This window comes from Bacillus mycoides, assembly GCF_001757995.1.
In the GTDB taxonomy this organism is placed as follows: Bacteria; Bacillota; Bacilli; order Bacillales; family Bacillaceae_G; genus Bacillus_A; species Bacillus_A mycoides_B.
This window is the reverse complement of record NZ_LXLV01000063.1, coordinates 1-56,023: the sequence shown is the minus strand read 5'-3', so window position 1 is coordinate 56,023 and position 56,023 is coordinate 1. Positions and strand designations below refer to the sequence as shown.

The following is a 56,023-nucleotide window of genomic DNA, read 5'->3' as shown; positions in this document are numbered from 1 at the left end:
ACGGAATCCGCTTTGGCAATATAAATAAACCGGTTGATCTTGGCGAAGTTCTTTGTGGCGAAGGCGAATTTGTGATAATGGAATGTTACGCGCACCTAAAATATGTCCTGCGTTAAATTCATCTGCTTCGCGAATATCGATAAGCTGTGCTTTACGGTAGCCAGCTCGAAATTCTTCTTCTGAAAGTGTTTTAATTAATTTTTTCTGATAGAAATACATCCATACAGTGTAGCCGATGAATGCTGCAATTGCGGCTAGTATAATAATCAAGTTTGTTGACACGATTCTATCGCTCCCTTTTTTCTTATCCTACTTTCAATATTATAATGCCCATATGTATTTATGCAACAGATTCATTTGTATATAAGAAGAAATTTCGTATTCTTTCACAAATTTTGTCGAATTTGGTAGACTAGAGAATGTGAAAAATAATTGGTTATATGAGGTGCAGGATGGGAAAAGAAAAATGGTGTTATATTAACTCTGGTCAATGTTCACCAGCATTTAATATGGCGTTAGATGAATGTTTATTAAATTGGCAAAGTGAAAAAAAAATGCCACCAACAATTCGTTTTTATGAATGGGAAGTACCAACATTAACAGTCGGGTATTTCCAGCGTGTTGAAAAAGATATAAATATGGATGTAGTTAACGAAAAGAAATATGGATTCGTTCGTCGTCAAACAGGCGGCAGGGGTGTACTACATGACAAAGAATTAACGTACAGTGTTATTGTGTCTGAAGATCATCCGGATATGCCAAAAACAGTTACGGAAGCATACCGCGTTATTTCGCAAGGCTTATTAGACGGTTTTAAGGCATTAGGATTAGAAGCATATTATGCAGTTCCGAAAACAGAAGCGGATCGTGAGAATTTAAAAAATCCGCGTTCAGGCGTATGTTTTGATGCACCATCTTGGTATGAAATTGTAGTTGAAGGAAGAAAAATCGCAGGTAGTGCTCAAACACGTCAAAAAGGTGTTATCTTACAGCACGGCTCTATTCCGTTAGAAATAGATTTAGATGAGTTATACGATCTATTTGTATTCCCGAATGAACGTGTAAAAGAGCGTATGAAAAACATGTTTTCTTCTAAAGCGGTAGCGATTAACGAATTAACAGATCGTACATTTACGATTGAACAGTTAATTAAAGCGTTTGAAACTGGATTTGAAAAAGGTTTAGATATAGAGCTTGTGCCGTATGAACTAACAGAAGAACAGCTTCATGAAGTTCAAAATTTAGCAAAAGAGAAGTATGAAAGTAATGAATGGAATTATAAAAAATAAGGAGATGGCGACCGCCATCTCCTTATTTTTATAGTAAATTAAGTACTTTTTCTACTTTGATTCCTTTATCTTGTAAAGAACGAAGGCGATTTACAACGTCCATAATTTCTTTGTCAAATGTAACGCTAATACCTTGGCTTTGTAGCTCTTTTTTTAATCCTTCAATAGAATCATCTATGTCGATGCCAAGCTCGTAATCTTGACAAACTTCAATTGTCTTTTTCACAAGTTTAACATAATTTTCTTGTAGTTTTGTATTTGTTTCAGTCAAAGCAGGTTGCTTCGGTTTTGCAGGAGTAACCGGTGCTGTCTCTTGCTTTGTAACTGGAGTAGGTGCTGCTTTTTTCACAGGTGCTGGAGTAGATAGTTCTACAGCTGCTTCAACACTTACTGACTTCGGCGTTGGTACCGGAGTAGGCTTAGGTGTTATAGCTGGTGTTTCTACACGCATAACAGGTTTAGGAGCGGGTGTAACTGCTTTAGGAGCTTCTACAACTACTTCTTTATTGGGAGTAGCTTCTACAACTGTTTCTTCTTGCTCTGCAGCTTCTTTATTTTCCTTGCTCCACATAACGCGTTCAATTTCTAGAGAAACATTGTTCTTATTCATCGCTGTTAATGTAACTTTACCAACTTCCGCGTTCCCAGTGAAATCAACAATTTTATAAATAACACTCTTGTTCCAATCCACGTTTCCGCTCAAAAATAATTCTTCGTTACATTTCGGCGTTAAGCCCTCGATTTTAATTTCTGCGTTTACACCGTTTTCACTATATACCATAATTAGCGAAGCATTTACATCTTCGTCTGCTAACATTAGTTCACGTACCATTTTGCCGGTGCGTACTTGCGTTTTCTTCTTAACTGACATCTAATTTCTCCTCTCAAAAATTCAGTAATAATAAAAAAATCGTATAACGAAAAATAATTGCTCACGAAGATTTATGATACCGATAATAAAAGCATCACGTCAACAATTAACTTTAATTATTTTGCATTTTTCTTATTTTCTTTATGAAATTTTTCAATTTGTAAAATTAGACAGAAGAAAAACAGCCTTTTGAAAGGCTGTTAAAATTTAGATGTTTTATATAAAAATTTGTATAGAATATAAAAAGAAAGTGTCACAAGAGCACCTTGCCAAATAGATAAATTATAAAATAAGTACGGTTGTGTTTTAAAAAATACGTTTGAAAAAATTGATAAGACAAAAGGTATGAACACTGATAATAAAAGGAGTGCTTTTTGTTTCCAAGACACTAGTATTGTAAAAGAAAAACGTCTGAATAACGAAAAAGTTATGAAAGTACCAATTGTTAAAACAAGAGCAGATAATATTGTTCCGGGAATACTAAATGGAATTCCTGAAGTGTTTGTATCGGTAAATAGTTTTTGCATAAGAGTAGTGAATGTATCGTATCCAATTTGAATAGCTAATAATAAACTAACTGCAAATCCAATAACGGCAGCTTGTTGGAAAGAATTTTGATGTTCTGAAGAGTTAATTAATTCATCGCAGTAAGCTTTTAAATCTTCTCCGAAAATATCATGTGCATTTTTACCGTCCTCTTGTGCTTCTAAAAGATGATCCAATATTTCTAAAAGTAATTCTTCCATTTGCTTTTGCGGAACGTTAGTAAGGCGTAAATAAATAAGCATATCACCGTAAGCAGCTTCGTTTTCAGGTGTTAATAACTTTCTTTTTTCATTGTTTAACTTAACCATTTCTTTTTCGGTCATAACCTCATTACTCCTTTTTAAATTCTAAGTATTCTTTTTTGAAGAAAAGTTTATATAGTGCATAGCAAGAGATGGCAAGTAAAGCGCCAATCCAAGGTGAAATTTGCAAAGTAGTATAGGGCTTTTTTATAAATAAAAAGGAAATACCGATTAATAGTAGCCATAGGCTATGGCGTATTAAAAAACTTCCTATGTGCCTCCAAATAGTTGTTGTGTTTTGAAATAAATCGATGTTAATAAAATCGAAGACAAAACGTATAATCAGATGTACGGATAGTATAAATGCAAGCAGATAAATGAAATCAATGTGTACAAATTTAAAATGTGCTTCATTTGAAAATAAGGGTAATACAAATGCAATTACGGACGAAATAGTAAAGTATATTGCTAACAGGTAACTAGTTATAAACAAGGGAATCGATAATTGTTCCCATAAACTTTGCTTTGGTAGGGCAGCAATTAGCTCGTCACAGTACGCCTGTAAGTCGTCGCCAAAAATATCATAAGCACTTTTTTCTTCTTGTTGAGCTTCAATAAGGTGATCTAGAATTTCAATTAGCAGTTCTTCTGCATGGTATTCTGGCACCTTAGCTAAGCGGAGATATATTAACATGTCACTATAGGCAGTTTCATTTTCTGCATTTAATAATTTACGCTTTTGGTTATTTAATTCGATTAAATCTTTCGCCTTCATCCCCATCACTCTCCCTGTAATAAGTTGTTAACCGTTGTTGAAACCATTCCCCAGCTTTGTTTAAATTCTTCAAGCTGCTCTAATCCTTTATCGGTTACGTGATAATATTTACGCTTTGGACCGAGTGAGGAGGCTTTTAATGTTCCTTCAATCAATTTTTCTTTTTGCATACGTAACAATAACGGATATATACTTCCTTCGCTTACGAATGTAAATCCGTGTTTATTTAATTTTGTACTCAGTTCATATCCGTACACTTCTTCTTGTGAAATGATGTATAGGATGCAACCTTCGAGCACACCTTTTAGCATTTGGCTGTGCATGATTTCACCACCTTTTACTCAGGTAACTTGCGTTGCAAGGTAGCTGTTATCCAAATTATAACATTCAGTAACTTGCAACGCAAGTTACTGAAGTGGAAAACTTTAATGAGTGTTAATTTTTCAACGTTTCCCATACTAACGAGAGGAGGGAAGTACATGAAACCATTTATGCCAAAACTCGTTTACTTTGAACCGAGGGCACTCGAATATCCGCTTGGAAAAGAGCTTTATGAGAAGTTTACGAAGATGGGATTAGAAATTCGTGAAACGACATCACACAATCAAATTAGAAATTTGCCAGGCGAAAATGAATTGCAAAAGTATCGTAATGCAAAGGCGACACTTGTCGTTGGGGTGAGGAAGACGTTAAAGTTCGATACATCAAAACCGTCAGCTGAATATGCAATCCCACTTGCGACAGGATGTATGGGCCATTGTCATTATTGTTATTTGCAAACGACACTTGGGAGTAAACCTTACGTAAGGGTGTATGTGAATCTAGATGAAATATTTGAGAAGGCAAAGCAATATATGGATGAAAGGACCCCTGAAATAACAAGATTTGAAGCGGCGTGTACATCAGACATTGTTGGAATTGATCATTTAACGCATGCATTAAAGCGGGCGATAGAGTTCATCGGAGAAAGTGAAAATGGACGTTTACGTTTCGTTACAAAATATTCGCACGTTGATCATTTATTAGATGCAAAGCATAATGGGAAAACGCGTTTTCGATTTAGTATTAATTCACGTTATGTGATTAAAAATTTTGAACCAGGGACATCGCCATTTGAAGAGCGAATTGAGGCTGCTCGTAAAGTAGCGGGGGCTGGTTATCCTCTTGGTTTTATTGTTGCGCCAATTTATATGCATGAAGGGTGGGAAGAAGGGTACCGTGAATTGTTTGAACGATTGTACAATGCGTTAAAAGACATGACGATACCAAATTTAACGTTCGAATTAATTCAACATCGTTTTACGAAACCAGCTAAAAAAGTCATTCAAGAACGTTATCCGAATACGAAACTTGAAATGGATGAAGAGAAGCGGAAATATAAATGGGGACGATACGGTATTGGGAAATATGTATATCAAAAGGATGATGCGGAAGTATTAGAAGAAACAATACGAGGTTATATATATGAGTATTTTCCCGATGCAGAAATTCAATATTTTACATAAGGGGAATCTGTATGCGAATATGGATTCTTTTTTTGTTTTATATATTTAGGCTCGTTTCCACCTTGTCACGTTATTCTTTCTGGTGTATCATTTTATTGATTGCTTCGTACGGAATAAGCAAAATGAAATTGGATGGAGGAAACCGATGCCTACCCCTAGTATGGAAGATTATATTGAACAAATTTATTTGTTGATTGATGAAAAGGGTTATGCCCGTGTATCTGATATTGCTGAAGCGCTTAGTGTACATCCATCCTCTGTAACAAAAATGGTACAAAAATTAGACAAAGACGAATATCTAATTTATGAAAAATATAGAGGGCTTGTATTAACATCAAAAGGTAAAAAAATCGGAGAACGTCTCGTATATCGTCATGAATTGTTAGAACAGTTTATGCGCATTATCGGTGTGGATGAAAGCAAAATTTATAATGATGTAGAAGGAATTGAACATCATTTAAGTTGGGAATCAATTGACCGTATCGGTGATCTAGTACAATACTTTGAACAAGATGAAGTTCGAGTAGAAACACTTCGTGGTGTTCAAAAAGCAAATGAAGAGAAAAGTAATTAAGGGGAACGTGTGGCGTTTCCTTTTTTATTTCAATCGAAAAGGACGGGAGAATAATGAAAGCAATTATTTTTGATTTTGATGGATTAATTGTGGACACAGAAACAATATGGTTTCACTCTTTCAGAGATGCTGTTCGTGAATATGGCGGCGAGTTACCTTTAGAGGAATTTGCAAAATGTATTGGAACGACAGATGAAGTGCTTTATGCATATTTAAAAGAGCAATTAAAAGCAAAATTTAACGAGCATGCATTAAAAGAAAAAGTAACAACTTTACATAAAGAGAAAATGAAAATACCAAAAGCGCGTGATGGGGTAAAAGAATATTTAGAAGAAGCGAAAGAACTTGGATTGAAAATCGCATTAGCCTCTAGTTCATCTAGGGAGTGGGTCGTTCGTTTTTTAGAAGAGCTACAAATTAGAGATTATTTTGAAGTGATTAAAACGAGAGAAGATGTAGAGAAGGTAAAACCAGATCCAGCCCTTTACAAAGTTGCGATAGAAGAATTAGGAATTGAACTGTCAGAAGCTGTTGTATTTGAAGATTCATTAAATGGATTGAAAGCAGCGGTTGCAGCAGGATTAAAATGTGTCGTCGTACCTAATGATGTGACAAGAAATTTACAATTTGAAAATCATCACCTTCGTATCGAAAGTATGAAAGAAAAAAGTTTGAAAGAAGTGCTTCAACATATAAAGTGAAACTTTAATCAGTAGGGTTTTTCTCATCTTCCACTGATTATTAGCCCCGCACCAATCGGGATAAAAAAGACCGTATTTCCTAAAAGGAAGCACGGTCTTTCTTTTTGTTTTTTTTACCTTCAATGACAGTTAAATGAGATTGTTTTCTTTTTCTTTTCAACGATGGAGAATTACCCTTTTTCCCCTTGTCATCAGAAGCATTTCGTTTCAAGAAAGAATTACTTAGGGGTGCTACATTTTGTTTCCCGTGTTTGCGGTTCGATTGTTTCGCTGCACGCTTATATGAGCTTTGCGAATTTGCAGAACCACTAGAGTTTGTAAACATTTTGTAGAGTAAGTAAAAGATACCGACGACAGCCAACATGATACCAATGTTTTTCAATACTTCCATTGGATTTGTAATGACAGATGAAACAAGGCCGAATATTGCTAATCCGATAATAAGCACAAATATAGCGAATGTAAACGAACGACCGTTCATAAGGGACACCTCCTAAAAACATATATTAAAATTAGTATATTAACGATGAGGAAAGGAGTTGAACACCATTTTTAAATAATTATTGTTTGTTTTCTAAACGTAATAATTCTTCAAACGATGCGATTGCAACTTCCGCTTGATCATCTGTTGGTTCTTTCGTTGTTAATAGTTGCAGCCATAATCCTGGATATCCAAGTACTCGTAAAACAGGGACATCTCGTAATCGATTGGTAAATTGTAATACTTCAAAAGAAATACCAAGAACAACTGGAATTAATAAAATTCGGTTTACTACCCTTGCCCAAAGTGGATCTGTAGGGACGAGGAAATAGACAAACATTCCAATAATGACCGTAAATATAATAAAGCTACTGCCGCAGCGATAATGGAGGCGAGTTTGCTTTTGAACATTTTCTACAGTCAGTGGAAGATTATTCTCGTAAGCATTGATTACTTTATGTTCCGCACCGTGGTACTGAAATACCCGCTTAATAAGTGGGGTTAAAGAAATGAAGTATATATAGCTCAATAATAGCATGAGCTTAATGACACTTTCGACAATGATTTGCCCTGTATGAGATGGGAAAATCGGTCTCGTTAATTCAGCTAAAAGTGCAGGAACTGCTGTGAAAATTACTTTACCGAATATGAACGATAAAACGCCAACTGCTGCAACTCCTAATACCATCGTTAATTTCGATTGTTCTTCTTTTTTATTTGCAAGTTGTTCATCTTCTTCTGGGTGGACATCAAATCGTTCTGAAGCAAAGTTTAAATGTTTCGCTCCATTCGCACTTGCATCCACAATAGCGGCAATACCTCGTAAAAATGGAATTTTTTTTAGTAGAGACAATGCTTTATTACGAACGCGTGGTAAACGATAAAATTCAATCGATTTATCTTTACGACGAACCGCTGTAACAGTATATTCTCTACCGCCAAACATAACTCCTTCTATGACTGCTTGCCCGCCATATATTTGTTTTGACTCTTCTGCCATGTTAACACCAACCTGTATTTGTTTCTCTCTTATGTAGAAAAAGAGGCAATTGTCATACTTGGTTTTGTCATCTTTAAATAAGACAATCACCGAGTTTCCTTTATTTTATCGACAAATACAGGCAGATGACAAGGGAAAATGTTACGAGAGTCGGACATTTCTTATTCTTTTTATAGACAAATTTTGCAGGATTTAAACATGCTTCAAAATAGTTTCGGGCATACTATTGAGCGGAGGTGTCAATGTGAATCAAGAACAATCAACAATAAGAAACTTTGTACAAATTGGTTTATTTGGTGGCTTATTTTGGGGAGGTATATGGTATTTCCTTCATATATTCTCATTTACAGAAGCTGGCCCTAACTATTTACTTTTACCGTTTGCATTTGGAGATTGGAAAGAAGGGGTTTGGGGAAATGTACTAGGTATCGTTTGTATGGGACTTCTTTCAATTTTAGTGGCATTTCTCTATAAAGCTCTTTTTAAAAAGTTTGAAGGAGTATTACCTGGCGTAATATACGGTTTATTTTGGTGGGCATTATTATTTTTGGGGATGGGGCTAATGGCACCTGTTATTAAAAGTGCACTCCATTTACCGAAAGAAACAATTGTAACGACAATATGTATCTTTATATTATATGGTGTTTTTATTTCGTATTCTGTAGCATTCGAATCGAATAATACAAATAGAGGAGAAGGGATCGAGAAGACAAACTATTCAAATAAGTGATTCCTATGTTAAAATGTCGTATAGACATTCTTTAATATTAAGGAGTTTTAAGAAAATGAAAAAGTTACTCCTCGTAAATGGTCCTAACCTAAATCGCCTTGGCGTTAGGGAAGTAAATGTATACGGAAAAGGAACGTTAGCGACGCTTGAAACAGATATGAAACAAGAAGCAGAGAAAATGGGAGTGGAGTTAGAATGTTTCCAATCGAATCATGAAGGTGCTATTATCGATCGTCTTCATGAGGCTGAAGATATATATGAAGGGATCATTTTAAATCCTGGAGCATTTACGCATTATAGCTATGCGATTCGAGATGCAATTGCGAGCATTTCGATTCCTGTTATTGAAGTACATATTTCTAACATTCACCAGCGTGAATCGTTCCGTCACGAATCTGTGACGGCGGCTGTTTGTGCGGGACAAATTGTTGGATTTGGTTTTTATGGCTATAAGTTAGCGTTATTTGCATTAATGGAGAAATTAAGGGAGGCATAAAGTAATGGAGAAAATCGAAAGATTAAGAAGCGCATTTGTTGAGGCTGGTATTGACGGTATTTTGTTAACAAATGAACATAGTCGTAGATACATGGCTAACTTCACTGGAACAGCTGGTGTTGTACTTATTTCAAAAGAGCGTGCTCAATTTATTACGGATTTTCGTTATGTAGAGCAGGCTAGTAAACAAGCTGTTGGATATGAAATTGTACAGCATGCAGGATTAATTATTGATGAAGTTGCAAAGCAAGTGAAAGAACTTGGAATTCAAAAGCTTGGCTTTGAACAAGATACTCTTACATATAGCTCTTACGTAACGCATAATGAAGCGATCGAAGCCGAATTTATCCCGACTTCTGGGCTTGTAGAAAAGTTACGCTTGATAAAGACTGATTCAGAGATTAAGATATTAAAGGAAGCTGCACAGATTGCAGATGCTGCCTTTGAGCATATTCTATCATTCATTCGCCCGGGAGTATCTGAAATTGAAGTGTCAAATGAACTTGAATTTTTCATGAGAAAACAAGGAGCAACATCTTCTTCGTTTGATATTATCGTTGCTTCAGGTCTTCGTTCGGCATTACCGCACGGCGTGGCATCTGAAAAAGTGATAGAAAAAGGAGATTTCGTTACATTAGACTTCGGCGCTTATTACAAAGGATATTGCTCTGATATTACTCGTACGATTGCAGTCGGTGAGCCATCTGATAAATTAAAAGAAATTTATAATATCGTTTTAGAAGCACAACTACGTGGTGTGAACGGTATTAAAGCTGGTTTAACGGGTCGTGAGGCTGATGCATTAACGCGTGATTACATAACGGAAAAAGGATATGGTGAATACTTCGGACACTCTACTGGTCATGGAATCGGTCTTGAAATCCATGAAGCACCAGGTTTAGCGTTCCGTTCTGATACAGTACTTGAACCAGGTATGGCTGTAACAGTAGAACCAGGTATTTATATTCCAGGTGTTGGCGGGGTACGTATTGAAGATGATATCATTGTAACAAGTGAAGGTAATGAAGTAATAACGAAATCACCAAAAGAACTTATTATTTTGTAATACACAGGAGGATTTTTTTACATGATTTCAGTAAACGATTTTCGTACAGGTTTAACAATTTCAGTGGACAATGCCCTTTGGCAAGTAATGGATTTCCAACACGTAAAGCCAGGTAAAGGTGCTGCATTCGTTCGCTCTAAACTACGTAACCTTCGCACAGGATCTGTTCAAGAGAAAACATTCCGTGCAGGTGAAAAAGTAGAAAAAGCACACATCGAAAACCGTCGTATGCAATACTTATACGCGAGTGGTGAGTCTCACGTATTTATGGATAACGGAACTTATGAGCAAATCGAACTTGGCGAAAACCAAATCGAGCGCGAACTTAAATTCCTAAAAGAAAACATGGAAGTATCTATTATGACATACCAAGATGAAGTACTTGGTGTTGAACTTCCGAACACAGTTGAATTAAAAGTTGCAGAAACAGAGCCTGGTATTAAAGGTGACACAGCTTCTAACGTAACAAAACCAGCTAAATTAGAAACTGGTCTTGTTGTACAAGTACCAATCTTTATTAACGAAGGCGAAATGCTTATCATCAACACTGGTGAAGGTAAATACGTTTCTCGTGCATAGTAGAAAAGCACTCGTGATTATCACGAGTGCTTTTTTATAGGAAATAGGGAAGATAGTAAATTGCGGTTATAACAAAACTAACTGTGACGAGTGAAAGGGTACCCGTAATATATGGAGTCAAAACAATTTGAAATGGTCGTATTTCACCAGTTTCAACACCGGTAAAAGTTTTATTCGTTGCATGATCCATATTGTTATTTCTAAAGTTACTCATAATAATTAACCACGTAATTGCAAATATTGCTAGACTGCCAAGGAAAAAGCTCTCCATGAATGACCAGCCAACCATTTTTGAAAAAAGATAAATAATAGCTAATTCTACTACAATTGTTAAACTAATTTTCAATCCCTTCATATTTTCTCCCCTCATTTTGTACTTTCAACCAATTTGAAAATTTTTCGTATGATACAACATGCAGTACGCAAGGTGATTTTACTTCTTTCTCCAAAGCAGCATGTACGTCTGGAAATTGTTTTTCCACATGTAATGAAATGTAAGGTAGTTTCTCTTGTGCTTTTAAAGAGCGAATGTTAGTCGTTTTAGCGCCGGCAAATACGTATGTAAGTTGCAAGTCTAAAAAAGCGATTTTAAAGATCTCTTTTTTAGCAGCTTCGTTATATCCTCTTCCCCAATATTGATAGCCAATCCAACTTCCAATATGTGAGTGCTTTTGTTCGTAATTAATATGTTTAAGTGTCGTGAGGCCAATTATTTCATTTTCCTCACTTACAATCACTCTTGATAAGGAGTGTTTTTTTCGTTCCTCTCCAATTGTAAAAAGAATGAATGCCTTTGTATCTTCCACTGATTCTACTTTTATCCCTAATGCATTTTTTACATGCGGATTGCTTGATAGTTCAAAAAGCACATTTGCATATCGTAAATCGAGTGGTAATAAAGTAACTTGCTTCATCTTCTATGCTCCTTTTCTATTAAATATACCATAAATTAATAAGAATATTCAGTTTTTAATAAAGTCGATAGAGAAAAATTATGTTTTTACTTCTGAAATAGACAACCTCTGCATATGGTTGTACAAATATATTCTTTTTCAGAATAAGGAAGTAGTAACTGTTATGGGAGAAGGTGGGAGAATGAAACAGTGGCTAGCGGCAATGGAAACATCCGTGCTTGTTATGGGGTTACTTCGGTTGTTTTCAGGCAGCGCGGAAATATTCGCCGCTTTGCTTATGCTTTACGTGAATGATGCGAAGAAAGCATTGTTTATAAATGGTATGTTGGCGTTTGTTGGACCGACCGTATTAATTTTAACAATGACAATTGGCATAGCGAGTGTAGCAAGTGAGATTTCTTTCTTGAAACTCTTTTTTCTAGCGCTTGGAATTGGCTGCATTTTTATCGCGTTGTTGAAATAGTAAGTCGAGTATAGTGGGGAGAAGCTTATGAAAGAAGTATTAGAAGTTTTACCGAAAACGATGAGACAGTTAGTTGAAGGCTGTAAACAATACGATACTCTAGAGGAAATTCGTGTTCGAATTGGAAGGCCACTAGAGTGTATCGCACATGGAGAAGTGTTTTTCTATGACTATATCGCTACAGCGGAAGATGCAATCCATTTATTGAATAAATTAAGTCAATTCTCAATTTATACGATGGAAGAAGAATTGAAACGTGGATATGTGACACTGCGAGGAGGACATAGAATTGGTCTAGCTGGAAAAGTCATTACAGAAAAAAGTGCAGTGAAAATGATTCGGGATGTCTCTTCTTTTAATATTCGTATTGCCCGTCAAAAAATAGGGATTGCTGAGCCGCTCCTGCCATATCTTTATGAATCACGATGGTTAAACACGATGGTAATAGGTCCACCGCAAACGGGGAAAACAACACTTTTAAGAGATGTAGCACGCTGTATGAGTCAAGGTGTAAGTGCTTCGAAAATCCCTTCATGTAAAGTGGGGATTGTTGATGAACGATCAGAAATTGCGGGCTGTGTGAAAGGAATCCCACAATATGACTTTGGCACGCGAGTAGATGTATTAGACGCTTGTCCAAAAGCTGAAGGAATGATGATGATGATTCGTTCTATGAGCCCAGACATATTAATCGTAGACGAAATTGGACGTAAAGAAGATAGTGAAGCGATTATGGAGGCCGTGCATGCCGGCGTTCAGCTTTTTATAAGTGCACACGGATTTTCTTATGATGATGTTGTGAAACGTCCATCGTTACAGGCGGTGCTGGAACTTGGTGTATTTGATCGGTTTGTGGAATTGTCAAAAGCGAGAGGGCCAGGAACGGTTATGCAAGTGAAAGATAAATATGGAAAATCAGTATTACCTCATAGAAAGGCTCAAGGCGTATGGTGAAAATATTTGGTGCGGTATTAATAGTTGCTGTTAGCACCTTTTTTGGATTTTCATACGCTAAAAGGTACAGTGAGAGACCGCGGCAACTTAGGTTATTGAAGGCAGCATTGCAATCATTAGAAGCTGAAATTATGTATGGACACACGCCGTTATCTGAGGCTGCAGAGCGTTTAGTCAAACAAATGCCGAAGCCATTAAATTGGATATTTCAAAGCTTTTCGAAACGGCTAGAGGACGGGGAGCAAACAGTTAGAGAAGCTTGGATTGATAGTTTGAAGGAGAACTGGACGTTAACGGCGTTTAAACAAACCGAGTATGAAATACTGCAACAATTTGGTGAAACACTTGGACAACATGATCGTGAATCACAGCAAAAACATATTCGCTTATGTATTACACATTTGGAGAGAGAAGAAGGAGAAGCGAAAGCATTACAACTACAATACGAAAAAATGATAAAGAGTTTAGGGGTACTAGCAGGGCTACTTATCGTAATTTTACTGCTATAGGGGGGAGAAAGGCGATGTCCATTGATGTTGGATTAATATTTCAAATCGCCGGAATCGGCATTGTTTTAGCTTTCATTCATACTGTATTAAAAGAATTAAAGCGAGAGGATATTGCAAATTGGGTTATCCTTGTCGGTTTTGTCGTTATTTTGTTTCATGTTGCATTTTTAATTAATACTCTATTCGACAAGATTAAAAGTGTCTTTCTCTTCCAGTAAAGGAGGCGGTTCGAATCGAAATTATACAAATTGTCGGATTAGGCCTCGTTGCTACATTTTTAGCTGCTGTTTTAAACCAGCATAAGTCTAGTATTACATCGTTATTTATTGTGTTCATTGGTAGCATGATGTTTCTTCTCTTAATCGATCAAATTCATTCTATTTTACAAATGATTGAGAGAGTGGCGAGTGAAGCGAAAGTTAGCAACGTATATGTAGAAACGTTATTGAAAATTATAGGGATTGCTTATATCGCTGAGTTTGGTGCGCAAATTACAAAGGATGCTGGTCAAGGTGCAATCGCTTCGAAAATTGAATTAGCTGGGAAAATCTTAATTCTCGTCATGGCAATTCCTATTTTGACGGTTGTAATTGAAACAATTCTCGGTTTTTTACCTACGGGATAAGGGGGAGTGAATGTTGAGGAAGTTTGGAGCTAAGCTACTATTTGCTTGCTTCCTTTTCTTTTCTTTACCGATTGTTGTACAAGCTTCTCCTATAGAAACAAACGTCGTTGATCAACAATTGGATAAGCTCGGAATTGAAGATGTGAAGCAATTTTGGGACGGGCTTGTTACAAAGTATGGAGGCTATTTACCAGAGAGTCAAAAAGGAAGCTTTATGGAGTTTGTAAAGGGAGAAAAAGAGTTCTCCATAAAAGAGTGGATGATAGGTCTACTAAAATATTTATTTCACGAGCTTGTTGCAAATGGAAAGTTACTTGGAACGCTCATTATGCTCACGATTTTCAGTGCATTGCTGCAATCGTTGCAATCTGCTTTTTCAAAGAGTAGCGTGAGTAAAATCGCGGATGCAGTCGTATACATGGTACTTATTATTTTCGCTTTAAATAGTTTTTATGTCGTCATGACATATGCAAGAGAGACGATACAAACAATGGTAGATTTCATACTAGCGTTATTACCAATTTTACTCGCACTCATAGCAACAGGCGGCGGTGTTGTTTCTGTATCATTTTTTCATCCAATCATCATTTTCTTAATGAATACGAGTGGGCTTCTTATGAACTATATCGTTCTACCACTTTTATTACTTGCAACTATATTAAGTATTGTAAGTACGATGAGTGATCAATATAAAGTTACGAAATTGTCCAAGCTTTTGCAAAACGTTAGTGTTGGGATTATTGGTATCTTTTTGACGATTTTTTTAGGCGTATTATCTGTACAGGGAACAGCGTCAGCCGTTGCTGATGGTATAGCTGTGAAAACGGCTAAATTTGTAACAGGAAACTTCATTCCTGTAGTAGGAAGGATGTTTACTGAGGCAGCGGATACTGTTATTAGTGCATCTGGATTATTAAAAAACACAGTCGGAATTATCGGGCTCGTTATTTTATGCTTAATTGTCGCTTTCCCAGCGATTCAAATTTTTTGTATCGCGTTTATTTATAAATTCGCAGCAGCAGTATTGCAACCAGTAGGCGGAGGAGCAATTATTCAATGTTTAGATATCATTGGACGAAGTATCATTTACGTATTTGCTTGCTTAGCTATCGTATCATTTATGTTCTTTTTAAGTATCACAATTATTATTGCTGCCGGGAACATTACTCTCATGATGCGGTAGGAGGTGAAGAGTGTGCAATTTGTTACAGAGTGGATTAGAAATATTATCGTTTTTTTACTCTTAGCGACAATGCTTCATCTTATTCTTCCAAATTCAAATTTGCAAAAGTACGTTAAATTCGTTGTAAGTCTATTGTTAGTCGTATTAATTTTAACGCCTCTATTTAAGTTGTTACAAACAGATGTAAATGAAGTTATCGCAAATTTCAATGAAGAAAAGTACGTAGCAGATGGATCTGTAAAAAATTCGATAGATTCGAAGAAAAAAGAAATACAAGCTCTAACACGTGCATATAGTTTAGAAGAGATGGCTACCAAAATGAAAAAAGACGTAGGAAAAGAGTTTGAGAAAAAGTATGGTATGACAGTCTCTGAAATACAAATAGTCGCAGTGGAACATGCAGAAGAAGTAAAGTCAGCGAAAGATATTCAATCTGTTGTTGTGACGTTGAAAGAAAAAGAACGTAGTAAAAATGATGCAATCGAAACAGTAAAGCCAATTGAAATTAATATGCAAGAACCTCCAAAAAAAATAGAAGAAACGAATGTAGAAATGAAAGATTTCTTTTCAAGCAGGTGGCAACTAGAGGATAAACAAATCCAAGTTCAGATGGAAGGGAGGACAGGTAGCGTAAATGGACAATAAAGATAAAAATTCGAGGTTCTCATTTTTTCGAAACCTATTAAATGGGGATGAAAAAGAAAATAATGAGAAGGGGAAAAAGGTAACACCTAAGTTTTTGCTTGTCCTACTTATACTTGGGATTGCGCTTATGTTTTCTAGTAATTTCTTATCCCCTAAAAAAGAAGAAGTACCTGTGTTTAAAGAAAAAACAAGTCAAAGCCAAGATAAAGACGTACCAACTTTCGGTCAAAAAAACAATGATAATATGTCCAATGTAGAAAAATATGAAAAAGCGTATGAACAAGAATTGAAAGCTTCTTTAGAAGAAATAGCCGGAGTAAAAGACGTAACTATTAAAGTGAACTTAGATTCATCTGAAGAAAAAATACTCGAGAAAAATACAGTAAAACGTTCACAAACGACAGGTGAAACTGATAAAGCAGGCGGTAAAAGGGAAGTAGAGGACGAGTCTCTTGATGAAAAGACCGTCATTATACGTGAAGGTGATAAAGAAACTCCAATTGTTTTGCGAACAGAGAAACCGAAAGTACGAGGTGTTCTGGTCGTAGCAAAGGGAGTGGATAATATACAAATAAAAGCAATGGTAAAAGAAGCTGTGACGCGATTATTAGATGTACCAGCTCATCGCGTTTCAGTATCACCGAAAAATTGATAGGGAGGAAATAAAGTGTTGAAAAAACAAACGGTTTGGCTATTAACGATGTTAAGTTTAGTGGTTGTGCTATCTGTTTATTATGTGACAACTCCTGATAAAATGAATACAGCAACACCGGCAACGGGTGAAAAGATGGGACAAGAAAAGCAAGGTGCTGATAAAGCAGTTACAAAAGAAACAACGAAAGAAACTACAAATAAAGAGACAACAAAAGAAAATACAAGCAAGGAAACTACAAATAAAGAAACAGACAAAAAAGAGAATGACAAAAAAGAAACAAGTAAAAAAGAGGCTAGCGTAACAGTTCAATCAAGCGATGAGAATTTCACAGCGTTACGTATGCAAATGGAAGATCAGCGTAGTGTAGCGAAAGAAAAGTTACAAAATGTAATGAAGTCATCAAAATCTTCAGCAGAAGAAAAGAGTAAAGCGAAAGATAATCTTGATGCAATCACTACAATGGAAACGAAGCAACAATTACTTGAGACAGTGATTAAATCTCAAGGTGGATATAAAGATGCTCTTGTAAGAGCTGATGGAACTGACATTAAAGTAACAGTTAAATCGGCAAAGCATTCACAAAAAGAAGCGAATAAAATTATTCAGCTAGTAAGAAGTGAAGGTGGTTCAAAAGATGTAGGTGTAAAATTTGATCCATCAGTAAAATAAAGTGAAACTTTAATTAGCATGTTAATGCGGTTTAATTATAATAGGTGTTTGTACTTCAAATTAGATAAAAGAATAATAGAAAAAGCTATCGTTTTCGATAGCTTTTTTCTATGTCATCTTTGCAATTGTATTTAGTATTTTCAATTGGAAACGGGGAAATACGCTGTGAGTAAAAGATTAATGGTTCATGATGATGGTGATTACTTTTTCCAGATTTGACGTGGATGAAGAGGACCAGTGCCCAAATCACTACGGCAGGCAAGAACAGGATGAGCCATATCATATGTCCGCACCTCACTACAATAAATTTTCTACACTTTGAACATACTATTCTTTTATGAAGGAAGAATGAACGGCACGTAAACAAAAAAATAATATTTGGTAAAAATATGTTTTTTCACCGTAGATAAAATGAAGAATTCTGAGGGAATTATGTTGTTACACTGTACAGTTTTGAAAAAGTAAAGAATGTTTTTTAGGAAGTGGTCTTGCCAATTTTGTGTGAAACTTGGTATTATTACTAGGTAATAATTTTTTGGTGGAATAATATTTTTACAGGAGTTTCGATTTATAATAAAGAAATATAAATTGGAATGTTTAAAAAATTTAGCGTAAGATGGGAATAGTAAATATTTCTATTAGTAAATGTCATAGGAATAAATTTTCTAATAGAATACATCGTATTTTTACAGTAAATCAGTTTGATGCCAATCTGTAAAAACGGGACAAACAAGAGTATGGGAGTGGATTTTACATGTTTAAAATTCAAGAAGTTCGTGAATTAATTAAATTAATTGATAGCTCTAATATTGATGAATTTGAATACAAAAAAGACGGTACAACAATCAAAATGAAAAAACGTGGTAATGAAGTAGTTACTGTGCAAGCACCGGTAACGAAACAGGTAGTACAGCCGGCAGCATCTGTCGAAGTAGAAACAGCAGTAGCGGCAGCGCAAGTAGAAGCGCCAAAACAAGAAGAGAAGACAGCTGTTCAAAATGAAAACCTACATAAAATCACATCACCGATGGTAGGGACATTTTATTCCTCGTCTTCGCCTGATACACCTCAATATGTAAGTGTTGGGGACAGAGTATCGAAAGATTCTATCGTATGTATTGTTGAAGCTATGAAATTATTTAACGAAATTGACGCAGATGTAGAGGGCGAAATTGTTGAAATTCTTGTTAATAACGGACAGCTTGTTGAGTATGGACAACCGCTATTTCTTGTAAAAGCGTAATAAGGGAGTCTTTGTGATGATAAAAAAAGTATTAATAGCCAATCGTGGGGAAATTGCTGTACGAATTATTCGTGCTTGTAAAGAAATGGATATTGAAACAGTTGCAATTTATTCAGAAGCAGACAAAGAGTCACTTCATGTGCAAATTGCAGATGAAGCGTATTGTGTTGGACCAACGATTTCAAAAGAAAGCTATTTGAATTTGACGAACATTATTAGTGTTGCGAAATTAACAGGTTGTGATGCAATTCATCCGGGATATGGATTTTTAGCAGAGAATGCAGATTTTGCAGAATTATGCCGTGAGTGTAACTTGATTTTTATCGGCCCGAGCCCAGAAGCTATTTCAAAGATGGGCACAAAAGACGTTGCACGTGATACAATGAAAGAAGCAGGGGTTCCGATTGTACCAGGTTCACAAGGGATTATTAAAAATACCGAAGAAGCGATCGAGCTTGCTAATCAAATTGGATATCCAGTTATTATTAAAGCGACTGCAGGTGGCGGCGGAAAAGGTATTCGTGTTGCGCGCCATGAAGAAGAGCTTGTAAAAGGAATTCAAATTACACAGCAAGAAGCTAGTACCGCTTTTGGGAACCCTGGTGTATACTTGGAGAAGTACGTTGAAGATTTCCGCCATGTTGAGATTCAAATAATGGCAGATACACATGGAAATGCCATTCATTTAGGAGAGCGTGATTGTACAATTCAGCGCCGTCTGCAAAAACTATTAGAAGAAAGTCCATCACCTGCACTTGATGAGAATATTCGCAAGCAAATGGGTGACGCAGCAGTTAAAGCGGCGGTAGCGGTTGATTATACAGGTGCTGGTACGGTTGAGTTTATTTATGAATATAAAACGAAAAGCTTTTATTTCATGGAGATGAATACGAGAATCCAAGTTGAACATCCAGTTACTGAAATGGTAACAGGGATGGATTTAATTAAAGAACAAATTCTTGTTGCTTCTGGAGAAAAGTTATCGTTACAGCAAGAAGAAGTACAATTTAATGGTTGGGCAATGGAATGTCGAATTAATGCGGAAAACCCTGCCAAAAAATTCATGCCATCTCCAGGTAAAGTAGAAATGTACTTACCACCAGGCGGATTTGGTATTCGCGTCGATTCAGCTGTATATCCGGGATATTCAATACCACCTTTCTATGATTCGATGGTTGCTAAATTAATTGTTCACGGAAAAACGCGTGAAGAGGCAATTGCAAAAATGAAGCGAGCGCTCAGTGAATTTGTCATTGAAGGCGTACATACAACAATCCCGTTCCATTTGCAATTGCTAGATCATCCTGATTTTGTAAAAGGTGAGTTTAACACGAAATTTTTGGAAGAGCATGAACTTGTGACGCAGTGATACATTAAAGGAGGTTTTTTTCATGGCTGAACATATGTTAGATATGGGTCAAGATACAACTCTTGGAAAAGTAGAAATTGCACCAGAAGTAATCGAAGTAATTGCAGGTATTGCAGCTGCTGAAGTAGAAGGTGTAGCGGCAATGCGTGGTAATTTTGCTACAGATGTTGTTGAGAAGTTAGGTAAGAAAAATCATGGTAAAGGTGTAAAGGTTGAATTAGCAAACGAAGATATTATTGTTGACCTTTATGTTGTGATGTATTTTGGTGTAGCAATTCCGGTTGTTGCACAAAAAATTCAAGACAATATTCGCCAAGCACTCTTTACAATGACAGGACTTGAGCCAAAAGAAGTGAACGTTCACATCGTTGGCGTAACATTCGAAACACAAAAAACAGAAATCGAACCAGTGTAAGAGTGAAAAAAGGTGCCTAGTAAAATAGGCATCTTTTTTCTCGTTTCATTTCTTCACAAATTAAAATCCTCTAATTATTATACTATTTCAAAAAATAAGAAATATAAAAGGGAATGTTTCATTTTTCCAAAAAACGTACATTGTGATAAGATATGGAACTTGAAGTTAATCTTTTTATTATTTTTCAGCCTTGTACCCCGTGTGTGAAACGATAAATTGTGTTATTATCATTGTATTATAAGGTTGGAAAATCAATGAAAACTGCAAGAGTAAGTGAATTGACGGCTTATAAATTATAATAATATAACAAAGCATAAGGAAAGACTTGAAGTATAAAGGAGAGTTACAATGAAACGTAGGACGGCTAGAGAAAGAGCAATGCAAGCATTATATCAAATGGATATTACAGGAGAATTAGAACCGAAAGTAGCGGTGGAAAATACGCTAGATGAAGGTGAAGAAACAAATGAGTTTCTAGAATCACTTGTTGTAGGATTTGTAGATAACAAAGAAGAGATTGACGCAGCAATTCGTCAAAATTTAAAAAAGTGGAAGCTTGAGCGTATTAGTATTGTTGATCGCAGTATTTTACGTGTAGCTGTGTGTGAGATGAAATACATGGAAGAAATTCCGCACAATGTAACAATTAACGAAGCAATTGAAATCGCAAAAACATTTGGGGATGAGGAATCTCGTCGTTTTATTAACGGCGTTTTATCTAATATAAAAGATACACTGTAATTTCTTTAAGGGGGAAACTTAAAATGGTAGCAGTAATCATCAAAGGAAATGAAGTTGCGGAGAAAAAACGAGCACAATTAAAAGAAGAAGTTGTGAAGTTAAAAGAGCAAGGGATTGTACCAGGATTAGCAGTTATTTTAGTTGGAGAAGATCCAGCATCTCGTTCTTATGTAAAAGGAAAAGAAAAAGGCTGTGAGCAAGTAGGAATCTACTCAGAGCTAATTGAACTTCCTGAAACAATTGCTGAGGAGCGTTTGCTTGCTGAAATCGATCGCTTAAATGGAGACGACCGCATTAATGGCATATTGGTACAATTACCTTTACCAAAACATATTGAAGAAAAAGCTATCATTGAAAGAATTTCACCGGAAAAGGATGTAGATGGATTTCACCCAATCAGCGTAGGACGTATGATGACGGGACAAGACACATTCCTTCCATGTACACCGCATGGCATTTTAGAATTAGTAAAAGAAACGAATCTTGATATTTCTGGAAAGCATGTTGTTGTAATTGGAAGAAGTAATATTGTTGGTAAACCAGTGGGGCAACTGTTTTTAAATGAAAATGCAACTGTCACATATTGTCATTCTAAGACGCAAAATATAGAAGAATTATCGAAGTTAGCTGATATTTTAATCGTAGCCGTTGGACGACCGAAAATGGTAACAGCTGACTATATTAAAGAAGGTGCGGTTGTAATTGATGTTGGTGTTAACCGTTTAGAAACAGGCAAACTTTGTGGTGATGTTGATTTTGACAATGTATTAGACGTTGCAGGATACATTACGCCTGTGCCAAAAGGAGTCGGCCCAATGACTATTACAATGCTTCTTCACAACACTGTGGAGTCTGCAAAGCGTGCAGGTGTTGTTTGTCAATAATTTGAATCGGCTATGAGGAGAGAGCAATGGAGAAACAATATTTAACCGTTACAGCATTAACACGCTATATTAAAACAAAAATAGAGTATGATCCGCATTTACAGTCTGTTTGGTTAAAAGGAGAAATTTCCAACTTTAAATATCATAGTCGTGGTCATATGTATTTTACATTGAAAGATGAAAATGCAAGAATTGCAGCGGTTATGTTTGCGGGTCATAATCGTAACATTAAATTCAGACCGGAAAATGGAATGAAAGTACTTGTAAAAGGAAAGATTTCTGTTTACGAGGCGAGTGGTTCTTATCAAATTTATATTCAAGACATGCAGCCTGATGGAATTGGAAACTTGCATTTAGCTTATGAGCAATTAAAAGTTCGTTTAGAGGAAGAGGGCTTGTTTTCTCAAGTTTATAAAAAAATAATTCCTCCGTATGCTAAAACAATAGGTGTAATCACGTCGCCAACAGGGGCAGCGATTCGCGATATTATAACAACAATTAAACGTCGTTATCCAATTGGAAATGTTATTGTGTTTCCTGTACTTGTACAAGGGGAGTCAGCAGCTCCCTCGATTGTACAAGCAATTCGTACAGCGAATGAAATGGGAGATATTGATGTTTTAATTGTTGGACGTGGTGGAGGCTCTATTGAAGAATTATGGGCCTTTAATGAGGAAGTAGTTGCAAGAGCAATTTTTACAAGTGAGATTCCGATTATTTCGGCTGTAGGCCATGAAACAGATTTTACAATCGCAGATTTTGTCGCGGATTTACGTGCACCAACACCGACTGCAGCAGCTGAGCTGGCGGTACCTAATACTATAGAGTTACAAGAAAAGGTATTACAAAGAACTCTGAGATTGCAAAGAGCAATGAGAGAGAGAGTACATAAAAAAGAAGAAAAACTGCAAGTGTTACAAAAATCTTATGCGTTCCGTTATCCAAGGCAAGTGTACGAGCAAAAAGAAGAGCAGTTAGACAGAGCTCTTGAACAACTTGTTTTAGCGAAAGAGCGTTATATAGATAAAAAAGTAAATCAATTAAAGCAACTTTCATTTTATTTAGAAAAGCACCACCCATCTCAAAAAATTATACAAACGAAAACGGCAATTGAAACGTTACAAAAGCAGTTGCAACGTGAAATGCAAACGTTACTTCAAACGAAGGAGTTCGTATTTGTGAGAGCGGCTCAAAAGCTTGAGGTATTAAGCCCGCTTAAAGTAATGATGAGAGGGTATGGGCTTGTATACGATGAAGAGAAACAAGTATTAAAAAGCGTGAAAGATGTTAGCCTTGGAGATGCTGTTTCGGTTCAATTACAAGATGGAATACTAGATTGTAGCGTATCAAGCATAGAGGAGCGTGAATTGAATAATGGAAAATAAGTTAAGCTTTGAAGAAGCAATTTCGCAGCTTGAGCATCTCGTTTCTAAGCTTGAACAAGGTGATGTACCTTTAGAGGAAGCGATTTCTTATTTTAAAGAAGGTATGGAATTATCTAAGCTTTGTGATGAGAAATTGAAAGATGTACAAGAACAAATGGCAGTTATCCTTGGGGAAGATGGAGAGCTTAAACCGTTTACTGCTTTAGGAGATGAAGCATAGTGACACATATAGCTTTTGATGCTTTTTTGAAAGAGAGTAAAACTTTCGTAGAAGAAAAGCTTGTAAGCTATGCAAATGAATTACAATGTCCAAATGTGCTTCGTGAAGCGATGGCATATTCTTTGGAAGCGGGTGGGAAACGTCTCCGCCCGTTACTTTTATTTGCAACGTTACAAGCGTTTGGGAAAGAAAGAAATCTTGGAGTGGGTGCAGCTTGTGCCCTTGAAATGATTCATACATATTCGTTAATTCATGATGATTTACCTTGTATGGATGATGATGATCTAAGAAGAGGAATGCCTACAAATCATAAAGTATTTGGTGAAGCAATGGCAGTTTTAGCAGGAGATGGTTTGTTGACATATGCTTTTCAAGTTATTATGGCATATGGGCAAAAAGAAATCTCTGCTGAAAAAAAAGTAAGACTTGTACTTGAGCTTGCGAAAGCAGCAGGACCTGAAGGAATGGTTGCTGGACAAGTGGCAGATATGGAAGCTGAAGGAAAACGACTTACAATTAATGAATTAGAGTACATCCATAAGCATAAGACAGGTAAACTGCTTGAGTTTGCTGTACTTGCAGGAGCGATACTTTCTGATGCTACAGAAGAGCAAGAAGAGAAGTTACTTGCATTTGCGAAATATATCGGTCTAGCTTTCCAAATTAGAGATGATATTTTGGATGTAGAAGGAACAGAAGAAGAGATTGGAAAACCGATTGGTAGTGATGCTTCCAATGAAAAGAGCACATATACGACGTTATTTACTGTAGATAGAGCAAAATCTATTTTAGAGGAGAAAATTGCAAAAGCAAAAGATTCTATTAGCTCCTTACAATTACAAGATGAATATTTACTATCTATTTGTGATTTAATCGCAAAACGTAATAACTAATATAACAGCGTTTCCATTTGTTGAGTCATTCATCATTTTATGATATAAATGTAGGAAAAGGTTTTTCTTTTCTTGTTATTGGCAAAAATATATGTAGATTACATTGCCGTTATCACTTCGTGTTAGCGGCTATTTTTTTCATCACGTAAAGAAATATGATGTATAATATGATAAGTGAAAAAATGGAAGTGTTTTCTGAAAGCAGGACAAGATAAGAAGAATAGAAAAGATAATTTCTTGTGTTGTGTAAATGTTTCTTATAATATTTGACATGTTGACAGATTATGAAATGAAAGTGAGTGATCCATGTGGATCTAACGCAAATTCAAAACCCTAGTTTTTTGAAAGATATGTCTATCAGTGAACTAGAGGGATTGAGTGAGGATATTCGTAAGTTTTTAATTGAAGAGCTCTCTCAAACAGGTGGACATATTGCACCTAATTTAGGTGTAGTAGAACTCACAATTGCTCTGCATAAAGTATTTGATAGTCCGAAAGATAAGTTTTTATGGGATGTAGGACATCAATCCTATGTACATAAAATTTTAACAGGGCGTGCGAAAGAATTCGGCACATTAAGGCAATACCAAGGTCTATGTGGTTTCCCGAAACGCTGCGAGAGTGAGCATGATGTTTGGGAAACTGGTCATAGTTCGACGTCACTATCTGCTGCAATGGGAATGGCTCTAGCGCGTGATTTAAAGAAAACGGAAGAATACGTTATACCAATCATTGGCGATGGTGCATTAACAGGCGGAATGGCTTTAGAGGCATTAAACCATATTGGTCATGAAAAAACGGACATGATTGTTATTTTGAATGACAATGAAATGTCAATTGCACCAAACGTCGGTGCGCTTCATAATGTACTTGGTCGTTTACGTACCGCAGGGAAGTACCATTGGGTAAAAGATGAGCTAGAGTATATATTGAAGAAAATTCCAGCAGTTGGCGGAAAAGTTGCTGCTACAGCAGAGAAAATAAAAGATAGTCTAAAATATTTACTAGTATCAGGCGTCTTTTTTGAAGAATTAGGCTTTACATATTTAGGTCCGGTCGATGGACATGATTATGAAAAGTTATTCGAAACGTTGCAATATGCAAAGAAAACAAAAGGCCCAGTACTTGTTCATGTTATTACGAAAAAAGGAAAAGGTTATAAACCAGCTGAGAGTGACGTTATTGGAACTTGGCATGGAACAGGACCGTATAAAATTGAGTCAGGTGACTTCGTTAAACCGAAGGAAGTTGCACCAGCATGGAGTGCTGTTGTTAGTGAAACAGTGCTTAAGCTAGCGAGAACGGATGAACGTATCGTTGCAATTACGCCTGCAATGCCTGTTGGATCGAAACTTGAGAAATTCCAAAAAGAATTTCCGAGTCGCATGATCGATGTAGGTATTGCAGAGCAGCATGCTACAACAATGGCGGCTGGTATGGCAACGCAAGGAATGAAGCCATTCTTAGCAATTTATTCAACGTTTTTACAAAGAGCATATGACCAAGTTGTTCATGATATTTGTCGCCAAAATTTAAATGTTTTCATTGGAATAGATCGTTCTGGATTAGTTGGAGCAGACGGTGAAACGCATCAAGGTGTGTTTGACATCTCGTTTTTACGTCATTTGCCGAATATGGTACTTATGATGCCGAAAGATGAAAATGAAGGACAACATTTAGTATATACAGCGATGCAATACGAAGATGGACCAATTGCTTTACGTTATGCACGCGGCAATGGACTTGGCGTTCAAATGGATGAAGAATTAAAGGCGATTCCAATCGGTACATGGGAAACGTTAAAAGAAGGCACACAAGTAGCAATTTTAACGTTTGGTACGACAATCCCGATGGCAATGGAAGCAGCAGAGCGTCTTGAAAAAGCTGGAATATCAGTGAAAGTAGTGAATGCTCGCTTTATTAAGCCGATGGATGAGGCATATTTACATGAGCTTTTAGGGAAAAATATACCGATTTTAACGATTGAAGAGGCTTGTTTAATCGGTGGCTTTGGAACGGGAGTAGTTGAATTTGCTTCTGAGAACGGATACCATAGTGCTTTAATTGAACGAATGGGTATTCCTGATCGCTTCATAGAGCATGGTAGTGTAACAAAACTGTTAGAAGAAATTGGTTTAACGACAGATGCTGTTGTAGACCGTATTCATACAATGATTCCATCAAAACAAAAAAGGGCGTAACAAATGAGCGTAAAAAAAGAAAGAGTAGATGTACTATTAGTAGAGCGAGGACTTATAGAAACGCGTGAGAAGGCTAAACGTGCTGTTATGGCAGGTCTTGTATATGCGAATGAAATGAGACTCGATAAGCCAGGGGAGAAAATCTCGCAAGATACGGAGATTACGGTGAAAGGGCAAGTTATGCCGTATGTAAGCCGTGGTGGTTATAAGCTTGAAAAGGCATTAGAAGCATTTCAACTTGATTTACAAGATAAAGTTATGATAGATATTGGTTCATCAACTGGTGGTTTTACAGACTGTGCGCTTCAAAATGGGGCGAAGTTATCTTATGCATTAGATGTAGGATATAATCAACTTGCGTGGAAATTGCGTCAAGATGAGCGTGTTGTTGTGATGGAAAGAACGAACTTCCGTTACGTGACACCGGCAGATTTAGAACGTGGTTTACCGCAGTTTGCAAGTATTGACGTGTCATTTATATCATTAAGGCTTATATTGCCGGTTTTAAAAACAATGCTTACGCCAAATGGTGATGTAGCTGCATTGATTAAACCTCAGTTTGAAGCTGGACGAGAACAAGTCGGGAAAAAGGGCATTGTTCGTGATAGAAAAGTACATGAAGCTGTCGTGGAAATGATTGTCGATTTTGCTCTTAAGGAAGGCTATAATGTCGAAGGTTTAACATTCTCACCAATTACAGGCGGGGATGGAAATATTGAATTTTTAATTCATCTAAAGTGGCACGGAGAGCGTGAGAATGGCGAAAATCATTCTCCAGTTTCTATTGAGCAAGTTGTTACAGAGGCGCATGATGTTCTAAAACAAAAAGGGAAAGGGGAATAACATATGTTGTTCCTCTTTTTGTTGTAATTGTATAATGATTGTAAAAACAATTGTGTACAAGTAACGGATTATACGTTAACATAAATAAGTGAAGTATACCAATGATTAAACTATGGTAAGAGATAGTGTGAGGTGCAAATGTATGAATAAAGGTCAGCGCCATATTAAAATTAGGGAAATTATTGCGAACAAAGAAATTGAAACACAAGATGAACTAGTTGATATTTTACGTAATGTGGGGTTTAATGTAACGCAAGCAACAGTATCGCGCGATATTAAAGAACTGCACTTAGTGAAGGTGCCATTACATGATGGTCGCTATAAATATAGCTTGCCAGCAGATCAACGGTTTAATCCGTTGCAAAAATTAAAACGAAATCTAGTGGATTCATTTGTAAAATTAGACACGGCAGGACATATGCTTGTGCTAAAAACATTGCCTGGTAACGCTCATTCACTTGGGGCACTTATTGATCATTTAGAGTGGGATGAGATCATCGGAACCATTTGTGGTGATGATACTTGCTTAATTATTTGCCGTACACCTGAAGATACAGGTGTTGTCTCTGATCGTTTCTTAAATATGCTGTAACAGAAAAATCTTGTTTACTTTCCTCTGTAAAGTGGAAAGTAAACAAGATATTTTTATTGGCGAAAAATATGGATTTTCAAATACAATACATTATTTTTTTTGAATGAAGTTAGAAAATAGGTGGATTGACCCGTAAAACGAATGTTTGGTACAATGGAGCGGGTTAGAAGAGTAATTTATACATACAAACATATAGTATAACTATTTGAATGAAGAATACTGAGAAAAGCCCTTAATAGGGGATTAGTTTATAACGAGGTGAATGGGGCATTGTTATCGGAATTATCGATCAGAAACTTTGCTATTATTGAGGCATTAAATATTTCTTTCCAAAAAGGTTTAACCGTTTTAAGTGGTGAAACAGGAGCTGGAAAATCCATTATTATTGATGCAATTAGTTTGCTTGTTGGTGGCCGTGGTTCAGCAGAATTTGTTCGATATGGAACAGAAAAGGCTGAGATAGAAGGGTTATTCTATGTAGAAGATGACAAGCATCCATGTATCGCAAAGGCAGAAGAGTTAGATATAGAAATAGAAGATGGCATGATTATTTTGAAGCGTGACATCGCTGCGAACGGAAAAAGTGTCTGTCGTGTAAATGGGAAACTTGTTACACTCAGCATATTAAAAGAGATTGGAAAAACGCTAGTTGATATTCATGGACAGCATGAAACACAAGATTTAATGAATGAAGAGCGTCATATGTTTATGCTTGATCATTTTGATGGAAATCGCATTGTTAAACAATTGGACGTATATCAAAATGTATATACAGACTATGAGAAGTTAAAAAAACAGCTGAAATCTTTAAGTGAAAATGAACAACAAATGGCCCATCGTCTAGATTTAATTCAATTCCAACATGAAGAAATTCGTAATGCGGATTTAAAAATGGATGAAGAATATGAATTGACTGAGGAACGATTAAAAATCTCCAATTTTGAAAAGATTTATAAAGCATTAGGAGATGCATATCGTTCGTTAAGTGGAGACGGACAGGGATTAGATCACGTAAGAAATGCAATGGGACAAATGGAGAGTATTACGCACTTAGATGAAGCGTATCAAGAAAATCATGATTCCATTGCAAATAGTTATTACTTATTAGAAGAAGTTGCATACCAGCTTAGAGAAAAGTTAGATATGATGGAATATGATCCGAAACGTCTAGATGAGATTGAAACACGTTTGAATGAAATCCGTATGTTAAAGAGAAAGTATGGAAATACTGTAGAAGAGATTTTAGCGTATGCTGATAAAATTGAACAAGAAATTTTTACGATTGAAAATAAAGACGTACATATTGAAACGACGAGAAAGCAGTTAACGAAATTAGAAGGTGTTATTGTAAAAGAAGCAACGTTGTTAAGTGCTATGCGTCATGAGCTTGCAGATCATCTTACAAGCGCTATTCATCAAGAATTAAAAGAACTATATATGGAAAAAACGAAATTTGAAGTGAGAATTATGAAGAGGGTAGGAAACGTAGAAGAACCTCTCGTGGAAGGAACACCGGTAAAACTTACGGCGGATGGCTACGATCATGTGGAATTTTATATTTCAACGAATCCGGGTGAACCGTTAAAGCCACTTTCAAAGGTCGCTTCTGGCGGAGAGTTATCTCGTATTATTTTAGCTTTAAAAAGCATTTTTTCTAAGCATCAAGGTGTTGCATCTGTTATTTTTGATGAAGTGGATACGGGTGTGAGTGGTCGGGTTGCACAGGCTATTGCGGAAAAAATTTATCGTGTATCAGTAAACTCGCAAGTACTTTGTATTACGCACTTACCTCAAGTAGCTTCAATGGCGGACTCGCATTTATTTATTAGAAAACAAGTGGCGAATGATCGGACGATTACATCGGTTACTGTGTTAAGTACGGATGAAAAAGTAACAGAAATTGCTCGAATGATTTCTGGTGTTGAAATTACAGATTTAACGACAGAGCATGCGAAAGAGTTACTTACGCAAGCGCATCATTTCAAACAGACAGCAGAGGCTATCCAGTAATGGATAGCTTTTTTTCTCAAATGACGATTTCTTAATTCTTCCGGTTATAAATAAAGCACTGCAAGGAGAGATTAAAAAGTGAAGCCAAGAGGCTGAATGTGGGGTAGGAGCGAGGAGAGTGAACAAATTGAAATTAGAAAGATTTCGAAAAATAATAGGTCTTTGTCTCCTTGTTTCTTTAGTTTTTATTGGATGTTTTAAACCGCTTCGAACGTTTATTTCATCACCGAAGCAACTTGTTGTTTTTGAAGGACAACAATCAGAAATAGCATCATTACCAGTTTTTAAGGCTGCATCTACAAATCGTAATGTATTTACTGTAAGTTCAAATGAACAAGAACAAGGGCTTATGGTAAATTCTCACCAAAATGGTGAAGCTGATATGGTTTTTCAACTTGCTGGTTTTCCAGTGAAAAAAGTAAATGTGAAAGTATTAAAAGATTTTAAAGTTATTCCAGGTGGACAATCGATTGGTGTAAAATTGAACACAAAAGGTGTACTTGTTGTAGGCCATCATTTAATTCAAACTGAAAAGGGTAAAGTATCTCCTGGTGAAACAGCTGGTGTACAGATTGGAGATATGATTACTGAAATCAATGGTAAAACAATTGAAAGAATGAGTGATGTAGCACCGTTTATTCATAATAGTGGAGAAACAGGTGAACCGCTTAATCTTGTTTTATTAAGAGATGGAAAATATATTCGTGCTAAGCTAACACCACAAAAAGACAATGGTGAATCCTCTTACCGAATTGGACTGTATATTCGTGATTCAGCAGCTGGTATCGGAACGATGACATTTGTACATCCAGATTCTATGAAATACGGAGCGCTTGGTCATGTAATTTCTGATAATGATACAAAAAAGCCAATTCAAGTAGAAGATGGACAAATTATGCGTTCGACAGTAACGTCTATTGAAAGAGGAAGTCACGGGAACCCGGGAGAAAAATTAGCAAGATTTTCACCAGATCGTGAAGTGATTGGCAATATTACAATAAATAGCCCGTATGGTATTTTTGGGAGATTAAACACAAATATGACAAACGGCATAATGGATAAAGCAATGCCTATCGCGTTATCCCATCAAGTAAAAGAAGGACCAGCGAAAATATTAACAGTTATTGATCAAGATAAGGTGGAAGCGTTTGATATTGAAGTTGTTAGTACGGTACCACAAAAGTTCCCGGCTACAAAAGGTATGGTTATAAAAGTGACAGATAAACGTTTACTAGCAAAAACGGGTGGTATTGTACAAGGAATGAGTGGAAGTCCGATTGTACAAAATGGGAAAGTAATTGGTGCGGTTACACATGTATTTGTAAATGATCCAACGTCAGGATATGGTGTTCATATTGAATGGATGTTACATGAGGCTGGAATTAATATTTATGATCAAGAGAAAAAAGCGAGCTAATACATATTAGCTCGTTTTTCTTTTGAAAAATTCGTTGAAATTTTGTAAAAGCTCCGCAAGAGCTGTTTTTTGTTGTAAGATATAAGCAAAGGGTTGAACGTTTCGCTGTAATTCTATGATGGAATGTGTTGCGAAAGGAAAAAAATGAACGATAAACATATTTTTTTGTGATTTTATCGGAAAGTAAGAAACTTTAAAAGGGAATTTTCACACAATTGTCGAACAATTCATGTAGCCTAGAAGCTTACACATGTCGGGAGAATCGATTCGGTAAGGGAGGAAAAACTGTGGAGAAAATTAAAGTATGTCTTGTGGATGATAATAAAGAATTGGTATCGATGCTAGAGAGTTATGTTGCTGCTCAGGATGATATGGAAGTTATTGGGATTGCTTACAATGGTCAAGAATGTTTAAACTTATTGAAAGAAAAGCAGCCTGATATACTCGTTTTAGACATTATTATGCCACATTTAGATGGTCTAGCTGTGCTAGAGAAAATGCGACATATTGAAAGGCTAAGACAACCTAACGTTATTATGTTGACAGCATTCGGACAAGAAGATGTGACGAAAAAAGCGGTTGATTTAGGGGCATCATATTTCATATTAAAACCATTTGATATGGAGAATTTAACAAGTCATATTCGTCAAGTGAGTGGTAAGGAAAATGCTACCATTAAACGTCCATTACCATCTTTCCGATCAGCAACAACGATTGATGGCAAACCGAAAAACTTAGATGCGAGTATTACAAGTATCATTCATGAAATTGGTGTACCCGCTCATATTAAAGGATATATGTACTTACGAGAAGCAATCTCTATGGTGTACAATGATATCGAATTACTAGGATCTATTACGAAAGTATTATATCCAGATATCGCAAAGAAATATAATACAACAGCAAGTCGTGTCGAGCGCGCAATCCGTCACGCAATTGAAGTAGCTTGGAGCCGTGGGAATATTGATTCTATTTCGTCCTTATTTGGTTATACTGTATCGATGTCAAAAGCAAAACCTACGAATTCCGAGTTCATCGCAATGGTTGCGGATAAGCTAAGACTTGAACATAAGGCTAGCTGAGATTAGTATATTCAAAATAAATTTTTTTATAAAAGATCAATGAGTTTAAAACACTCGTTGATCTTTTATTTTGTTATAAGGATAATATTGAAGTAGTATTTCATAAGAAATATGATTATGACACATTTAAAGGTGATTCATTTATTTATATGGAAAATAAAACATATATTTAGTAAAATTATCTATAAAGGGATATTTCTTGATATGATATTTGTTAGGGAATTTACTAGGGAATATTGGGAGGTTTATATGAAAAAGAAAATTTTAATTTGGATTGGATGTGCAATAGGCTTAGTTGGGCTTACTGCTGGTATAACTTATGGAATGTTAGAACTTGCAGATAATCCGGCGGACAAACAAGCTAGTGCTGAAATAGATACAAGCGAATATAAAACAGTTCCAAAAGAAAAAGAAGCGCAGTTTGGTGAGATTGGTGGCGCAAGTGCGAAACTTCAAATTACAAAAGATTCTACTGAAGAAGACTTAGTTAAAGCGATGCATAGTATGACTCACCAAAAAGTAATAGCTGAGCAAAAATGGGGAGCAATCCCGATGTCTAAAGAGAATGCTGAAAAAGTAAGAAGTATCTTAAATGAGAGTAATTTTGAAACGAAAGAAGAACTTTTAGCGATTGCTGAAAGATGGATAAACAAAGACTTTAGTAAAGTTGTGGACGATCATAACTACTTTTGGAAACTGCAAGGTGGTAATATTGGAAAAGCTACAGGAGTTATGGATCCGCTAGAAGAGCAAACTTTTTCTTTAAATAATTTTGGAGATGGAGTAACAGGTGAATTACACAAATCTGGAGACCTTCAATAGGTTGGAGGAAATTAAAATTTGCAATTTGTAGAAAAAGCTTCTTTATAGAGGCTTTTTATTTTGTTGTTCCATGCATTCATAATTTTAGTGGGTAAGTTATCCATGATATAATAGATTATAATAAAAAGCCCTGCAAAACAGGACTATATTATTCTTCGTCTTTATTTTGTTTTTCTAATTCAACTAACTTTTGGATTAAAATATGCTGTGGCATATGCATAAGTTGTTCAAGTGGAACACCTAAAGCTTTTGATAGGCGGACTGCAGTGTCTGGAGAAATTTGTAATGGTCTCATAGAAGTACCTCCTTTTTCGTATAGTATAGCATAAGATTGGGGGAGTGAGGATGACTCTTATATTTGCACATCGTGGTGCGGCGGGAACGTATCCGGAAAATACAATGATTTCATTTGAAGCAGCGGAGGCTTTCGGGGCAGACGGAATTGAACTCGATGTTCAATTAACGAAAGATGGAAAAGTTGTCGTCATTCATGATGAAACTGTGAATCGAACGACGAATGGAAAAGGTGCTGTTCGAAATTATTTATACGAAGATTTATGTAAGTTAGATGCAAGTTATAAATTTAGTGAAAAAGTAGGCTTTTGTAAAATTCCTCTTTTAGAAGAGGTGCTGGAATGGCTTGGAAAAACGCAATTGCTACTTAATATTGAACTTAAAAATGATAAAATTCCATACAGAGGTTTAGAAGAAGAGGTTATAACACTTGTGCGTAAGTTTAGTCTGGAGGATCGGGTTATATTTTCTTCGTTTAACCACTACAGTATGAAACGGTGCCATATGATGGCTCCTGATATTCAAACAGCTATTTTGTATCGTGAAGGTTTGCATAGCCCGTGGGCATATGCACAAAAGATGGGTGCTACTGCAGTGCATCCGAATTATCGTTATCTTCAAGATGCCATCGCTGAATTAACGATGGGGAGTGGTGTAGAGGTTCGTCCTTACACGATAAATGAAGAAACACTTATGCGTAAATATTTTGATATGAACATATCGGCGATTATTACTGATTATCCTGAAACAGCAAGAACTTTATTACCGATAAAAAATGAGACCTAATATAATGGTCTCATTTTTTTATCGGTATGTGAAAACTTTGTTCTATCTTCTAAAGCGGGCTTGTACTTTATTTCTCTTACGATCTCTGTGTAAGACGAAGCCGCCGAAAATATAAAACCCGAGTGCAAAGCAAAGAGCACCGATTAAAAATTGTAACCATAATATAGGGATTGGGGAGAATAAAATCCCAAATACAGTATCTCTCATTAGTTTAATACCAAGCACGGCTAATGAAATCGGGATGAGTGCTAATAATAGAGCGAGGTAACGCTGCATACATAACGCTCCTTTTCAGATTATTTTGTTTATTTTCATGATGTTATATGAAAAGGGTGTTTGTCAAGAGGTTGCTGAACGAGTAAGATAAGGATGTGAAAAATTTTGCAGAGATACTTCGAGAGGAAGTGTAATGTATGAAACAAAAGGTGTTAATTGTTGGAGCGGGTGAAGGTGGGAGTACACTGCTGAGTCTGTTACAAAATTCGAATATATTTCAAATTATAGGAGTTATTGATATTAATCCAATTGCGAAAGGATTACAAATCGCAAAGGAATATGGGATTCCGATTGGTGATAGTGTAACCCCGTTTCTTTCTATGCATATTGATGTATTGTTTGATATGACAGGTGATTATGATTTACATAAAATTTTATTGGGAAGCAAGCATAAAGATACTCTTCTTATACCAGGGGATATTGCAAAAATTGTTACGAGATTAGCGCATGAAAAGGAAGGCTTAATTGGAAAGCTGGAAGAACAGATGCAACAAGGGAATTTAATTTTAAATTCAACGCATGACGGTATGATTGTTATAGATCAAGAGGGACAAGTCCGTCTGTTTAATAAAAGTGCAGAGCGTATTATCGGATATAAGAAAGAAGAGGCGATAGGAAAATATATTTTAGAAGTTATTCCAACGAGTAAGTTGCTTCGTATTATACGCACGAAAAAAATAGAAGTGAATCATGAACTGACGTTAGAGAATGAAAAAAAGATTATTACAACGCGTATCCCGATATTAAAAGAAGATGGAGAAGTTCAAGGCGCATTTGCGATTTTTAAAGATATTACAGAAGTTGTAGATTTGGCGGAAGAAGTTACAGATTTAAAAGAAATTCAAACGCTACTTGAGGCGATTATCAACTCATCTGAGGAAGCTATTTCAGTTGTAGATGAGAAAGGACGAGGGTTAGTCATAAACCCTGCTTATACGAAGTTAACGGGTTTAACCGAAGAGGATATTATAGGGAAGCCGGCTACAACTGATATTGTAGAAGGTGAAAGTATGCATATGAAAGTACTTCGGACGCGCCGAGCGGTACGAGGAATACATATGAAGATTGGGCAAAAGAAGCGGGATGTAATTGTAAATGTAGCACCGGTTATTGTTGATGGAATATTGAAAGGAAGCGTCGGGGTAATTCGCGACGTATCAGAAATTCAAAAATTAACAAATGAATTGAATAGGGCAAGACAAATTATTCGAACGTTAGAAGCGAAATATTCATTTGATGATATTGTTGGCGATTCAGATGAAACGACGGCGGCTATTGAACAGGCAAAGCTTGGAGCGAATACACCAGCAACAGTATTGCTTAGAGGGGAATCTGGTACGGGGAAAGAGTTATTTGCACACGCTATTCATAACGGTAGTAATCGAAAATACAATAAGTTCGTACGAGTAAACTGTGCTGCTATTTCTGAGACCTTATTAGAAAGTGAATTATTCGGTTATGAGGAAGGTGCGTTTTCTGGAGCGAAAAGAGGCGGAAAACGAGGATTCTTTGAAGAAGCGAATAATGGAAGTATTTTTTTAGATGAAATCGGGGAGTTATCTGCAAATACGCAAGCGAAGCTTCTTCGTGTACTACAAGAAAAAGAAATTGTGAAAGTAGGGGGAACGAAAGCGATACCTATTAATGTTCGAGTGATCGCTGCGACGCATGTGAATTTAGAGAAAGCTATTTTAGAAGGGAAGTTCAGAGAGGACTTATATTATCGTTTAAATAAAATCCCGATTCAAATTCCTTCCCTTCGTCAGCGTAAAGGAGACATACCAGCGATTGCAGAAAGGTTAATTCAAAAAATCAATCAAGATTATGGTCGTAATGTAGAAGGACTCACCGATTCAGCCATTTCGTATTTACAATCATATGAATGGCCAGGAAATGTTAGGGAACTTGAAAATATTTTAGGACGAGCTATTATCTTTATGAATTATAACGAGATATATATTGATGTACATCATTTACCGCCTTTACATAAAGAAGAACAAGTAGAGACGAAAAAAAATAATTTATTACCTGAATTAGAAGAGAAGGCCCTTGAACACCTAGTGACAGAATTTGAGGGGAATATTATCCGTGAATATTTAGAGAAATTTGAGGGGAACAAAACGAAGACTGCAAAAGCGTTAGGAATTTCAGTTCGGAACTTATATTACAAGCTAGAAAAGTACGACTGTGCAAAAAATAGCATGCAATAAATTGCGTACCGTGCAATTTATTGCATGGTATACAAAAAGTGACAAAACAAGACAGAATATTTCGTTGTTTTCCAAAGTATTGATTTCACTGCATTTTGAATGCGTTTTCATTATTGGTAAGACCACTTTTAAAAGTTGGCACGGTATTTGCTTAATGAATAGACGAGGGACGACGGAAAGGGTTGATTACAAAATATGAAGTTAGAACACTTAATTGATCAAGCAGCAGGACAGCCTAAAAAAACTGTGGCTGTAGCAGTAGCTGAAGATCATGAAGTAATTGAAGCTGTAGCGAAAGCAATCAAGTTACAGCTAGCTCAATTTCGTCTATATGGAAATCAAGAGAAAATAATAGGGATGCTACAAGAGCATGGGTTACAAACTTCAGAACATATTGAAGTGATTGCAGCAGCGTCAAGTGCTGAGGCTGCAGAACTTTCTGTTAAATCTGTAAGCAATGGCGAAGCAGATGTACTAATGAAGGGGAACATCCCAACAGCAAATATTTTGAAAGCCGTATTAAATAAAGAGTGGGGGCTTCGTAAGGGCAGCGTACTTTCACACGTTGCAGCGTTTGAAGTTCCAAATTACGATCGTCTTATTTTTGTTACAGACGCAGCGATGAACATTGCACCTGATGTAACACAAAAAGCTGCTATTATACAAAATACTGTAGAAGTTGCCCAGGCAATAGGAATTGATTTGCCGAAAGTAGCGCCAATTGCAGCGGTAGAGGTTGTTAATCCTGCGATGCAAGCGACAATTGATGCAGCGATGTTAACTCAAATGAATCGCCGCGGACAAATTAAAAATTGTGTCGTTGATGGACCACTTGCTTTAGATAATGCAGTATCACAAATTGCAGCAGAGCATAAAGGCATAGTAAGTGATGTAGCAGGTAAGGCAGACATTTTACTCGTCCCAACGATTGAAGCTGGAAATGTGCTATATAAATCACTCGTCTATTTTGCAAATGCAAAGGTAGGAGCGATGATTGCTGGCGCTAAAGCACCGATTGTTTTAACATCACGTGCTGATTCAGCAGAAACAAAAGTATATTCATTAGCATTGGCAGTTGCGACTGCTTCAAAATAAACCAAATAGGGTAAAACAATTAGGGGGAAACGACAATGACATTAGAAATTTTCGAATACTTAGAAAAATATGATTATGAGCAAGTGGTATTTTGTCAAGATAAAGAATCTGGTTTAAAAGCAATCATTGCAATCCATGATACAACACTTGGACCAGCTCTAGGTGGAACAAGAATGTGGACATATGATTCTGAAGAAGCGGCGATTGAAGATGCATTGCGTCTTGCAAAAGGGATGACATACAAAAATGCAGCAGCTGGTTTAAACTTAGGTGGTGCAAAAACAGTAATTATCGGTGATCCACGTAAAGATAAAAGCGAAGCGATGTTCCGTGCATTAGGACGCTACATTCAAGGACTAAACGGACGTTACATTACAGCTGAAGATGTTGGTACAACAGTAGATGATATGGATATTATCCATGAAGAAACTGATTTTGTAACAGGGATTTCACCATCATTCGGTTCTTCTGGTAACCCATCTCCAGTAACTGCATACGGTGTTTACCGTGGTATGAAAGCAGCTGCAAAAGAAGCATTTGGTACAGATAACCTAGAAGGAAAAGTAATTTCTATTCAAGGTGTTGGTAACGTAGCATATCACCTATGCAAACATTTACACGCTGAAGGAGCGAAATTAATCGTTACAGATATTAATAAAGAAGCTGTACAACGTGCAGTAGAAGAATTCGGTGCAACAGCAGTTGAGCCAAATGAAATTTACGGTGTTGAATGTGATATTTACGCACCGTGTGCATTAGGCGCAACAGTTAATGATGAAACTATTCCACAACTTAAAGCAAAAGTAATCGCAGGTTCTGCAAATAACCAATTAAAAGAAGATCGTCACGGCGACATCATTCATGAAATGGGTATTGTATACGCACCAGACTATGTTATTAATGCAGGTGGCGTAATTAACGTAGCAGACGAATTATATGGATACAATAGAGAACGTGCATTAAAACGTGTTGAGTCTATTTATGACACAATTGCAAAAGTAATCGAAATTTCAAAACGTGATGGCATAGCAACTTATGTAGCAGCAGATCGTCTAGCTGAAGAGCGCATTGCAAGCTTGAAAAACACTCGTAGCACATACTTACGCAACGGTCACGACATTATTAGCCGTCGCTAATCATTCATATACAACTTTTACGAAAGGTGTGGTTACCTCTTATGAGGTTTCCACTTCCTTTTAAATTTATTAGTGGAGGTAGCAACATTGTCCTTAAATCGAATTCTTGTTATTAATCCGGGTAGTACATCCACAAAAATTGGTGTTTTTGATAATGAAAGACCCGTTTTAGAAGAAACAATTCGTCATGATGAAGAACAAATCGGAAAATATAAGCGAATTATCGATCAATATGAGTTTCGAAAAGAAACAATTTTAGAAGTTCTACATTCTCACGGTATTAACATTTCAAAATTGAACGCTGTTTGTGGGCGTGGTGGATTACTTCGTCCAATCGAAGGTGGCACGTATACAGTAAACGATGCAATGTTAGAAGATTTAAAAAACGGATTTAGCGGTCATCACGCTTCAAATCTCGGAGGCATTCTAGCTTATGAAATCGCTTCTGGATTAAATATTCCTGCATTCATTGTGGATCCTGTCGTTGTAGATGAAATGGAACCGATTGCTCGTATTAGCGGTATTGCTGGTATGGAACGTAAAAGTATTTTCCATGCATTAAACCAAAAAGCGGTTGCTCGTAAAGTAGCAGACGAATTAAATCACAAATATGAGGATTTAAATTTATTAGTTACACATATGGGCGGCGGTATTACAGTTGGTGCTCATAAAAAAGGAAAAGTTATCGATGTTAATAATGGCTTAAACGGAGAAGGACCATTTAGTCCAGAGCGTGCTGGTACAGTACCAGTAGGACAATTAGTTGAAATGTGTTTCTCTGGTGAGTATTACCGAGACGAAATGGTCAAAAAACTTGTCGGACAAGGTGGACTTGTAAGTCTTATCGGTACAAACGATGCAATTAAAGTAGAACAAATGGTTGAAAAAGGTGATCCGGAAGCAACTCTTATTTATAAAGCAATGGCATATCAAGTTGCAAAAGAGATTGGCGGAGCTAGTGCTGTACTTCACGGGAAAATCGATGCAATCGTATTAACTGGTGGACTTGCCTACAGTAAAATTCTTGTCGATGAAATAAAAGAACGTGTCCACTGGATTGCAGATGTTATCGTACATCCAGGAGAAGATGAATTACAAGCGTTAGCAGAAGGAGCACTTCGTGTATTACGTGAAGAAGAAGCGCCGAAAGAGTATGTTGTACGAGAAAAACAAACAGTAGCTAGGGGTTGAGATAATGGCAAGAGAATATGATTTAGTCATCGTTGGCGGCGGTACTGGTGGATATGTTGCTGCTATTCGTGCATCACAACTAGGGTTAAAAACTGCACTTGTTGAAAAAGAAAATCTTGGTGGTACTTGTTTACACAAAGGATGTATTCCTAGTAAAGCTCTTTTACGTAGTGCGGAAGTATACGCAACTGCTAAAAAAGGAGAAGAGTTCGGAGTTATTGCAAGTAATGTAGAACTAAACTTTGCTAAAGTACAAGAGCGTAAAGAGAAGATTGTGACGCAGCTTCATAAAGGCGTTCAGCATTTAATGAAACAAGGTAAAATTGATGTGTTTGAAGGTATTGGCCGTATTCTTGGCCCATCTATTTTCTCTCCAATGCCAGGTACAATTTCAGTTGAACTTGCAAGTGGAGAAGAGAATGAAATGTTAATTCCAAAAAATGTACTTGTTGCAACAGGTTCTCGTCCAAATTCATTACCAGGATTAGAGTTAGACGGAGAGTATGTAATGTCTTCGGATCATGCCCTAAAAATGGAAACGCTTCCTAGTTCGATCATTATCGTTGGTGGCGGTGTAATTGGTATTGAGTGGGCATCTATGCTTGCTGACTTCGGTGTAGAAGTTACAGTATTAGAATATGCGAAAAACATATTACCACTAGAAGATAATGACGTTTCAAAAGAAATGCAACGTCTATTCAAGAAAAAAGGTATTAAAGTGGTAACTGGTGCAAAAGTATTACCAGAAACATTGGTAAAAGATAATGGAGTAACAATTCAAGCTGAACATAACGGTGAGAATAAAGCATTTAAAGCAGAAAAAATGCTTGTATCTGTAGGAAGACAAGCGAATACGCAAAATATGGGCTTAGAGAACACAGATATTGTTGTGGAAAAAGGATACATTCAAACAAATGAGTTTTATCAAACGAAGGAATCTCATATTTACGCAATTGGAGATGTAATCGGTGGCCTACAACTCGCTCACGTTGCTTCGCATGAAGGAATTGTTGCTGTAGAACATATTGCTGGTAAAGAAGTTACACCAATTGATTATTCTATGGTATCGAAATGCGTATATAGCAGTCCAGAAGTTGCTTCTGTCGGTTTAACAGAACGAGAAGCGAAAGAAAAAGGCTATAAGTTAAAAGTAGGTAAATTCTCATTCCGTGCAATCGGAAAGGCACTTGTATACGGAGAATCAGACGGTTTTGTAAAACTTGTAGTTGATGAAGAAACAAATGACATTCTTGGTGTTCATATGATCGGACCACATGTAACAGATATGATTTCTGAAGCGGGTCTTGCAAGAGTACTTGATGCAACACCTTGGGAAGTAGCACATACAATTCATCCGCATCCATCATTATCTGAGGCGATTGGTGAAGCTGCATTAGCTGTAGATGGAAGAGCGTTACACGCATAAAAATGTGGATTTAGGAGGTTATGAAAAATGGCAGAAGTAAAAGAAAAGCGCCATGAAGAATTTGGTTTAAGTGATGAGCAAGTATTAGAAATGTTCCGTACGATGTTACTTGCACGTAAAATCGACGAACGTATGTGGTTATTAAACCGTGCAGGTAAAATTCCATTCGTAATTTCTTGTCAAGGACAAGAGGCTGCACAAGTTGGAGCAGCGTTCGCTCTTGATAGAGAGAAAGATTATGCATTACCATACTACCGTGATATGGGTGTTGTATTAGCGTTTGGTATGACAGCAAAAGAACTTATGTTATCTGCTTTCGCAAAAGCTGGAGATCCAAACTCTGGTGGTCGTCAAATGCCTGGTCACTTCGGTCAAAAGAAAAATCGTATTGTTACAGGTTCATCTCCAGTAACAACACAAGTACCACATGCAGTTGGTATTGCACTAGCTGGAAAAATGGAGAAGAAAGATTTAGTAACGTTCGTTACATTTGGAGAAGGTTCTTCAAACCAAGGTGACTTCCATGAAGGGGCAAACTTTGCTGGTGTACACAAACTACCTGTTATTTTCATGTGTGAAAATAACAAATATGCAATCTCTATTCCGGTTGAAAAACAATTAGCATGTAAAAACGTATCAGATCGTGCAATTGGTTACGGTATGCCTGGATATACAATAGACGGAAACGATCCGCTTGCAGTATATAAAGCTGTAAAAGAAGCAGCAGACCGCGGCCGACGTGGTGAAGGCCCGACTTTAATTGAAACAGTATCATATCGTTTAACAGCACATTCTAGTGACGACGACGATCGTGTTTATCGTGATAAAGAAGAAGTAGAGGAAGCGAAGAAAAAAGATTCAATTATAACATTTGCAGCTTATTTAAAAGAAGCTGGCGTGTTAACTGAGGAATTTGAAAAACAAATGTTAGACGAAATTATGCATATCGTAAATGAAGCAACAGAATATGCAGAAAATGCTCCGTATGCAGCACCTGAAGATGCATTGAAGCACGTATACGCAGAATAGGGGGGAACGTTTCATGGCTGTAATGTCTTATATTGATGCTATTACATTAGCAATGCGCGAAGAAATGGAACGCGATGAGAAAGTATTCGTTTTAGGAGAAGATGTTGGTAAAAAAGGTGGCGTGTTTAAAGCGACACATGGTTTGTATGATCAATTTGGTGAAGATCGTGCACTTGATGCACCGCTTGCAGAATCTGCAATTGCTGGGGTAGCAATTGGTGCGGCAATGTATGGTATGCGCCCAATCGCTGAAATGCAGTTTGCTGATTTCATCATGCCAGCAGTAAACCAAATTGTTTCTGAGGCAGCAAAAATTCGTTATCGTTCTAACAATGATTGGACTTGTCCAGTTACAATTCGTGCGCCATTTGGCGGCGGTGTTCACGGTGCATTGTATCATTCACAATCTGTAGAAGCGATGTTTGCAAACCAACCAGGTTTAAAAATTGTTATCCCTTCTACACCATATGATGCAAAAGGCTTACTAAAAGCTGCAATTCGTGATGAAGATCCAGTATTATTCTTTGAACATAAACGTGCATACCGCTTAATTAAAGGTGAAGTGCCAGAAGATGACTATGTATTACCAATCGGAAAAGCAGATGTAAAACGCGAAGGTGATGATATTACCGTTATCACGTACGGATTATGTGTTCACTTTGCTCTTCAAGCAGCTGAAAAGTTAGCACAAGATGGCATCTCTGCACACATTCTTGATTTACGTACTGTATATCCGTTAGATAAAGAAGCAATCATTGAAGCAGCTTCTAAAACGGGTAAAGTTCTTCTTGTAACAGAAGACAATAAAGAAGGAAGTATTATAAGTGAAGTGGCAGCAATTATTGCTGAAAATTGCCTGTTTGATTTAGATGCACCAATTGCACGTCTTGCAGGTCCAGACGTTCCAGCGATGCCATATGCACCAACAATGGAAAAATTCTTTATGGTAAATCCAGATAAAGTTGAAAAAGCAATGCGTGAACTTGCGGAATTTTAATCGGGGGGACTATACATGGCTGTAGAAAATATTACAATGCCTCAGCTCGGGGAGAGCGTTACAGAGGGCACAATTAGTAAATGGCTCGTTAATGTTGGCGATCACGTAAATAAGTATGATCCGCTTGCAGAAGTAATGACTGATAAAGTAAATGCCGAAGTACCATCTTCTTTCACTGGTATTGTGAAAGAGTTAATAGCTGGTGAAGGTGATACGTTAGCTGTAGGTGAAGTTGTTTGTGTCATTCAAGTAGAAGGCGCAGATGAAGTAGCAGCAACAGCTGTAGAGGAAAAAACGAAAGAAGAACCAACAGCAGAAGTAACTACTGCTGAAAAAGCACCGAAAGCAAAACAACCAACTGATGGAAAACCACGTTTTTCACCAGCTGTGTTAAAACTTGCGGGTGAGCATAACGTTGATTTAGATTTAGTAGAAGGTACGGGGGCAAATGGCCGTATTACTCGTAAAGATATTTTAAAGCTAGTGGAATCTGGAAATATTCCGCAAGCAGGTGCGAAGAAAGAGGAAGTTGTTGCAGTAGCAGAGCGTCCAGAAGCACCAAAATCAGTGGCAGTAGCACCGGTAGCGCAAAAAGTAGAAGCTGCAAAACCAGTTTCTGTGCCGACAATGCCTGGAGATATCGAGATTCCGGTAACAGGTGTGCGTAAAGCAATTGCAGCAAATATGTTACGTAGTAAACACGAGGCACCTCATGCTTGGATGATGATTGAAGTAGATGTGACAAACCTTGTGTCATACCGTAACTCAATTAAAGGCGATTTCAAAAAGCGTGAAGGCTTTAACTTAACGTTCTTTGCTTTCTTTGTGAAAGCAGTAGCACAAGCGTTAAAAGAATATCCTCAAATTAACTCAATGTGGGCTGGCGATAAAATCGTTCAGAAGAAAGACATTAACCTTTCTATCGCTGTTGCAACAGAGGAAGAACTATTTGTACCAGTAATTAAGCACGCGGACGAGAAAACAATTAAAGGTATCGCTCGCGAAATTACAGAACTTGCAGGAAAAGTACGCACGAAATCATTAAAAGCTGATGAAATGCAAGGCGGAACATTTACAATTAATAACACAGGATCATTCGGTTCTGTTCAATCTATGGGTATTATTAATTACCCACAAGCGGCTATTTTACAAGTTGAATCAATTGTAAAACGCCCAGTAATTATGGATAATGGTATGTTCGGTGCTCGTGACATGGTTAACTTATGTTTATCACTTGATCACCGTGTACTTGATGGTTTAATTTGTGGTAAATTCTTAGGACGTGTAAAAGAAATTTTAGAAAACACGTCAGAGAACAATACATCTGTATATTAATAAAAAGCTCGCGTTTGCGAGCTTTTTATCATTTCATTTCTTCATCTGCATCCCACTATATGTACAACACTTTTCCCAGTAATCTTACAATGAACGATTATGTATTAGGAATTTACGAAAATACATTGCTGATATATGGTATATAGATATAAAATAAGAAAAGAATAATTTTTTTGGCAAATCTTACTGATGAAACTGTAGTATAATATATTGTATTGTATGAAAAAGAGAGTTATTCTATATAAGTGTTTTATAGATAATGTGTAATCAGTCGTCAAAACATGAAGAATGTTGACTCCTGGTTTTTTATTTTGCTGTAACAATGTTTCAGGAGGATGTCATGAAAAGAAGTACCGAGTTTCTAAAAAGTTTAGATGTAAAATTAATTTTAATTTTGTGTGCACTATGTGTTACGAGTATAGCTGCTATATATAGCAGTCAGCAAACCGGACAGTATGGAGATGCAAACTTTGCTATGAAGCAGGGAGTTAACTACATAATTGGGGTTGTATTGTTACTTCTTGTTGCAAGCATCGACTTAGATCAATGGCAAAAATTGTCTTGGCCACTTTATATCGCTGGGTTTGGTTCACTTATTCTTTTGAAAATACTACCGGTTTCCAGTTTTACACCTGAAAAATTAGGTGCAAAAAGATGGTTTGTTTTTCCAGTAGTTGGACAAATTCAGCCATCGGAGTTTTTCAAAATTTCATTGCTTCTCATAATAGCCAGTTTAGCGGTGAAACATAATGCTCAGTATATGGCCCGGACATTCCAAACTGATTTGAAATTAGTCGGGAAAATTATGTTAGTATCTCTTCCACCTATGGCCGTTGTATATAGCCAACCAGACACAGGAATGGTGTTCTTATATGCAGCAGCTATCGCATGTATTTTATTTATGTCAGGAATTCAAAAGAAATTAATTGCGATATGTACAGTCATTCCGGTGACCATATTGTCTACATTAATATTTATATTTGTAAAATATCCAGATTTCTTCTTTAATAAATTAGTTACTCTGTTAAAACCTCACCAACAATCACGTATTATAGGTTGGCTAGATCCATTTGAAAATGCAAATGAAGGCTATCAAACGCAGCAATCGATTTTAGCTGTAGGTAGTGGAGGTATGGAAGGTAAAGGGTACGGTGAAGGGAGCGTCTATATTCCGGAGAAACACACGGACTTTATTTTCGCTACAATTGCTGAAGAAGGCGGATTTATAGTAGCGGCACTAGTTGTGTTCTTGTTCCTGTTATTACTTTATCGAACAATTATTATCGGTTATTCTGCTGATAATTTATTTGGTACATTATTATGTGCTGGATCTATAGGAATACTAACGGTTCAAATATTCCAAAATATTGGTATGATCGTTGGATTAATGCCTGTAAAAGGTATCGCATTACCTTTCTTATCATATGGGGGAAGTTCCTTATTCTCAAATATGATTATGATGGGGCTCATATTATCGGTACGGAAGACGTATAAAAAATATATGTTTTCAGTTAAGTGAAAAAAGCTGATTCGTTTAAAAACGAATCAGCTTTTTTTACATATATGCCCTTAAACGTTGCAAACTAAGAAAGAATTGTAGTTTGCGACGTTTAAGGAGTGCAAAGTTATGCATATTTTTGAAGGAGCACGGCATCTTTCTAATGGCGAATGGGTTATCCGAGCGATTATAGCTTATATATTTTTAATTCTTGTTGCGAAAGCGATGGGGCAAAGGTCTATTGCGCAACTAAGATTTTTAGACGTTGTACTAGTGTTATTATTAGGTGGGAATATTTCTAACGCATTATCAGATGAAAAGGTTGGATTACTCGGTTCGATGATTACAACGTTCATACTCGTTGTACTTCATATAATAAGCTCTGTTTTAATGTTGAAATGGGATAGATGGAGACGCTTTTTAGAGCCTGCACCTATTATTCTTATACACAATGGTTCCATTGATTTTAGTAATTTGAAAAAGGCGAGAATTACGGCGGAATATTTATTTTCGGAACTTCGCATGCGAAATGTGAGCGATATTCAAACGATTAGATTAGCATTATGGGAAGCAAGTGGTGTTGTTTCTATATTTCAGTATCCAGAATACGAATCAGCTTCTCGGCTTGATCTTCAAGTGGCGGGAAAAAAGTCTCCAGTTGCTTTTATTTTAGTGAAGGATGGAAGAATTCAGCAGGACGTTCTTGCTTTAGTAGGAAAAACAGAAGAGTGGGCGAAAGAGTTTTTAGAGAAGAGTGCAGAAATCGAATCCATTATGTTAGCTACAGTAGATGAAGCACATAAAATAAATATTTTGTTAAAAAAATGAAAAATATACGCATTTTGTCGTTTCATACATATGATACAATAGTGTGGACAACGAAAAAGGAGGCGATACGATGGGATATGTAGAAGAATTACGAAAAATAGTTGGTCATCGCCCTTTAATTTTAGTTGGTGCTGTTGTACTTGTTATAAATGAAAGTGGATATGTATTATTACAGCAAAGAACAGAGCCGTATGGAAAATGGGGGTTGCCTGGTGGGCTAATGGAGCTTGGTGAATCACCAGAAGAAACAGCTTACCGTGAAGTATATGAAGAGACAGGAATAGAAGTAAAGAATCTGCGACTAATCAGTGTGTTTTCTGGAGCGAACTATTTTACAAAATTAGCAAACGGTGATGAATTTCAATCTGTAACGACAGCCTATTATACGGATGAATACGAAGGTGATTTTGTTATGAATAAAGAAGAAGCGGTTCAGCTTAAATTCTTCCCAGTAACAGAACTACCGGACTATATTGTAGGATCGCATAAAAAAATGATTGTTGAATATATGAAGATTATGGAAAAAAAGATATAATAGTAGTGAAAGAAATACAAAAACACAGCTCTGGTTGGTAGTCCAGTCGCATGATTTCATGTCAGTAACCTTCCCCTCCGGGATGTCCAGTATTTCTATTTTTTTTAAGGAGGGGCTGTCAATGGAGTTGACAGTATATCACGATGGTCAATTTTTTGTGGGAATTATTACGCGTAAAGAAAAAGGAAAATTGTATGGAGCGAGTTATATTTTTGGAACGGAACCATCAGATGAGGAAGTACTTATATTTGTAAATGGTTCAATGTTAGCATATTTCCAGCACGTTGCAAGATGTGGTGTGGAAGTTAAAGAAAAACAGCGTCCAAAAAATATAAAACGTATCATACGACAAGCGGCAAAAGAAGTAAATGTAAAACGTTTTACAAAGGCGCAAGAGGCAATTAGTTTATCTTATGAACTGCATAAACAAGAAAAGAAAGTGCAATCTAAAGAGAGACGAGAAGCAGAAAAGCAGCGAAAACGTTTTATAAAAGTACAAAAAGCAAAGCAAAAGCATCGTGGCCATTAAGAAAAGGTGTTAGAGCAAGAGCTCTAACACCTTTTCTATGCTGAAATACAAGTAAACTTACTTGTATTCTCTAAACATTAACTGGTAAGATACAAATAGGTAGAATTAGAGGAGGGAAAAGATTGATTAACTTTAACTTTTTTATGAATGATGTTGTCCGTCAAGCGCGTGAAGAGATTGTCTCTGCAGGATATACAGAATTGACGACACCAGAAGCAGTCGAAGAAGCATTTAAAAGAAATGGTACAACACTTGTAATGGTAAACTCTGTATGTGGTTGTGCAGGTGGCATTGCTCGTCCTGCTGCTGCACATTCCGTACATTATGATAAACGCCCTAACCACCTTGTAACGGTATTTGCGGGTCAAGATAAAGAAGCAACAGCAAGAGCTCGTGAATATTTTGAAGGATATCCACCTTCATCTCCATCATTTGCTTTATTGAAAGATGGAAAAATTGTAACGATGGTAGAACGTCATGAAATTGAAGGTCATGAACCAATGCAAGTAATTGCAAAACTACAATCTTATTTCGAAGACAATTGCGAAGAACTATAAGGAAGAGAAAAAGGCGGTACGTCCACAATCAAGTGGGTGTACCGCCTTTTTTATTTAGTTTTTAAAATAATTAAACATGCAGGAGGTCGTTATTTTATGCATGTTTTTATGCATTAACAACGGCTTTAATGTTGTTTTTTTATTTATTTTTATTTTAAATGTTGCATAAAAATAAAAGTGCTGATACAATACAAACATCGAATAAATATTCTATTAAACTTTTAAATATACATTATTAGGGGGAAGAAAGATGAAGAAGTTATTATCAATATCGTTTGCACTTATTTTAATTGTAAGTATGTTCAGTGCTTGTAGTAATGGGGAAGAAAAGGCGGATAGCAAAAATAAAAAAGTACTTGTTATGGGGACTTCAGCAGACTATAAACCGTATGAATACGTGGAAGCATCAAAGAGTGATGAAATTATCGGCTTTGATGTTGATATTGCAAAATATATCGGAAAAGAACTTGGGTATGAAGTGAAAGTGAAAGATATGGATTTTGGCGGATTATTAGCATCTCTTAGCTCAGGAAAAGTTGATTTCGTTATGGCAGGTATGACACCAACTGCAGAGCGTAAAAATAATGCTGATTTCACAGATATTTATTTTGTTGCTAAAAATATGATCGTTTCAAAAAAGGATTCTAACATTAAATCATTAGAAGATTTAAAAGGTAAAAAAGTAGGGGTACAAACAGGATCAATCCAAGAAAAAAAAGCAGAAGAATTTAAAAAACAAGTTGATTTCAAAGCTGAGGGACGTGACCGTATACCAGAAATCGTCCAAGAAATTAAGGCGGGTCGTTTTGACGCTGCAATTATAGAAGACACAGTTGCAAAAAATTATTTAGAGAAAATGAAAGACTTACAAGGGATTGAAATTCAAGAAGCACCAGAAGAAGTTGGAGCAGCAATTGCCCTTCCAAAAAACAGTGATAAAACAGAAGAATTTAATAAAGTAATTAAGAAAATGCAAGAAAATGGAGAGATGGATAAATTAGTGAAGAAATGGTTTGGCAGCGGAAAATAAGCTGCCTTTCGCTTTTCTGTGAGGGGAATGAAAAGGATGAATCTAGATTTTTCGGCAATTACGCCTTCTATACCATATATATTAAAGGGCTTAGAAGTTACATTGAAAATTGTAGCTGCATCAGCTTTAGCAGGATTTATTTTAGGAACGTTATTAGCACTTTGTAAAATTGCTAGAATACGAGCATTAAATATAGCAGCAGATATTTATACATCAATATTTCGTGGTACACCACTAGTATTGCAATTAATGATTATTTATTTCGGTGTTCCGCAAATGATTGGATATGAGATACCAGCCTTTGTAGCAGCTGTACTAGCATTTAGCTTAAATTCAGGTGCATATATGTCAGAAGTAATTCGTGCCGGCATTCAAGCGGTTGATAAAGGACAAACAGAAGCGGCTATGGCTTTAGGAATTCCTTACGGGAAAATGATGAGAAATATAATTTTTCCTCAAGCTTTAAAAAATATATTACCAGCCCTTGTAAATGAGTTTGCGACTCTTACGAAAGAATCGGCTGTAGTAACTGTAATTGGAGCAACAGATTTAATGCGTCGTGCTTATATTGTAGGCGGTGAAACGTTTAAATATCTTGAGCCATTACTTTTTGTTGGACTTGTTTATTATATATTAGTAATTATGCTTACATTAGTCGGGAAAGCCATTGAAGGGAGAATGAAGAAAAGTGATTAAAATTGACAACCTTCATAAATCATTTGGAAAAAATGAAGTATTAAAAGGAATTACAACAACGATTGAAAAAGGAGAAGTTGTTGCAATTATCGGACCGTCTGGATCTGGAAAGTCAACATTTTTACGCTGTATGAATGTATTAGAAGCGCCGACAGATGGTCACATTTGGATTGGAACGGAAGAAGTAACGAATCCGAAAACTAATATTATGCACGTTCGTGAAAATGTCGGAATGGTATTCCAACATTTTCACTTATTCCCTCATATGACTGTATTAGAAAATATTACGTATGCTCCTATCAATGTAAAAGGAGTAACAAAGCAAGAGGCTGAAAAAAAAGCTGAGAAACTTCTAGAAAAAGTAGGGTTATTAGATAAGAAAGATGCATATCCAAATCGTCTTTCAGGTGGACAAAAGCAACGTGTAGCAATTGCGAGAGCACTAGCGATGGAACCGGAAGTTATGTTATTTGATGAGCCGACCTCTGCTCTAGATCCAGAAATGGTGAAAGAAGTGCTAGAAGTTATGAAATCATTAGTAACGACCGGAATGACAATGGCGATCGTTACACATGAAATGGGATTTGCAAAAGAGGTGGCAGATCGCGTTCTTTTCTTAGACGGAGGAAAACTTGTAGAAGACAGTCCGCCAGCACAATTTTTTGCAGCACCGAAAAGTGAACGTGCCCAACAATTTTTACAAAAGATATTGTAATATGAAAAGGTTATGTGAATAATAAGCAGAAAAGGATGACATTGTGTCATCCTTTTTTTATACTAACTGTAAATACGTTTATACATATAGGAGCAATGATATGTTTAAAATTGGATACCGTACAGTAAAAACAGCAATAGGGACAGGCGCGGCAGTTTTTATTGCCCAGTTATTAGGATTAGAATTTTATAGTTCAGCAGGTATTTTAGTTATATTATGTGTACAAAATACGAAGCGTAAATCGCTTCAAGTGTCGTTACATCGTTTTTTAGCTTGTGTATTATCAATGGTATTCGCGTTTTGCATTTTTGAAATGATTGGCTATACACCACTTGCAATTAGCATATTATTACTTACATTTATTCCGACTGCAGTGATGCTTAAAATTCAAGAAGGTATTGTCACGAGTTCAGTTATTGTTATGCATCTATATTCATTGAAACAAATTACATGGCTTATAGTTGGAAATGAAATTGCTATATTAACAATAGGGATTAGTGTGGCTTTATTAGTGAACATGTATATGCCAAGTAGTGAAAATAAGCTAAGAGAGTATCAGGATAAAATAGAAACTAATTTTAAAACGATTTTATTTGAAATGGTTGTGTATTTACGAAACCGAGAAAGTAGTTGGAGCGGGGCAGAACTCATTGAAACCGAGAATATGCTAAATGAAGCAAGAGATCTATCCTTTAAGAAACTTGAGAATGCATTTATGCGAGAAGATGACTATTATTATCGTTATTTTAATATGCGCATGCAACAATTCGAAATTTTAGAGCGAATGATACCATTAGCTGCGTCACTATCGTGGACGTATGAACAAGCCGATATGATTGCAGATGTAATTGAAAATATAGGGAACTCTATTCGTCCTGAAAGTACAGGAGTTATTTCTTTAAGGCAACTTCAAGAAATGCGAGAAGTGTTTAGAGAAATGCCTTTACCAGTCTCGCGAGAAGAATTTGAAATACGTGCAAAACTCGTTCAACTTGTTTATGAGATGGAGCAATATTTACTCATTAAAAGTCGTTTTAAGGGAAAGGATAATATAAAAGAACTTATTTAGAAGGTAGGAATTATATATGCCGTATCTTCTTTCTTTATTATTATGTCTTTCTTTATCACCAATCTGGCCTCTTGGTGATAATCCACGTGCTGGAGATCCTTTTATAATTGTAAATAAAGCAACGAATAAACTAGCTTACATTGATGATGGGAAGATCCAAAAGGTTTTTCCAGTAGCGACAGGGAAAACAAATGAATTAACCCCAGAAGGAACCTTTGACATTGTATTGAAGGCGAAGGATCCCTATTATATTGCGAAGGATATTCCTGGGGGCTCTCCAAAAAATCCACTTGGATCGAGGTGGATGGGATTTAATGCAAGAGGAACGGATGGGAGTAAGTATGGGATACACGGGACAAACCAGCCTAGTTCAATTGGAAAATATATTTCGCAAGGATGCATAAGAATGAAAAAACATGATGTGGAATATTTGTTTGATCGTATTCCACTTGGAACGAAAGTATCGATTGTGAAATCGAAAAAATCATTTCAGCAATTGGCGAAGGAAAAAGGGGCCATAGCATTTGGAAAAGTCAACGAAACGGTTGGCTTTTTTCTTTTCTATAAGTTGTCTTGACATGTGTACATAACCATGCGTTAATGAGAATATATAAAGATAATTGAGTAAAGGGGTTGCTCATATGTATTTAAATCCAAAAATTTCTTACATGCAGTTTTGTGTTGGTTTTCTATTTGTTATTACATTCATATTGGCAACTTTTAATATATGTTCTTACGTTGTAGCGATTGTATTTATGGCATTACTCAATCTTACTTTTGTTATTGGGGCATTTCAGCAGAAACAATATACAAGTTTTGTAATAGCACTTGTAATGGCCTTTTCCTTTAGCATTGTAGCAATCGTAATATATATAAAATAAAATGTGTATTACAAGATAGACTATCTCGATTTCGAGATGGTCTATTTTGTATGTGTAAGCAGTAAAAAAAGGACGAGTGAATCGTCCTTTTTACCAAAACATACTTGCGCCAGTAAGTAATGTTGTTACAAGCATAGAAATTAGCATTATATAAACCATAATTTTTTGAGCTTTTTTATGCATCGTTAAACCTCCTTGCAAATCAGTACAATTTCATTGTAACGAGAAATGAAATTGTGGACAAGGGGAGAGAAAGGACAAAATTCGGGAAAGGGGTGCAAAATATTACAGGGAATTTGAGCATACGTAGAGAATATGTTAAAAGATAGATTATTAATTTTTTGTTATGCAAGCTGAAGAATGGAGATACGATGATGAAAATATACGAAACAAATCGTTTACATTTAAGAGAAATTGATGAGTCGTATGCGGAAAAAGTTCTTCAATATTACGACAAAAATCGTGAATTTTTAAAAGCGTGGGAAGAGTATAGACCGGAGGATTTTTTCACGTTAGATTATCAAAAGAAAAAGTTACAAAAGGATAGAAAAGAGTTCATGGAAGGTAAAATCATCAGGCTATGGATTTTTAAAAAGGGTGATGATACGAAAATAATTGGTTGTATATCATTTAATCTAATTGTTCGCGGAATTTATCAATCTTGTGTACTCGGTTATAAATTAGATAAGGAAGAATTGAATAAAGGTTACACAACAGAAGCGCTTAGAAAAGCAATTCAAGTTGCTTTTGGGGAATTTCATTTACATCGTATAGAAGCACCGATTATGCCACGAAATTTAGCATCTATACAAGTAGTGACGAAGATAGGATTTCAATATGAAGGTGTGTCTCGAAAAATGCTAATGGTAAATGACGTCTGGGAAGATCATATGCGGTGGGTATTGTTAAACGAGTAATAGAAGGCAGATGGGTATCTAGATGTGTTAACCATCTGTTTTTTGTCTTGTATTTCGAAACTTTTGCGAAATTCTGTTATAATTAATATTGTTACATACATAATGGTAGTGCAGGAGGCGCAGTCTTATGATTAATCAAGAACGTTTAGTAAATGAATTCATGGAGTTAGTACAAGTAGATTCTGAAACAAAATTTGAAGCAGAAATTTGCAAAGTGTTAACAGAGAAATTTACTGCTTTAGGTGTAGAAGTATTTGAGGATGACACGATGGGCGTGACTGGTCATGGTGCAGGTAACTTAATTTGTACTTTACCAGCAACAAAAGACGGTGTTGATACAATTTATTTCACTTCTCATATGGATACAGTAGTTCCTGGTAATGGAATTAAGCCTTCTATTAAAGATGGATATATCGTATCAGATGGTACTACAATTTTAGGAGCCGATGACAAAGCTGGATTAGCATCTATGTTTGAAGCAATTCGTGTCTTAAAAGAGAAAAACATTCCTCATGGTAAAATTGAATTTATTATTACAGTTGGAGAAGAATCTGGTCTTATTGGTGCAAAAGCGTTAGACCGTGAACGTATTACAGCAAAATATGGTTATGCATTAGATAGTGATGGAAAAGTTGGTGAAATTGTAGTTGCAGCGCCAACACAAGCGAAAGTGAATGCGATTATTCGCGGGAAAACAGCTCATGCTGGTGTAGCACCAGAAAAAGGTGTATCTGCAATTACTATCGCAGCAAAAGCAATCGCAAAGATGCCACTTGGTCGTATCGATTCTGAAACAACTGCAAATATTGGACGTTTTGAAGGTGGTACACAAACAAATATCGTTTGCGATCATGTTCAAATCTTTGCAGAAGCTCGTTCTTTAATAAATGAGAAAATGGAAGCACAAGTTGCAAAAATGAAAGAAGCATTTGAAACAACTGCAAAAGAAATGGGTGGTCATGCAGACGTTGAAGTAAACGTTATGTATCCAGGGTTTAAGTTTGCTGCTGGCGATCACGTTGTAGAAGTTGCGAAACGTGCAGCTGAAAACATCGGTCGTACGCCTTCTCTTCACCAAAGTGGTGGCGGAAGTGATGCGAACGTAATCGCAGGACATGGTATCCCAACAGTTAACTTAGCAGTTGGTTATGAAGAAATTCATACAACAAATGAAAAAATTCCTGTTGAAGAATTAGCGAAAACAGCAGAATTAGTTGTAGCTATTATCGAAGAAGTAGCGAAGTAAGTAATAAAAAAAAGACGTGTGAACCAATTATGGTTTGGACTTATCCCCGTCAAGTAGACAACTGTAAAAAAGACTATGCAGCCATCGAAATTCGATATTCGATCGGAGCTCGATGATTGAGTCGTTTTTGGAATCGTTTGTAGTTATAATGATAGATG

General features: G+C 36.4%; 67 protein-coding genes (1 of these 67 cut by a window edge). 54 read left to right on the top strand and 13 right to left on the bottom strand.

The annotated features are described in order from the left end of the window. A protein-coding gene (locus BWGOE10_RS21110) for a rhodanese-like domain-containing protein (RefSeq protein WP_002034000.1) crosses the window boundary here: on the bottom strand, positions 1-282 show its 5' portion. It extends 102 nt beyond the left edge of the window; 282 of the gene's 384 nt are visible here — the first part of the coding sequence; it begins with the start codon at positions 280-282; its stop codon lies beyond the left edge, outside the window. Positions 283-452: 170 nt separating this feature from the next. Here BWGOE10_RS21110 and BWGOE10_RS21105 point away from each other — a divergent pair, with 170 nt between their 5' ends. Then, positions 453-1,289, top strand: coding sequence for a biotin/lipoate A/B protein ligase family protein (locus BWGOE10_RS21105; protein ID WP_070144831.1), 837 nt, complete (start codon positions 453-455; stop codon positions 1,287-1,289). A 28-nt stretch (positions 1,290-1,317) separates the two neighbouring features. On the opposite strand, the gene BWGOE10_RS21100 is transcribed toward BWGOE10_RS21105, so the two are convergent. From BWGOE10_RS21100 to BWGOE10_RS21085, 4 genes are all read right to left on the bottom strand, one after another. Then, positions 1,318-2,160, bottom strand: coding sequence for a hypothetical protein (locus BWGOE10_RS21100; RefSeq protein WP_070144830.1), 843 nt, complete (start codon positions 2,158-2,160; stop codon positions 1,318-1,320). Positions 2,161-2,360: 200 nt separating this feature from the next. After that, a complete protein-coding gene (locus BWGOE10_RS21095) occupies positions 2,361-3,029 on the bottom strand; it encodes a DUF1048 domain-containing protein (RefSeq protein ID WP_070144829.1) in 669 nt (222 codons plus the stop codon). Positions 3,030-3,036: 7 nt separating this feature from the next. After that, positions 3,037-3,723, bottom strand: a complete 687-nt coding sequence (locus tag BWGOE10_RS21090) for a DUF1129 family protein (RefSeq protein WP_070144835.1) — start codon at positions 3,721-3,723, stop codon at positions 3,037-3,039. A 5-nt stretch (positions 3,724-3,728) separates the two neighbouring features. Further along, positions 3,729-4,046, bottom strand: a complete 318-nt coding sequence (locus tag BWGOE10_RS21085) for a PadR family transcriptional regulator (RefSeq protein WP_000556083.1) — start codon at positions 4,044-4,046, stop codon at positions 3,729-3,731. A 156-nt stretch (positions 4,047-4,202) separates the two neighbouring features. Between BWGOE10_RS21085 and splB the strand changes: the two genes are divergently transcribed. The 3 genes from splB to BWGOE10_RS21070 all read left to right on the top strand — a co-directional run bounded on the left by splB (position 4,203) and on the right by BWGOE10_RS21070 (position 6,503). Then, positions 4,203-5,228 carry a spore photoproduct lyase gene (splB, locus tag BWGOE10_RS21080; RefSeq protein ID WP_070144828.1) on the top strand — a complete coding sequence of 342 codons (1,026 nt, stop codon included), beginning with the start codon at positions 4,203-4,205 and terminating at the stop codon, positions 5,226-5,228. A 145-nt stretch (positions 5,229-5,373) separates the two neighbouring features. After that, entirely contained in the window at positions 5,374-5,802 is a 429-nt protein-coding gene (gene mntR / locus BWGOE10_RS21075; RefSeq protein ID WP_001143080.1) for a transcriptional regulator MntR, read from the top strand. 53 nt (positions 5,803-5,855) lie between these two features. Next, complete coding sequence (locus BWGOE10_RS21070; RefSeq protein WP_070144827.1) at positions 5,856-6,503, top strand: HAD family hydrolase; 648 nt, start codon at positions 5,856-5,858, stop codon at positions 6,501-6,503. Between the two features lie 79 nt (positions 6,504-6,582). Here BWGOE10_RS21070 and BWGOE10_RS21065 read toward each other — a convergent pair whose 3' ends face one another. Beyond that, positions 6,583-6,984, bottom strand: a complete 402-nt coding sequence (locus tag BWGOE10_RS21065; RefSeq protein ID WP_002015046.1) for an SA1362 family protein — start codon at positions 6,982-6,984, stop codon at positions 6,583-6,585. 79 nt (positions 6,985-7,063) lie between these two features. Next, positions 7,064-7,984, bottom strand: a complete 921-nt coding sequence (locus BWGOE10_RS21060) for a DUF1385 domain-containing protein (protein WP_002015047.1) — start codon at positions 7,982-7,984, stop codon at positions 7,064-7,066. 244 nt (positions 7,985-8,228) lie between these two features. On the opposite strand from BWGOE10_RS21060, the gene BWGOE10_RS21055 reads away from it, so the two are divergent. The 4 genes from BWGOE10_RS21055 to efp are packed head-to-tail and all read left to right on the top strand — an operon-like array spanning position 8,229 to position 10,855. Then, the gene (locus BWGOE10_RS21055) at positions 8,229-8,714 is read left to right on the top strand and encodes a YqhR family membrane protein (protein ID WP_070144826.1); all 486 of its coding nucleotides are present in this window, start codon (positions 8,229-8,231) and stop codon (positions 8,712-8,714) included. A gap of 55 nt (positions 8,715-8,769) precedes the next feature. Further along, positions 8,770-9,210 (top strand): type II 3-dehydroquinate dehydratase, encoded by a 441-nt coding sequence (aroQ, locus tag BWGOE10_RS21050; protein ID WP_070144825.1) that lies wholly within the window; start codon positions 8,770-8,772, stop codon positions 9,208-9,210. Positions 9,211-9,214: 4 nt separating this feature from the next. Next, on the top strand, positions 9,215-10,276 hold the full coding sequence (gene pepQ, locus BWGOE10_RS21045) for a Xaa-Pro dipeptidase (protein ID WP_070144824.1): 1,062 nt from the start codon (positions 9,215-9,217) through the stop codon (positions 10,274-10,276). 21 nt (positions 10,277-10,297) lie between these two features. Next, a complete protein-coding gene (gene efp, locus BWGOE10_RS21040; protein ID WP_002111767.1) occupies positions 10,298-10,855 on the top strand; it encodes an elongation factor P in 558 nt (185 codons plus the stop codon). A gap of 34 nt (positions 10,856-10,889) precedes the next feature. Here the strand turns inward: efp and BWGOE10_RS21035 are convergent, their stop codons facing one another. Together BWGOE10_RS21035 and BWGOE10_RS21030 are read right to left on the bottom strand one after the other, a co-directional pair. Beyond that, positions 10,890-11,210 (bottom strand): hypothetical protein, encoded by a 321-nt coding sequence (locus tag BWGOE10_RS21035; RefSeq protein WP_070144823.1) that lies wholly within the window; start codon positions 11,208-11,210, stop codon positions 10,890-10,892. Further along, complete coding sequence (locus BWGOE10_RS21030) at positions 11,191-11,769, bottom strand: GNAT family N-acetyltransferase (protein ID WP_070144822.1); 579 nt, start codon at positions 11,767-11,769, stop codon at positions 11,191-11,193. Before BWGOE10_RS21030 ends, BWGOE10_RS21035 begins: the two co-directional genes overlap by 20 nt. 181 nt (positions 11,770-11,950) lie before the next feature. Between BWGOE10_RS21030 and BWGOE10_RS21025 the strand changes: the two genes are divergently transcribed. The 9 genes from BWGOE10_RS21025 to BWGOE10_RS20985 are packed head-to-tail and all read left to right on the top strand — an operon-like array spanning position 11,951 to position 17,472. Next, complete coding sequence (locus tag BWGOE10_RS21025) at positions 11,951-12,232, top strand: YqhV family protein (RefSeq protein ID WP_000816054.1); 282 nt, start codon at positions 11,951-11,953, stop codon at positions 12,230-12,232. 27 nt (positions 12,233-12,259) lie between these two features. Beyond that, positions 12,260-13,186 (top strand): stage III sporulation protein AA, encoded by a 927-nt coding sequence (gene spoIIIAA / locus BWGOE10_RS21020; RefSeq protein WP_070144821.1) that lies wholly within the window; start codon positions 12,260-12,262, stop codon positions 13,184-13,186. Next, complete coding sequence (spoIIIAB, locus tag BWGOE10_RS21015) at positions 13,180-13,695, top strand: stage III sporulation protein SpoIIIAB (RefSeq protein WP_002088574.1); 516 nt, start codon at positions 13,180-13,182, stop codon at positions 13,693-13,695. Before spoIIIAA ends, spoIIIAB begins: the two co-directional genes overlap by 7 nt. A gap of 14 nt (positions 13,696-13,709) precedes the next feature. Next, entirely contained in the window at positions 13,710-13,913 is a 204-nt protein-coding gene (gene spoIIIAC / locus BWGOE10_RS21010) for a stage III sporulation protein AC (protein ID WP_000020914.1), read from the top strand. Between the two features lie 23 nt (positions 13,914-13,936). After that, positions 13,937-14,320: a stage III sporulation protein AD gene (gene spoIIIAD / locus BWGOE10_RS21005; protein ID WP_078172833.1), complete on the top strand. Its 384-nt coding sequence runs from the start codon at positions 13,937-13,939 to the stop codon at positions 14,318-14,320. A 10-nt stretch (positions 14,321-14,330) separates the two neighbouring features. Further along, complete coding sequence (gene spoIIIAE / locus BWGOE10_RS21000) at positions 14,331-15,503, top strand: stage III sporulation protein AE (protein ID WP_002199385.1); 1,173 nt, start codon at positions 14,331-14,333, stop codon at positions 15,501-15,503. 12 nt (positions 15,504-15,515) lie between these two features. Then, the gene (gene spoIIIAF / locus BWGOE10_RS20995; protein WP_070144820.1) at positions 15,516-16,148 is read left to right on the top strand and encodes a stage III sporulation protein AF; all 633 of its coding nucleotides are present in this window, start codon (positions 15,516-15,518) and stop codon (positions 16,146-16,148) included. Further along, positions 16,138-16,800: a stage III sporulation protein AG gene (gene spoIIIAG, locus BWGOE10_RS20990; RefSeq protein ID WP_070144819.1), complete on the top strand. Its 663-nt coding sequence runs from the start codon at positions 16,138-16,140 to the stop codon at positions 16,798-16,800. The genes spoIIIAF and spoIIIAG overlap by 11 nt, the downstream gene beginning before the upstream one ends. A gap of 15 nt (positions 16,801-16,815) precedes the next feature. Continuing rightward, positions 16,816-17,472 carry a SpoIIIAH-like family protein gene (locus BWGOE10_RS20985; protein ID WP_070144818.1) on the top strand — a complete coding sequence of 219 codons (657 nt, stop codon included), beginning with the start codon at positions 16,816-16,818 and terminating at the stop codon, positions 17,470-17,472. Positions 17,473-17,557: 85 nt separating this feature from the next. Here BWGOE10_RS20985 and BWGOE10_RS30430 read toward each other — a convergent pair whose 3' ends face one another. Beyond that, positions 17,558-17,755: a DNA recombination protein RecO gene (locus BWGOE10_RS30430; protein ID WP_081338193.1), complete on the bottom strand. Its 198-nt coding sequence runs from the start codon at positions 17,753-17,755 to the stop codon at positions 17,558-17,560. Between the two features lie 471 nt (positions 17,756-18,226). Between BWGOE10_RS30430 and accB the strand changes: the two genes are divergently transcribed. The 15 genes from accB to BWGOE10_RS20910 all read left to right on the top strand — a co-directional run bounded on the left by accB (position 18,227) and on the right by BWGOE10_RS20910 (position 33,589). Continuing rightward, positions 18,227-18,715 carry an acetyl-CoA carboxylase biotin carboxyl carrier protein gene (gene accB / locus BWGOE10_RS20980; RefSeq protein WP_002129047.1) on the top strand — a complete coding sequence of 163 codons (489 nt, stop codon included), beginning with the start codon at positions 18,227-18,229 and terminating at the stop codon, positions 18,713-18,715. Between the two features lie 16 nt (positions 18,716-18,731). Further along, complete coding sequence (accC, locus tag BWGOE10_RS20975) at positions 18,732-20,084, top strand: acetyl-CoA carboxylase biotin carboxylase subunit (RefSeq protein WP_002122429.1); 1,353 nt, start codon at positions 18,732-18,734, stop codon at positions 20,082-20,084. Positions 20,085-20,106: 22 nt separating this feature from the next. Continuing rightward, positions 20,107-20,499, top strand: a complete 393-nt coding sequence (locus BWGOE10_RS20970) for an Asp23/Gls24 family envelope stress response protein (RefSeq protein ID WP_000807630.1) — start codon at positions 20,107-20,109, stop codon at positions 20,497-20,499. A 348-nt stretch (positions 20,500-20,847) separates the two neighbouring features. Beyond that, positions 20,848-21,240, top strand: coding sequence for a N utilization substance protein NusB (gene nusB / locus BWGOE10_RS20965; protein ID WP_002067080.1), 393 nt, complete (start codon positions 20,848-20,850; stop codon positions 21,238-21,240). Between the two features lie 23 nt (positions 21,241-21,263). Continuing rightward, positions 21,264-22,124, top strand: a complete 861-nt coding sequence (gene folD, locus BWGOE10_RS20960; protein ID WP_070144817.1) for a bifunctional methylenetetrahydrofolate dehydrogenase/methenyltetrahydrofolate cyclohydrolase FolD — start codon at positions 21,264-21,266, stop codon at positions 22,122-22,124. A 26-nt stretch (positions 22,125-22,150) separates the two neighbouring features. Further along, on the top strand, positions 22,151-23,509 hold the full coding sequence (gene xseA, locus BWGOE10_RS20955) for an exodeoxyribonuclease VII large subunit (protein WP_002122424.1): 1,359 nt from the start codon (positions 22,151-22,153) through the stop codon (positions 23,507-23,509). Beyond that, positions 23,499-23,729, top strand: coding sequence for an exodeoxyribonuclease VII small subunit (xseB, locus tag BWGOE10_RS20950; RefSeq protein WP_000428422.1), 231 nt, complete (start codon positions 23,499-23,501; stop codon positions 23,727-23,729). The genes xseA and xseB overlap by 11 nt, the downstream gene beginning before the upstream one ends. After that, positions 23,729-24,622, top strand: a complete 894-nt coding sequence (gene ispA / locus BWGOE10_RS20945; protein WP_070144816.1) for a (2E,6E)-farnesyl diphosphate synthase — start codon at positions 23,729-23,731, stop codon at positions 24,620-24,622. Before xseB ends, ispA begins: the two co-directional genes overlap by 1 nt. 308 nt (positions 24,623-24,930) lie before the next feature. Continuing rightward, positions 24,931-26,823 (top strand): 1-deoxy-D-xylulose-5-phosphate synthase, encoded by a 1,893-nt coding sequence (dxs, locus tag BWGOE10_RS20940; RefSeq protein ID WP_070144815.1) that lies wholly within the window; start codon positions 24,931-24,933, stop codon positions 26,821-26,823. 3 nt (positions 26,824-26,826) lie between these two features. Next, positions 26,827-27,666: a TlyA family RNA methyltransferase gene (locus tag BWGOE10_RS20935; RefSeq protein ID WP_070144814.1), complete on the top strand. Its 840-nt coding sequence runs from the start codon at positions 26,827-26,829 to the stop codon at positions 27,664-27,666. A 142-nt stretch (positions 27,667-27,808) separates the two neighbouring features. Continuing rightward, a complete protein-coding gene (argR, locus tag BWGOE10_RS20930) occupies positions 27,809-28,258 on the top strand; it encodes an arginine repressor ArgR (RefSeq protein ID WP_001032584.1) in 450 nt (149 codons plus the stop codon). Between the two features lie 270 nt (positions 28,259-28,528). Beyond that, a complete protein-coding gene (gene recN, locus BWGOE10_RS20925; protein ID WP_070144813.1) occupies positions 28,529-30,268 on the top strand; it encodes a DNA repair protein RecN in 1,740 nt (579 codons plus the stop codon). 118 nt (positions 30,269-30,386) lie between these two features. Next, entirely contained in the window at positions 30,387-31,685 is a 1,299-nt protein-coding gene (spoIVB, locus tag BWGOE10_RS20920; protein ID WP_070144812.1) for a SpoIVB peptidase, read from the top strand. A gap of 287 nt (positions 31,686-31,972) precedes the next feature. Then, positions 31,973-32,767 carry a sporulation transcription factor Spo0A gene (spo0A, locus tag BWGOE10_RS20915; protein ID WP_002111741.1) on the top strand — a complete coding sequence of 265 codons (795 nt, stop codon included), beginning with the start codon at positions 31,973-31,975 and terminating at the stop codon, positions 32,765-32,767. Between the two features lie 249 nt (positions 32,768-33,016). Continuing rightward, positions 33,017-33,589 carry a PRK06770 family protein gene (locus tag BWGOE10_RS20910; RefSeq protein WP_016106126.1) on the top strand — a complete coding sequence of 191 codons (573 nt, stop codon included), beginning with the start codon at positions 33,017-33,019 and terminating at the stop codon, positions 33,587-33,589. A gap of 148 nt (positions 33,590-33,737) precedes the next feature. Here BWGOE10_RS20910 and BWGOE10_RS20905 read toward each other — a convergent pair whose 3' ends face one another. Further along, positions 33,738-33,884, bottom strand: coding sequence for a YycC family protein (locus BWGOE10_RS20905; RefSeq protein WP_001247671.1), 147 nt, complete (start codon positions 33,882-33,884; stop codon positions 33,738-33,740). A gap of 50 nt (positions 33,885-33,934) precedes the next feature. Here BWGOE10_RS20905 and BWGOE10_RS20900 point away from each other — a divergent pair, with 50 nt between their 5' ends. Further along, on the top strand, positions 33,935-34,669 hold the full coding sequence (locus BWGOE10_RS20900; RefSeq protein ID WP_070144811.1) for a glycerophosphodiester phosphodiesterase: 735 nt from the start codon (positions 33,935-33,937) through the stop codon (positions 34,667-34,669). Between the two features lie 42 nt (positions 34,670-34,711). Here the strand turns inward: BWGOE10_RS20900 and BWGOE10_RS20895 are convergent, their stop codons facing one another. Beyond that, positions 34,712-34,945 (bottom strand): DUF2627 domain-containing protein, encoded by a 234-nt coding sequence (locus BWGOE10_RS20895; protein ID WP_001190193.1) that lies wholly within the window; start codon positions 34,943-34,945, stop codon positions 34,712-34,714. Positions 34,946-35,082: 137 nt separating this feature from the next. Here BWGOE10_RS20895 and BWGOE10_RS20890 point away from each other — a divergent pair, with 137 nt between their 5' ends. The 19 genes from BWGOE10_RS20890 (at position 35,083) to BWGOE10_RS20800 (ending at position 53,702) form a co-directional block, all read left to right on the top strand. After that, complete coding sequence (locus BWGOE10_RS20890) at positions 35,083-37,155, top strand: sigma-54 interaction domain-containing protein (RefSeq protein WP_070144810.1); 2,073 nt, start codon at positions 35,083-35,085, stop codon at positions 37,153-37,155. A 195-nt stretch (positions 37,156-37,350) separates the two neighbouring features. After that, positions 37,351-38,250: a phosphate butyryltransferase gene (gene yqiS, locus BWGOE10_RS20885; RefSeq protein ID WP_002033959.1), complete on the top strand. Its 900-nt coding sequence runs from the start codon at positions 37,351-37,353 to the stop codon at positions 38,248-38,250. 35 nt (positions 38,251-38,285) lie between these two features. Next, a complete protein-coding gene (locus BWGOE10_RS20880) occupies positions 38,286-39,386 on the top strand; it encodes a leucine dehydrogenase (RefSeq protein ID WP_002111731.1) in 1,101 nt (366 codons plus the stop codon). Between the two features lie 87 nt (positions 39,387-39,473). After that, positions 39,474-40,577 carry a butyrate kinase gene (gene buk / locus BWGOE10_RS20875; RefSeq protein WP_070144809.1) on the top strand — a complete coding sequence of 368 codons (1,104 nt, stop codon included), beginning with the start codon at positions 39,474-39,476 and terminating at the stop codon, positions 40,575-40,577. 4 nt (positions 40,578-40,581) lie between these two features. Next, positions 40,582-42,003 (top strand): dihydrolipoyl dehydrogenase, encoded by a 1,422-nt coding sequence (gene lpdA / locus BWGOE10_RS20870; RefSeq protein ID WP_002111728.1) that lies wholly within the window; start codon positions 40,582-40,584, stop codon positions 42,001-42,003. A 27-nt stretch (positions 42,004-42,030) separates the two neighbouring features. After that, complete coding sequence (gene bfmBAA / locus BWGOE10_RS20865) at positions 42,031-43,032, top strand: 3-methyl-2-oxobutanoate dehydrogenase subunit alpha (protein WP_070144808.1); 1,002 nt, start codon at positions 42,031-42,033, stop codon at positions 43,030-43,032. Between the two features lie 13 nt (positions 43,033-43,045). Beyond that, positions 43,046-44,029 (top strand): 3-methyl-2-oxobutanoate dehydrogenase subunit beta, encoded by a 984-nt coding sequence (gene bfmBAB / locus BWGOE10_RS20860; RefSeq protein WP_000290070.1) that lies wholly within the window; start codon positions 43,046-43,048, stop codon positions 44,027-44,029. A 15-nt stretch (positions 44,030-44,044) separates the two neighbouring features. Further along, entirely contained in the window at positions 44,045-45,364 is a 1,320-nt protein-coding gene (locus tag BWGOE10_RS20855; RefSeq protein WP_070144807.1) for a dihydrolipoamide acetyltransferase family protein, read from the top strand. A 340-nt stretch (positions 45,365-45,704) separates the two neighbouring features. Next, entirely contained in the window at positions 45,705-46,883 is a 1,179-nt protein-coding gene (locus BWGOE10_RS20850; RefSeq protein ID WP_070144806.1) for an FtsW/RodA/SpoVE family cell cycle protein, read from the top strand. A gap of 108 nt (positions 46,884-46,991) precedes the next feature. Beyond that, a complete protein-coding gene (locus BWGOE10_RS20845; protein WP_070144805.1) occupies positions 46,992-47,690 on the top strand; it encodes a DUF421 domain-containing protein in 699 nt (232 codons plus the stop codon). A 70-nt stretch (positions 47,691-47,760) separates the two neighbouring features. After that, positions 47,761-48,225: an NUDIX hydrolase gene (locus BWGOE10_RS20840; RefSeq protein ID WP_070144804.1), complete on the top strand. Its 465-nt coding sequence runs from the start codon at positions 47,761-47,763 to the stop codon at positions 48,223-48,225. Positions 48,226-48,346: 121 nt separating this feature from the next. Beyond that, the gene (locus tag BWGOE10_RS20835; protein WP_070144803.1) at positions 48,347-48,754 is read left to right on the top strand and encodes a YjdF family protein; all 408 of its coding nucleotides are present in this window, start codon (positions 48,347-48,349) and stop codon (positions 48,752-48,754) included. 143 nt (positions 48,755-48,897) lie between these two features. After that, entirely contained in the window at positions 48,898-49,311 is a 414-nt protein-coding gene (locus tag BWGOE10_RS20830; protein ID WP_002015097.1) for a BrxA/BrxB family bacilliredoxin, read from the top strand. A 250-nt stretch (positions 49,312-49,561) separates the two neighbouring features. After that, entirely contained in the window at positions 49,562-50,341 is a 780-nt protein-coding gene (locus BWGOE10_RS20825) for a transporter substrate-binding domain-containing protein (RefSeq protein WP_070144802.1), read from the top strand. 36 nt (positions 50,342-50,377) lie between these two features. Continuing rightward, positions 50,378-51,037, top strand: coding sequence for an amino acid ABC transporter permease (locus BWGOE10_RS20820; RefSeq protein WP_070144801.1), 660 nt, complete (start codon positions 50,378-50,380; stop codon positions 51,035-51,037). Further along, positions 51,030-51,752, top strand: coding sequence for an amino acid ABC transporter ATP-binding protein (locus tag BWGOE10_RS20815; protein ID WP_070144800.1), 723 nt, complete (start codon positions 51,030-51,032; stop codon positions 51,750-51,752). Before BWGOE10_RS20820 ends, BWGOE10_RS20815 begins: the two co-directional genes overlap by 8 nt. Positions 51,753-51,852: 100 nt before the next feature. Then, positions 51,853-52,821 carry an aromatic acid exporter family protein gene (locus BWGOE10_RS20810; RefSeq protein ID WP_070144799.1) on the top strand — a complete coding sequence of 323 codons (969 nt, stop codon included), beginning with the start codon at positions 51,853-51,855 and terminating at the stop codon, positions 52,819-52,821. Positions 52,822-52,837: 16 nt separating this feature from the next. Further along, complete coding sequence (locus BWGOE10_RS20805) at positions 52,838-53,398, top strand: L,D-transpeptidase (RefSeq protein ID WP_016106120.1); 561 nt, start codon at positions 52,838-52,840, stop codon at positions 53,396-53,398. 64 nt (positions 53,399-53,462) lie between these two features. Beyond that, on the top strand, positions 53,463-53,702 hold the full coding sequence (locus BWGOE10_RS20800) for a DUF3894 domain-containing protein (protein ID WP_002088543.1): 240 nt from the start codon (positions 53,463-53,465) through the stop codon (positions 53,700-53,702). A gap of 90 nt (positions 53,703-53,792) precedes the next feature. Here BWGOE10_RS20800 and prli42 read toward each other — a convergent pair whose 3' ends face one another. After that, on the bottom strand, positions 53,793-53,885 hold the full coding sequence (gene prli42, locus BWGOE10_RS32685; RefSeq protein WP_000549036.1) for a stressosome-associated protein Prli42: 93 nt from the start codon (positions 53,883-53,885) through the stop codon (positions 53,793-53,795). Between the two features lie 188 nt (positions 53,886-54,073). Between prli42 and BWGOE10_RS20795 the strand changes: the two genes are divergently transcribed. After that, complete coding sequence (locus BWGOE10_RS20795; protein WP_070144798.1) at positions 54,074-54,619, top strand: GNAT family N-acetyltransferase; 546 nt, start codon at positions 54,074-54,076, stop codon at positions 54,617-54,619. Positions 54,620-54,746: 127 nt separating this feature from the next. Next, entirely contained in the window at positions 54,747-55,865 is a 1,119-nt protein-coding gene (locus BWGOE10_RS20790; protein WP_002015107.1) for a tripeptidase T, read from the top strand. The last annotated feature ends 158 nt before the right edge of the window (positions 55,866-56,023 follow it).

Excerpts from the sequence above, each read along its gene's own strand:
- BWGOE10_RS21065 (WP_002015046.1), bottom strand. The coding sequence starts at position 6,984 with ATGAACGGTCGTTCGTTTACATTCGCTATATTTGTGCTTATTATCGGA.
- xseB (WP_000428422.1), top strand. The coding sequence starts at position 23,499 with ATGGAAAATAAGTTAAGCTTTGAAGAAGCAATTTCGCAGCTTGAGCAT.
- BWGOE10_RS20850 (WP_070144806.1), top strand. The coding sequence starts at position 45,705 with ATGAAAAGAAGTACCGAGTTTCTAAAAAGTTTAGATGTAAAATTAATT.
- BWGOE10_RS20895 (WP_001190193.1), bottom strand. The coding sequence starts at position 34,945 with ATGCAGCGTTACCTCGCTCTATTATTAGCACTCATCCCGATTTCATTA.
- spoIIIAE (WP_002199385.1), top strand. The coding sequence starts at position 14,331 with ATGTTGAGGAAGTTTGGAGCTAAGCTACTATTTGCTTGCTTCCTTTTC.
- BWGOE10_RS20970 (WP_000807630.1), top strand. The coding sequence starts at position 20,107 with ATGGCTGAACATATGTTAGATATGGGTCAAGATACAACTCTTGGAAAA.
- BWGOE10_RS20845 (WP_070144805.1), top strand. The coding sequence starts at position 46,992 with ATGCATATTTTTGAAGGAGCACGGCATCTTTCTAATGGCGAATGGGTT.
- BWGOE10_RS20800 (WP_002088543.1), top strand. The coding sequence starts at position 53,463 with ATGTATTTAAATCCAAAAATTTCTTACATGCAGTTTTGTGTTGGTTTT.
- BWGOE10_RS21025 (WP_000816054.1), top strand. The coding sequence starts at position 11,951 with ATGAAACAGTGGCTAGCGGCAATGGAAACATCCGTGCTTGTTATGGGG.
- BWGOE10_RS20890 (WP_070144810.1), top strand. The coding sequence starts at position 35,083 with ATGAAACAAAAGGTGTTAATTGTTGGAGCGGGTGAAGGTGGGAGTACA.
- BWGOE10_RS30430 (WP_081338193.1), bottom strand. The coding sequence starts at position 17,755 with ATGATATGGCTCATCCTGTTCTTGCCTGCCGTAGTGATTTGGGCACTG.
- BWGOE10_RS21090 (WP_070144835.1), bottom strand. The coding sequence starts at position 3,723 with ATGAAGGCGAAAGATTTAATCGAATTAAATAACCAAAAGCGTAAATTA.
- BWGOE10_RS20790 (WP_002015107.1), top strand. The coding sequence starts at position 54,747 with ATGATTAATCAAGAACGTTTAGTAAATGAATTCATGGAGTTAGTACAA.
- BWGOE10_RS20905 (WP_001247671.1), bottom strand. The coding sequence starts at position 33,884 with ATGAGACCATTACAAATTTCTCCAGACACTGCAGTCCGCCTATCAAAA.
- lpdA (WP_002111728.1), top strand. The coding sequence starts at position 40,582 with ATGGCAAGAGAATATGATTTAGTCATCGTTGGCGGCGGTACTGGTGGA.
- bfmBAB (WP_000290070.1), top strand. The coding sequence starts at position 43,046 with ATGGCTGTAATGTCTTATATTGATGCTATTACATTAGCAATGCGCGAA.
- BWGOE10_RS21070 (WP_070144827.1), top strand. The coding sequence starts at position 5,856 with ATGAAAGCAATTATTTTTGATTTTGATGGATTAATTGTGGACACAGAA.
- folD (WP_070144817.1), top strand. The coding sequence starts at position 21,264 with ATGGTAGCAGTAATCATCAAAGGAAATGAAGTTGCGGAGAAAAAACGA.
- BWGOE10_RS20855 (WP_070144807.1), top strand. The coding sequence starts at position 44,045 with ATGGCTGTAGAAAATATTACAATGCCTCAGCTCGGGGAGAGCGTTACA.
- aroQ (WP_070144825.1), top strand. The coding sequence starts at position 8,770 with ATGAAAAAGTTACTCCTCGTAAATGGTCCTAACCTAAATCGCCTTGGC.
- BWGOE10_RS20805 (WP_016106120.1), top strand. The coding sequence starts at position 52,838 with ATGCCGTATCTTCTTTCTTTATTATTATGTCTTTCTTTATCACCAATC.
- BWGOE10_RS20810 (WP_070144799.1), top strand. The coding sequence starts at position 51,853 with ATGTTTAAAATTGGATACCGTACAGTAAAAACAGCAATAGGGACAGGC.
- BWGOE10_RS20910 (WP_016106126.1), top strand. The coding sequence starts at position 33,017 with ATGAAAAAGAAAATTTTAATTTGGATTGGATGTGCAATAGGCTTAGTT.
- BWGOE10_RS20835 (WP_070144803.1), top strand. The coding sequence starts at position 48,347 with ATGGAGTTGACAGTATATCACGATGGTCAATTTTTTGTGGGAATTATT.
- BWGOE10_RS20830 (WP_002015097.1), top strand. The coding sequence starts at position 48,898 with ATGAATGATGTTGTCCGTCAAGCGCGTGAAGAGATTGTCTCTGCAGGA.
- BWGOE10_RS20795 (WP_070144798.1), top strand. The coding sequence starts at position 54,074 with ATGATGAAAATATACGAAACAAATCGTTTACATTTAAGAGAAATTGAT.
- prli42 (WP_000549036.1), bottom strand. The coding sequence starts at position 53,885 with ATGCATAAAAAAGCTCAAAAAATTATGGTTTATATAATGCTAATTTCT.
- argR (WP_001032584.1), top strand. The coding sequence starts at position 27,809 with ATGAATAAAGGTCAGCGCCATATTAAAATTAGGGAAATTATTGCGAAC.
- bfmBAA (WP_070144808.1), top strand. The coding sequence starts at position 42,031 with ATGGCAGAAGTAAAAGAAAAGCGCCATGAAGAATTTGGTTTAAGTGAT.
- BWGOE10_RS20880 (WP_002111731.1), top strand. The coding sequence starts at position 38,286 with ATGACATTAGAAATTTTCGAATACTTAGAAAAATATGATTATGAGCAA.
- BWGOE10_RS21030 (WP_070144822.1), bottom strand. The coding sequence starts at position 11,769 with ATGAAGCAAGTTACTTTATTACCACTCGATTTACGATATGCAAATGTG.
- spoIIIAA (WP_070144821.1), top strand. The coding sequence starts at position 12,260 with ATGAAAGAAGTATTAGAAGTTTTACCGAAAACGATGAGACAGTTAGTT.
- accB (WP_002129047.1), top strand. The coding sequence starts at position 18,227 with ATGTTTAAAATTCAAGAAGTTCGTGAATTAATTAAATTAATTGATAGC.
- accC (WP_002122429.1), top strand. The coding sequence starts at position 18,732 with ATGATAAAAAAAGTATTAATAGCCAATCGTGGGGAAATTGCTGTACGA.
- BWGOE10_RS20935 (WP_070144814.1), top strand. The coding sequence starts at position 26,827 with ATGAGCGTAAAAAAAGAAAGAGTAGATGTACTATTAGTAGAGCGAGGA.
- BWGOE10_RS20900 (WP_070144811.1), top strand. The coding sequence starts at position 33,935 with ATGACTCTTATATTTGCACATCGTGGTGCGGCGGGAACGTATCCGGAA.
- BWGOE10_RS21105 (WP_070144831.1), top strand. The coding sequence starts at position 453 with ATGGGAAAAGAAAAATGGTGTTATATTAACTCTGGTCAATGTTCACCA.
- nusB (WP_002067080.1), top strand. The coding sequence starts at position 20,848 with ATGAAACGTAGGACGGCTAGAGAAAGAGCAATGCAAGCATTATATCAA.
- mntR (WP_001143080.1), top strand. The coding sequence starts at position 5,374 with ATGCCTACCCCTAGTATGGAAGATTATATTGAACAAATTTATTTGTTG.
- BWGOE10_RS20825 (WP_070144802.1), top strand. The coding sequence starts at position 49,562 with ATGAAGAAGTTATTATCAATATCGTTTGCACTTATTTTAATTGTAAGT.
- spoIIIAB (WP_002088574.1), top strand. The coding sequence starts at position 13,180 with ATGGTGAAAATATTTGGTGCGGTATTAATAGTTGCTGTTAGCACCTTT.
- xseA (WP_002122424.1), top strand. The coding sequence starts at position 22,151 with ATGGAGAAACAATATTTAACCGTTACAGCATTAACACGCTATATTAAA.
- BWGOE10_RS20840 (WP_070144804.1), top strand. The coding sequence starts at position 47,761 with ATGGGATATGTAGAAGAATTACGAAAAATAGTTGGTCATCGCCCTTTA.
- efp (WP_002111767.1), top strand. The coding sequence starts at position 10,298 with ATGATTTCAGTAAACGATTTTCGTACAGGTTTAACAATTTCAGTGGAC.
- splB (WP_070144828.1), top strand. The coding sequence starts at position 4,203 with ATGAAACCATTTATGCCAAAACTCGTTTACTTTGAACCGAGGGCACTC.
- BWGOE10_RS21095 (WP_070144829.1), bottom strand. The coding sequence starts at position 3,029 with ATGACCGAAAAAGAAATGGTTAAGTTAAACAATGAAAAAAGAAAGTTA.
- BWGOE10_RS21085 (WP_000556083.1), bottom strand. The coding sequence starts at position 4,046 with ATGCACAGCCAAATGCTAAAAGGTGTGCTCGAAGGTTGCATCCTATAC.
- pepQ (WP_070144824.1), top strand. The coding sequence starts at position 9,215 with ATGGAGAAAATCGAAAGATTAAGAAGCGCATTTGTTGAGGCTGGTATT.
- spoIIIAG (WP_070144819.1), top strand. The coding sequence starts at position 16,138 with ATGGACAATAAAGATAAAAATTCGAGGTTCTCATTTTTTCGAAACCTA.
- yqiS (WP_002033959.1), top strand. The coding sequence starts at position 37,351 with ATGAAGTTAGAACACTTAATTGATCAAGCAGCAGGACAGCCTAAAAAA.
- BWGOE10_RS20820 (WP_070144801.1), top strand. The coding sequence starts at position 50,378 with ATGAATCTAGATTTTTCGGCAATTACGCCTTCTATACCATATATATTA.
- BWGOE10_RS21100 (WP_070144830.1), bottom strand. The coding sequence starts at position 2,160 with ATGTCAGTTAAGAAGAAAACGCAAGTACGCACCGGCAAAATGGTACGT.
- spoIIIAC (WP_000020914.1), top strand. The coding sequence starts at position 13,710 with ATGTCCATTGATGTTGGATTAATATTTCAAATCGCCGGAATCGGCATT.
- BWGOE10_RS21060 (WP_002015047.1), bottom strand. The coding sequence starts at position 7,984 with ATGGCAGAAGAGTCAAAACAAATATATGGCGGGCAAGCAGTCATAGAA.
- BWGOE10_RS21035 (WP_070144823.1), bottom strand. The coding sequence starts at position 11,210 with ATGAAGGGATTGAAAATTAGTTTAACAATTGTAGTAGAATTAGCTATT.